Annotated in this window: 61 protein-coding genes; 6 read left to right on the top strand and 55 right to left on the bottom strand. The window is 27.4% G+C overall.

Going from position 1 to position 54111, the window contains the following annotated elements; translation table 11 throughout:
* Positions 1–70: 70 nt before the first annotated feature.
* The gene (locus tag ACQRD5_RS06290; protein WP_369293040.1) at positions 71–193 is read right to left on the bottom strand and encodes a hypothetical protein; all 123 of its coding nucleotides are present in this window, start codon (positions 191–193) and stop codon (positions 71–73) included.
* A 282-nt stretch (positions 194–475) separates the two neighbouring features.
* Here ACQRD5_RS06290 and ACQRD5_RS06285 point away from each other — a divergent pair, with 282 nt between their 5' ends.
* On the top strand, positions 476–679 hold the full coding sequence (locus ACQRD5_RS06285) for a hypothetical protein (protein WP_294363647.1): 204 nt from the start codon (positions 476–478) through the stop codon (positions 677–679).
* 253 nt (positions 680–932) lie between these two features.
* Here the strand turns inward: ACQRD5_RS06285 and ACQRD5_RS06280 are convergent, their stop codons facing one another.
* The 31 genes from ACQRD5_RS06280 to ACQRD5_RS06130 form a co-directional block, all read right to left on the bottom strand.
* Complete coding sequence (locus ACQRD5_RS06280; protein WP_291624839.1) at positions 933–1712, bottom strand: endonuclease/exonuclease/phosphatase family protein; 780 nt, start codon at positions 1710–1712, stop codon at positions 933–935.
* Between the two features lie 24 nt (positions 1713–1736).
* Entirely contained in the window at positions 1737–2261 is a 525-nt protein-coding gene (locus ACQRD5_RS06275; protein ID WP_291624838.1) for a TIGR04002 family protein, read from the bottom strand.
* Positions 2248–3087 (bottom strand): pyridoxamine kinase, encoded by an 840-nt coding sequence (locus ACQRD5_RS06270; RefSeq protein ID WP_291624837.1) that lies wholly within the window; start codon positions 3085–3087, stop codon positions 2248–2250. Before ACQRD5_RS06270 ends, ACQRD5_RS06275 begins: the two co-directional genes overlap by 14 nt.
* 154 nt (positions 3088–3241) lie before the next feature.
* A complete protein-coding gene (gene htpG, locus ACQRD5_RS06265) occupies positions 3242–5098 on the bottom strand; it encodes a molecular chaperone HtpG (protein ID WP_321129259.1) in 1857 nt (618 codons plus the stop codon).
* 137 nt (positions 5099–5235) lie between these two features.
* On the bottom strand, positions 5236–6648 hold the full coding sequence (locus tag ACQRD5_RS06260) for an aminotransferase class I/II-fold pyridoxal phosphate-dependent enzyme (protein ID WP_427746622.1): 1413 nt from the start codon (positions 6646–6648) through the stop codon (positions 5236–5238).
* 34 nt (positions 6649–6682) lie between these two features.
* Positions 6683–7900, bottom strand: coding sequence for a M16 family metallopeptidase (locus ACQRD5_RS06255; RefSeq protein ID WP_427746621.1), 1218 nt, complete (start codon positions 7898–7900; stop codon positions 6683–6685).
* Positions 7901–7986: 86 nt separating this feature from the next.
* Positions 7987–9342 (bottom strand): thioether cross-link-forming SCIFF peptide maturase, encoded by a 1356-nt coding sequence (gene scfB / locus ACQRD5_RS06250; RefSeq protein WP_291624833.1) that lies wholly within the window; start codon positions 9340–9342, stop codon positions 7987–7989.
* 69 nt (positions 9343–9411) lie between these two features.
* Entirely contained in the window at positions 9412–9549 is a 138-nt protein-coding gene (scfA, locus tag ACQRD5_RS06245) for a six-cysteine ranthipeptide SCIFF (protein WP_016208429.1), read from the bottom strand.
* 303 nt (positions 9550–9852) lie between these two features.
* The gene (locus ACQRD5_RS06240; RefSeq protein ID WP_291624832.1) at positions 9853–10527 is read right to left on the bottom strand and encodes a potassium channel family protein; all 675 of its coding nucleotides are present in this window, start codon (positions 10525–10527) and stop codon (positions 9853–9855) included.
* Between the two features lie 9 nt (positions 10528–10536).
* The gene (locus ACQRD5_RS06235; protein ID WP_427746620.1) at positions 10537–11829 is read right to left on the bottom strand and encodes a TrkH family potassium uptake protein; all 1293 of its coding nucleotides are present in this window, start codon (positions 11827–11829) and stop codon (positions 10537–10539) included.
* Between the two features lie 515 nt (positions 11830–12344).
* The gene (locus ACQRD5_RS06230) at positions 12345–12728 is read right to left on the bottom strand and encodes a hypothetical protein (RefSeq protein WP_294170782.1); all 384 of its coding nucleotides are present in this window, start codon (positions 12726–12728) and stop codon (positions 12345–12347) included.
* A 44-nt stretch (positions 12729–12772) separates the two neighbouring features.
* A complete protein-coding gene (locus ACQRD5_RS06225; protein WP_294170780.1) occupies positions 12773–13474 on the bottom strand; it encodes a hypothetical protein in 702 nt (233 codons plus the stop codon).
* 36 nt (positions 13475–13510) lie between these two features.
* Positions 13511–13693, bottom strand: a complete 183-nt coding sequence (locus tag ACQRD5_RS06220) for a hypothetical protein (protein ID WP_320902043.1) — start codon at positions 13691–13693, stop codon at positions 13511–13513.
* Positions 13654–13830: a Rha family transcriptional regulator gene (locus ACQRD5_RS06215; protein WP_294170773.1), complete on the bottom strand. Its 177-nt coding sequence runs from the start codon at positions 13828–13830 to the stop codon at positions 13654–13656. Before ACQRD5_RS06215 ends, ACQRD5_RS06220 begins: the two co-directional genes overlap by 40 nt.
* Positions 13831–13858: 28 nt before the next feature.
* Entirely contained in the window at positions 13859–14683 is an 825-nt protein-coding gene (locus ACQRD5_RS06210) for a BRO family protein (protein ID WP_427746619.1), read from the bottom strand.
* Between the two features lie 218 nt (positions 14684–14901).
* On the bottom strand, positions 14902–15609 hold the full coding sequence (locus ACQRD5_RS06205; protein ID WP_320901421.1) for a sigma-70 family RNA polymerase sigma factor: 708 nt from the start codon (positions 15607–15609) through the stop codon (positions 14902–14904).
* 120 nt (positions 15610–15729) lie between these two features.
* Complete coding sequence (locus tag ACQRD5_RS06200; protein WP_294170767.1) at positions 15730–16041, bottom strand: hypothetical protein; 312 nt, start codon at positions 16039–16041, stop codon at positions 15730–15732.
* Positions 16031–16240: a hypothetical protein gene (locus ACQRD5_RS06195; protein WP_294170766.1), complete on the bottom strand. Its 210-nt coding sequence runs from the start codon at positions 16238–16240 to the stop codon at positions 16031–16033. Before ACQRD5_RS06195 ends, ACQRD5_RS06200 begins: the two co-directional genes overlap by 11 nt.
* A gap of 92 nt (positions 16241–16332) precedes the next feature.
* Positions 16333–16461: a hypothetical protein gene (locus ACQRD5_RS06190; RefSeq protein ID WP_294170763.1), complete on the bottom strand. Its 129-nt coding sequence runs from the start codon at positions 16459–16461 to the stop codon at positions 16333–16335.
* Positions 16462–16473: 12 nt separating this feature from the next.
* A complete protein-coding gene (locus ACQRD5_RS06185) occupies positions 16474–17169 on the bottom strand; it encodes a hypothetical protein (RefSeq protein ID WP_320901418.1) in 696 nt (231 codons plus the stop codon).
* On the bottom strand, positions 17166–17312 hold the full coding sequence (locus tag ACQRD5_RS06180) for a hypothetical protein (protein WP_294170759.1): 147 nt from the start codon (positions 17310–17312) through the stop codon (positions 17166–17168). The genes ACQRD5_RS06185 and ACQRD5_RS06180 overlap by 4 nt, the downstream gene beginning before the upstream one ends.
* Positions 17313–17533: 221 nt before the next feature.
* Entirely contained in the window at positions 17534–18646 is a 1113-nt protein-coding gene (locus ACQRD5_RS06175; protein WP_291624819.1) for a hypothetical protein, read from the bottom strand.
* Positions 18647–18682: 36 nt separating this feature from the next.
* A complete protein-coding gene (locus ACQRD5_RS06170) occupies positions 18683–18826 on the bottom strand; it encodes a hypothetical protein (protein ID WP_291624817.1) in 144 nt (47 codons plus the stop codon).
* A gap of 10 nt (positions 18827–18836) precedes the next feature.
* Complete coding sequence (locus tag ACQRD5_RS06165; protein WP_291624815.1) at positions 18837–19148, bottom strand: ImmA/IrrE family metallo-endopeptidase; 312 nt, start codon at positions 19146–19148, stop codon at positions 18837–18839.
* A gap of 18 nt (positions 19149–19166) precedes the next feature.
* The gene (locus tag ACQRD5_RS06160; RefSeq protein WP_320901414.1) at positions 19167–19484 is read right to left on the bottom strand and encodes a hypothetical protein; all 318 of its coding nucleotides are present in this window, start codon (positions 19482–19484) and stop codon (positions 19167–19169) included.
* A gap of 130 nt (positions 19485–19614) precedes the next feature.
* Complete coding sequence (locus tag ACQRD5_RS06155) at positions 19615–19830, bottom strand: hypothetical protein (RefSeq protein ID WP_291624812.1); 216 nt, start codon at positions 19828–19830, stop codon at positions 19615–19617.
* Positions 19831–20067, bottom strand: a complete 237-nt coding sequence (locus ACQRD5_RS06150) for a hypothetical protein (protein ID WP_320901413.1) — start codon at positions 20065–20067, stop codon at positions 19831–19833.
* A 302-nt stretch (positions 20068–20369) separates the two neighbouring features.
* Positions 20370–22781 (bottom strand): virulence-associated E family protein, encoded by a 2412-nt coding sequence (locus ACQRD5_RS06145; RefSeq protein ID WP_320901412.1) that lies wholly within the window; start codon positions 22779–22781, stop codon positions 20370–20372.
* A gap of 118 nt (positions 22782–22899) precedes the next feature.
* Positions 22900–23079, bottom strand: coding sequence for a hypothetical protein (locus ACQRD5_RS06140; RefSeq protein ID WP_320901410.1), 180 nt, complete (start codon positions 23077–23079; stop codon positions 22900–22902).
* A gap of 10 nt (positions 23080–23089) precedes the next feature.
* On the bottom strand, positions 23090–23377 hold the full coding sequence (locus ACQRD5_RS06135) for a helix-turn-helix domain-containing protein (RefSeq protein ID WP_291624801.1): 288 nt from the start codon (positions 23375–23377) through the stop codon (positions 23090–23092).
* Positions 23378–23583: 206 nt separating this feature from the next.
* A complete protein-coding gene (locus ACQRD5_RS06130) occupies positions 23584–23787 on the bottom strand; it encodes a helix-turn-helix domain-containing protein (protein WP_291624799.1) in 204 nt (67 codons plus the stop codon).
* Positions 23788–23917: 130 nt separating this feature from the next.
* Between ACQRD5_RS06130 and ACQRD5_RS06125 the strand changes: the two genes are divergently transcribed.
* On the top strand, positions 23918–24403 hold the full coding sequence (locus ACQRD5_RS06125) for a helix-turn-helix domain-containing protein (RefSeq protein ID WP_291624797.1): 486 nt from the start codon (positions 23918–23920) through the stop codon (positions 24401–24403).
* A gap of 82 nt (positions 24404–24485) precedes the next feature.
* Positions 24486–25652 (top strand): site-specific integrase, encoded by a 1167-nt coding sequence (locus tag ACQRD5_RS06120; RefSeq protein ID WP_320901407.1) that lies wholly within the window; start codon positions 24486–24488, stop codon positions 25650–25652.
* A 133-nt stretch (positions 25653–25785) separates the two neighbouring features.
* Here ACQRD5_RS06120 and ACQRD5_RS06115 read toward each other — a convergent pair whose 3' ends face one another.
* From ACQRD5_RS06115 to ACQRD5_RS06090, 6 genes are all read right to left on the bottom strand, one after another.
* Entirely contained in the window at positions 25786–26523 is a 738-nt protein-coding gene (locus ACQRD5_RS06115) for a YebC/PmpR family DNA-binding transcriptional regulator (RefSeq protein WP_320901405.1), read from the bottom strand.
* Between the two features lie 78 nt (positions 26524–26601).
* Complete coding sequence (locus ACQRD5_RS06110; RefSeq protein ID WP_291624792.1) at positions 26602–27249, bottom strand: YigZ family protein; 648 nt, start codon at positions 27247–27249, stop codon at positions 26602–26604.
* Positions 27246–28649, bottom strand: coding sequence for a PLP-dependent aminotransferase family protein (locus ACQRD5_RS06105; RefSeq protein ID WP_291624790.1), 1404 nt, complete (start codon positions 28647–28649; stop codon positions 27246–27248). The genes ACQRD5_RS06110 and ACQRD5_RS06105 overlap by 4 nt, the downstream gene beginning before the upstream one ends.
* 15 nt (positions 28650–28664) lie before the next feature.
* Positions 28665–29564 (bottom strand): nucleotidyltransferase domain-containing protein, encoded by a 900-nt coding sequence (locus tag ACQRD5_RS06100; protein WP_294189684.1) that lies wholly within the window; start codon positions 29562–29564, stop codon positions 28665–28667.
* A gap of 113 nt (positions 29565–29677) precedes the next feature.
* Positions 29678–31474, bottom strand: a complete 1797-nt coding sequence (hflX, locus tag ACQRD5_RS06095) for a GTPase HflX (RefSeq protein ID WP_320901001.1) — start codon at positions 31472–31474, stop codon at positions 29678–29680.
* A 107-nt stretch (positions 31475–31581) separates the two neighbouring features.
* Positions 31582–31842 (bottom strand): hypothetical protein, encoded by a 261-nt coding sequence (locus tag ACQRD5_RS06090; protein ID WP_294170143.1) that lies wholly within the window; start codon positions 31840–31842, stop codon positions 31582–31584.
* Between the two features lie 121 nt (positions 31843–31963).
* Here ACQRD5_RS06090 and hpt point away from each other — a divergent pair, with 121 nt between their 5' ends.
* Positions 31964–32491, top strand: a complete 528-nt coding sequence (gene hpt, locus ACQRD5_RS06085) for a hypoxanthine phosphoribosyltransferase (RefSeq protein WP_294170145.1) — start codon at positions 31964–31966, stop codon at positions 32489–32491.
* 58 nt (positions 32492–32549) lie between these two features.
* Here hpt and yunB read toward each other — a convergent pair whose 3' ends face one another.
* Positions 32550–33206 carry a sporulation protein YunB gene (gene yunB, locus ACQRD5_RS06080; protein WP_291624776.1) on the bottom strand — a complete coding sequence of 219 codons (657 nt, stop codon included), beginning with the start codon at positions 33204–33206 and terminating at the stop codon, positions 32550–32552.
* Between the two features lie 107 nt (positions 33207–33313).
* Here yunB and ACQRD5_RS06075 point away from each other — a divergent pair, with 107 nt between their 5' ends.
* Both ACQRD5_RS06075 and ACQRD5_RS06070 read left to right on the top strand, forming a co-directional pair.
* On the top strand, positions 33314–35947 hold the full coding sequence (locus ACQRD5_RS06075; RefSeq protein ID WP_291624775.1) for a transglycosylase domain-containing protein: 2634 nt from the start codon (positions 33314–33316) through the stop codon (positions 35945–35947).
* A 244-nt stretch (positions 35948–36191) separates the two neighbouring features.
* The gene (locus ACQRD5_RS06070) at positions 36192–37625 is read left to right on the top strand and encodes an alanine/glycine:cation symporter family protein (RefSeq protein WP_291624774.1); all 1434 of its coding nucleotides are present in this window, start codon (positions 36192–36194) and stop codon (positions 37623–37625) included.
* 91 nt (positions 37626–37716) lie between these two features.
* On the opposite strand, the gene ACQRD5_RS06065 is transcribed toward ACQRD5_RS06070, so the two are convergent.
* The 16 genes from ACQRD5_RS06065 to ACQRD5_RS05990 form a co-directional block, all read right to left on the bottom strand.
* Complete coding sequence (locus tag ACQRD5_RS06065) at positions 37717–38559, bottom strand: hypothetical protein (RefSeq protein ID WP_291624773.1); 843 nt, start codon at positions 38557–38559, stop codon at positions 37717–37719.
* 192 nt (positions 38560–38751) lie between these two features.
* A complete protein-coding gene (locus ACQRD5_RS06060) occupies positions 38752–39651 on the bottom strand; it encodes a dihydroorotate dehydrogenase (RefSeq protein WP_291624772.1) in 900 nt (299 codons plus the stop codon).
* A gap of 20 nt (positions 39652–39671) precedes the next feature.
* Positions 39672–40418, bottom strand: a complete 747-nt coding sequence (locus ACQRD5_RS06055) for a dihydroorotate dehydrogenase electron transfer subunit (protein ID WP_414437501.1) — start codon at positions 40416–40418, stop codon at positions 39672–39674.
* A gap of 11 nt (positions 40419–40429) precedes the next feature.
* Positions 40430–41305, bottom strand: coding sequence for an orotidine-5'-phosphate decarboxylase (gene pyrF, locus ACQRD5_RS06050; protein WP_291624771.1), 876 nt, complete (start codon positions 41303–41305; stop codon positions 40430–40432).
* Positions 41306–41314: 9 nt separating this feature from the next.
* Positions 41315–42511, bottom strand: coding sequence for a dihydroorotase (locus tag ACQRD5_RS06045; protein WP_427746618.1), 1197 nt, complete (start codon positions 42509–42511; stop codon positions 41315–41317).
* 16 nt (positions 42512–42527) lie between these two features.
* Entirely contained in the window at positions 42528–42959 is a 432-nt protein-coding gene (locus ACQRD5_RS06040; protein ID WP_291624769.1) for an aspartate carbamoyltransferase regulatory subunit, read from the bottom strand.
* Entirely contained in the window at positions 42960–43880 is a 921-nt protein-coding gene (gene pyrB / locus ACQRD5_RS06035; RefSeq protein ID WP_291624768.1) for an aspartate carbamoyltransferase, read from the bottom strand.
* A gap of 254 nt (positions 43881–44134) precedes the next feature.
* Complete coding sequence (locus ACQRD5_RS06030) at positions 44135–45133, bottom strand: LysM peptidoglycan-binding domain-containing protein (RefSeq protein ID WP_427746617.1); 999 nt, start codon at positions 45131–45133, stop codon at positions 44135–44137.
* 178 nt (positions 45134–45311) lie between these two features.
* On the bottom strand, positions 45312–46091 hold the full coding sequence (locus tag ACQRD5_RS06025) for a serine hydrolase (protein WP_291624766.1): 780 nt from the start codon (positions 46089–46091) through the stop codon (positions 45312–45314).
* Between the two features lie 132 nt (positions 46092–46223).
* Positions 46224–47324: a 6-phosphofructokinase gene (locus ACQRD5_RS06020; protein WP_291624765.1), complete on the bottom strand. Its 1101-nt coding sequence runs from the start codon at positions 47322–47324 to the stop codon at positions 46224–46226.
* Between the two features lie 273 nt (positions 47325–47597).
* Positions 47598–47882 (bottom strand): hypothetical protein, encoded by a 285-nt coding sequence (locus ACQRD5_RS06015; RefSeq protein WP_291624764.1) that lies wholly within the window; start codon positions 47880–47882, stop codon positions 47598–47600.
* Between the two features lie 178 nt (positions 47883–48060).
* Positions 48061–49902, bottom strand: a complete 1842-nt coding sequence (locus tag ACQRD5_RS06010; protein WP_320900126.1) for a hypothetical protein — start codon at positions 49900–49902, stop codon at positions 48061–48063.
* A 187-nt stretch (positions 49903–50089) separates the two neighbouring features.
* Positions 50090–50878, bottom strand: a complete 789-nt coding sequence (locus tag ACQRD5_RS06005) for an ABC transporter permease (protein ID WP_291624762.1) — start codon at positions 50876–50878, stop codon at positions 50090–50092.
* Positions 50871–51638: an ABC transporter ATP-binding protein gene (locus tag ACQRD5_RS06000; RefSeq protein ID WP_291624760.1), complete on the bottom strand. Its 768-nt coding sequence runs from the start codon at positions 51636–51638 to the stop codon at positions 50871–50873. The genes ACQRD5_RS06005 and ACQRD5_RS06000 overlap by 8 nt, the downstream gene beginning before the upstream one ends.
* A gap of 78 nt (positions 51639–51716) precedes the next feature.
* Positions 51717–52745, bottom strand: coding sequence for an ABC transporter substrate-binding protein (locus ACQRD5_RS05995; RefSeq protein ID WP_291624758.1), 1029 nt, complete (start codon positions 52743–52745; stop codon positions 51717–51719).
* An 86-nt stretch (positions 52746–52831) separates the two neighbouring features.
* A complete protein-coding gene (locus ACQRD5_RS05990) occupies positions 52832–53860 on the bottom strand; it encodes a CdaR family transcriptional regulator (RefSeq protein ID WP_291624756.1) in 1029 nt (342 codons plus the stop codon).
* Positions 53861–54111 lie beyond the last annotated feature (251 nt).

The following is a 54111-nucleotide window of genomic DNA, read 5'->3' as shown; positions in this document are numbered from 1 at the left end:
AGTCGAAGAGATAGTATTATATCTTCGACTTTTTAGGATAATAATAATAAATAAAATTTATTATTATAGATTATACAATTTTACCAAAAGTTTCGCCACCTTGTACTCTCCATGCTACGTATCTTCTTGATCCAGATGAAGCAATATAACTTAACCAAATATAGCCATAATTTACAACATATGAATCATAAATAAGACTTTCTCAATTAGTATAGCTTGCAACTATATTTCCTTGTAAACTTGGATAATCCCTTACATTAATAGTTGTATTTGGATAAAAAGTTCCTATTTCATAAATTCGTGTCATATCTTTTGCCCTTCCACATAATGGATACATCCTTTCTTAACTAAATATAATTTTACTTAGTTCGACTTAATGTGTCCACTACTTTATACTAACACCAGATTCTATAAATTTGCGTTTATAGATGCATGTTATTCTGCAAACAATCAATCTTTATACAATCCATTTAATATGTCTGATGGGGATGGGCAATCACATGCTTATTTAGGATGGATAGGTCCTGGACAAGACACATATTCTTATTATTCATTTAGTTCAAAAGTACTTAATGATTTATATTATGGAAATGATTTGAATACATCAGTTTGGAATGCGAGGGTTTTTTCAGGGGTAACTAATTATCAAATATATGGAGATTGGTTTATGAAAATGTAATGAGATGAGAATAGATATGAAAAAAAGAGTTTTTTATTAGGTGCTTTAGTTATTTGTTCAATTGTAGGGCTTAAATCATATAATTCTTTTGCAGCATATGATGCCAATGATTCATCAATCAAACTATTTAATGTTTGTAAATCTTTAAATATAATTTGTTTGATAGTTCTTTACTTAATTAGAGTTCAATTTACCATAAAAAGAAGGGGCTGTCGCCAGCGGATTTTTTTACCCGCTAACGCGACAGCCCCTATCACTCAATAATTTCTAATTCAGCACTTATAGGATAATGATCCGAAGGATATTTCCCACTCTTATTATAATATATTATTTCGCTTTTTCTAACATTAAATTCTTCTGTAACAAAAATATAATCAATATGAAGTCCTTTTTTCTTTCCTTTAAACTTGCTTAAGGTAGACATAGAATATATATCTTTTTTATTTTCTTGAACGGTTATAAATTTCTTAGCACTATACTTACCTTCTGAAAATTCTTTAATGGCTTTACTTTTTGGACTAGCATTAAAATCTCCCATTAGTATTGCTGGATAATCATCTTTTTTATGCTTATCTTCTATATATTCACATATTTTCCTAAGCCCATATTCCCTTGCTTTAGAAAATAAAAAATCTAAATGAGTATTATAAACTCTGATTATATTACCATCTTCTAATTCTATTAAAGCTGTAGTACAAATCCTTGGAAATACTGAATACCAAATAGAACTCCCTACTTTATCTGGACTCTCTGATAACCAAAAAGTATTATATTCTAAAATTCTATGCCTTGTAGAAACTAAAATATCATTTCTTTCTATAAAGTATCTTTTACTTCTTGGAACTCCTACAAAATTATAATTAGATATTTCAGAAGTAAGATCTTTAAACATTTTATTATTTAGCTCTTGCACTCCAATTATATCAAAATCATTATTATTTATAATTTCATAGACTATTTCTTTTCTTTTATTCCACCTATTATTAATATCTAAAGGAAAATCTGTTCTTAAATTAAATGTCATAACCTTCATAGGATTACCTCTTGTTAATTATATCTATTTTGCTGAAGCATGTGAAATCTTATCTCTAATCTTTATCTTATCTAAAGAATAACCTGCTACTAAGAATATTATACCACTTACTAAAGGTTGTATAAATTCTAAATATAAAGTTGCAAGTGGAGCAATAAAGTTTCCTGAAATAATAGCCCCTGCTAAATAATACCCAAAGCATCCAACAAATCCTGCTATAAATACTGCAATAATATTACGTTTGCAAATTATATTATCTGCTTTAGAAGTAAAAAATATCACCATTAAAGACTTAATTATTATTGTTGGTATAACCCAAATCATTCCACCCATTAATATATCTGCAAGACTCGCTCCAAGGGCCGCTGCCACCATTGCATATGGTGTAGGTAAAAGGACAGCTGCTAAATATATAAGGGTATCACCCAAATGAATATATCCCCCATTAAATCCTGTTGGAATATGAAATAAAAAAGCAATAGTTATACATATCATTGCTGCAAAAAGCGCTGTTAATACTATATTTTTAGTTTTATTATTTGTGTTCATTTATTAAAATCAACTCCTTTAAAAATAATTCAAACATAATTCCCTCTTTGGGACTCGAATTAAACCTAGATGTAAACTCAATTGATTTATAAATAAATTTCGTTGCATTTTTTATGGCATAATTTAAATCATGACCATTTAATAGTAGTCCTATAATTATAGAAGTAAAAATATCCCCTGTACCACTATAAGATTCGTTATTAAAATATGATTCCACCTTAAAAAATTTATCTTCTTTTTTATCATAAGCAAAATTAAAAATTTTATTATTTCTAATAACTCCAGTTATTATTACCTTCCTAGGACCAATACTTGATATTTCCTTTGCAATTTCCATTACTTTCTCATCGCTGGTTTCATATTTTTTATATATTTCTCCAGTTAAAATACAAGCTTCAGTTAAATTAGGAGTAACTATATCTGCAACAGATACTAGTTTTTTCATTTTATCACACATACTATTTGTAAATGTATCATAAATAATTCCATTATCCCCCATAACAGGATCTACTACTATTAAAGCTTTTTTCTTTTCTTTTACAAAATCTAATACTATATCAATTTGCTTTTCTGATCCTAAAAACCCACTATAAATACAATCAAAATTTATCCCTAAGTTCTCCCAAGCCTCTTTATAATTAACCATTTCATCAGTAATATCTAAGAAAGTAAATTTGTCAAATTCAGTTTGACAAGATAATACTGCTGTTGGGAATGGGCAACATTGAACTCCTAATGCAGCTAAAACCGGCATTGCTGCTGTTAAGGAACACCTTCCTATTCCAGATAAATCATTAATTGTTGCTACTTTTTTAACTTCATTCATAAGTGCACCTACTTCTAAAAGTTATTTACTTTATAATAATCCAAGATTTGCATTTTGTCTATTGTATCGATACAATTCTGTAAATATAAATAAAAAAAACTCCTTGCGGAGTTTTTAATAACTTTAATTATATATATCTTTTAGGTAATTAAATTTATAATTCAATAACCATATTTAATAACTTATTACTTCTATTTATGAAATTATCCATTTCCTCTGGTGCTAATTCTTTATTGGATAATAAGGCAAGATCAAATATATAATTACAAATTAAATTTACTTTTTCCTCTTTTCCTTCTATATCTATTGAAGATAACTTCTTAATAATTGGATTATTATTATTAACCACTAAAGTTCTTTCTTCTTTAAACATATCTGGCATATCCATACCACCAAACATCTTACTCATTTCAGACATTCTTCTTGATTGCTCTGACACTAATATTATAGCCGGTGTTTCTGAATTTTTTAAACTTTCTACTTTAACTTCTTTTACATTATTAGTTGAAACTTTACTAAACAGATTCTTTATCTTATCATTTATGTCTTTTAGCTCTTCAGCTTCATTATTTTTTAATGTTTCCGAAATATCAGAGTCTATTCTTGCAAATGTAACACCTGTTTCCTTTGCTTCTAAGAAACTAATAAAGTGATTATCTAAGGAACAATCTAATACTAAGGCATCTAAGTTTGCTTCCTTAAACATTTTAATATATTGTGATTGTTGTTTTTCATCAGTTACATAAAAAACTTTATTTTCATGCTTTTCTTTATTTTCTTCAAGGTATTCTTTTAAGGTTATATATTCACCATTTAATTTTCTAAAAATAATTATATCCTTAATTTTTTCATAGAAACTTTCATCTCTCAAGCATCCATATTTAATGAATATTTGTATATCCTTCCAGAAACCTTTGAAATTTTCTCTTTCATTCTTATAAAGAGCAACTAGCTTATCAGCTACTTTTTTCACTATATGTTTAGAAATTTTCATAACATCTTTATCTTTTTGAAGGAAGCTTCTAGAAACATTTAAAGGTAAATCTGGGCAATCTATTGTACCCTTTAATAACAGTAAAAAGTCTGGTATTACTTCTTTTATATTATCAGCAACAAATACTTGATTATTATATAATTTAACTTGACCTTCTGTTGCTTCTAATTCATGTTTTAATTTAGGGAAATATAATATTCCCTTTAAATTAAATGGATAATCTACATTTAAATGAATCCAAAATAAAGGATCATTGTAATCCATAAATACCTTTTTATAAAAGTCTTTATACTCTTCATCTGTACAATCCTTTGGTGCTTTCATCCAAAGGGGATTTATATCATTTAGAGGTTTTAAATCTTCTTCTTTTACTTCTTTCCCCTCTTCTTCTAGATATATTTCTATTGGTAAGAAAGAACAATATTTTTCTATAACTTCTCTAACTTTATAAGTTTCTAAGAATTCTTTACTATCATCATCAATAAATAAAGTTATAGTGGTTCCTCTTTCTTTTCTATCTTCAGATGGATATATCTCATATTCAGTTCCACCATCACAAACCCAAGTTACAGCTTCTGCACCTTCTATATATGATAATGTATCAATTTGAACTCTTTTTGAAACCATAAATGCAGAATAAAAGCCTAACCCAAAGTGTCCTATTATATCCTTATCCTCATTAATTTTATCCTTGTACTTATTAATAAAATCCTCTGCTCCAGAAAATGCAACTTGATTAATATACTTTTTCACTTCTTCATCAGTCATACCAATCCCATTATCTATAAACTTTAATGTTCCCTTTTCTTTATTTACTGAAACTAAGATTTTGTATTTTTCATCCTCACTTACTTCTGCTTCTCCTAAGTTAACTAATCTTTTTAATTTACTTATTGCATCACATCCATTACTAATAAGTTCCCTAATAAAAATATCCTTATCAGAATATAACCATTTTTTTATAATAGGGAAAATATTTTCAGTATGAATTGATATATTTCCTTTATTTCTCTCCATAAAAATTCCTCCTCTTACAAGAAATTATTTTATTTAAACACATAAAATATGTCAATATTTACTATAATCCATTTTTATCCTTCTTATGGTTTTTACTATGAATTGAATTAATTAATTCAAAATAATATACCAAAGCTTTAAATATCTATTATTTCAATATTTTTATCTTTAACTCCAATAACAGTTAAATTATTTCTTAAATATTCATCTATTAATTCCTTTACTTCTAAAGTAATAATTTCACCTGGACATACTGTTGGAATTCCAGGTGGGTATGGAACTATAAAATTCTTTGATATTTTCCCTAATGCCTCATTTAAAAAAACTTTTTTATACTTTAAATTTAATACTTCAAATGGTTCTAAAACTTTTTCGGGCACTATATTTTTATAGATATAATTTTTTTCTACTGAACTTATATGCTTCATATTCAATTCTTTTATTGCATAATAAAGTTTTTCAAAATCATTATCACTGTTGCACGTAGCTAAAATTAATACTACCCCTTTAGAAAAACTCATTTCTGATTGTATATTTTTCTCTTTTAAATAATCTAAAAGCTTGTGGCCACTATATCCCTCCTTTAATGTAACTAAATATCTACTTTTATCCATTATATAATTTTTATCTATTTTTATATGACTTATAATCTTAACTTTACCAAGGGAATTTATTTTTTCCTTCCAAAATTCTACTCTTTCAATAAGGCTATAATAATCCTCTTCTCCATAATTATCTAAATAATATCTTGCATAGTCTAAAGAAGCCATAATTAAATAAGATGGTGATGTAGTCATAAAAGCTTTTATGTAAAAGTCAATATTATCATCATCACTATTTACTAATAAAAATGCACCTTGAGTTAAGCTTGGTAAAGTCTTATGTGAACTTAAAACTACATAATCTCCTAATTTAGCCATAGATTTAGGAAGTTCTTTGCATATTCCAAAATGTGCACCATGTGCACTATCTATTATAATCTTTAGTCCCTTTTCCCTAAGTCTTTGTATAGTTTCATCTAATTTATACGAAATTCCAAAATAATTTGGATTAGTTAATATAATTCCCTTTGGATTATTTGCTTTTTCAAAAGCTTTAAATATTTCTTCTTCTCTAGGTGGTAAAAAAATCCCTAAATTATTATCTATAACTGCATCAATATAAACTACCTTTAATTTCCTTAATATAATTGCATTATATATTGATTTATGACAATTTCTTTCTACTAATACCTCATCTCCTTCATTAAAAGCAGAGAATATTGAGGCTAAATTTCCACATGAGCTTCCATTTACAAGAAAATAAGCTTTTTTAACGCCATAGGTTTTAGCTAAAAGTTCCTGTGCTTCTTTTATTACCCCCTCCGGGCAATGTAAATTGTCTAAGGAATCAACTTCTGTAATATCTAATGTTCCTAAAGCTTCTTTAAAAGTTATTCCTAAAGTATCTCTTAAAAAACCTTTACCACTCTTATTCCCTGGCATTGATAATATTAAATTATCTTCTTTATGATATTTTAATAACTCTTCTAATAAAGGTGCTTTATTCATTATTATCTCCTTTTTAAATATTATTAACTCTATTTTAACTATATATTATTTCTACTGACTTATCCTTAAATACTTTCATAATCACATTTAATATGTACTTCTTATCTATATTAATAAGGTTATTAAACTCTTCTGAATATACTTTATAATCACCAAACATAGTATTATATGTTGATAGTTCTTTTGCTAAAATTATATTTTGCTCTTCTCTAAACCATCTTCTTAGCTTCATAGATTTTATATAATTTCTTATATCTTCATCATTTGTTACTTTATCAAATTCATCTATTCTTTCTATACATTTATTTATTAATTCTAAGGTTTTTTCTAAGTTTTCCTTTGAAGTATTATAAGTTATTTTATAAAGCTTTATATACTTTTCATAAGAAATTTTAGTTAATATATCATATACAAGCCCATTTTTAGTTCTTAATGTATCAAATAATAAAGAATTAACTCCTTCTCCAAAGTATTCATTAAATATTCTCAATGCTTTTATTTCATCATGATCTAATTTATCTATTGGAAATATGATTTGAACTTTACAACTATTAATCCCTTCTCTTTTGTCTTTATATACTCCAAAATTATCTTTATCATAAATAATTTCTTCATTTATTTCTTCACACTCTGAATTTCCCCATGCTTCAAAATACTTTTCAATTATGTTTTTAACATTTTCAAACTCTAAAGAAGAAACTACTGCTATAGAAGTTTTGCAAGGTATATAATTTTCTTTATAAAACTCTTTTATATCTTCTAACTTAATTTTCATTAAATGATCAGCTTTACCTATAATAGGGTATTTAATTCTTCTATTTTTAAAACTATTTATAAATAGCTTATCTTCACAAAACTGCTCTAAATCTTCATCCCACTCCTTTAGTTCTTCAATTATTACTTTCATTTCTTCTTCAAAGCCTTCAGATGGAAAAATTGGATTTAAAATTATATCTGAAAAAATTTCTGTTCCTATTTCAAAATCCTCATTTAACATAGTTCCATAGTAAATAACATATGGAAAGTTTGTCATTGCATTTTGAAACCCAAAAACCTTACTTAAATCTTTGTTTATATTATCTTCTGTTCTATTTTTTGTACCCTTATATACCATATGTTCAGTTGCATGAGCTACTCCTAATAAATCTTTTTCTTTTCCAGCTCCTGCGTCTATAGATATGGACATTGAAGTTAATTTAGATGTTGTTTTTTTATATATAAGTTTTATATTATTTTTTAATGTAAATTCCATTTTATCCTCCAATAAGTATTCCTCTTATTATTGTAATATAAAAGGTTGATATTTGAACATAAGCAAATACCAACCTTTTATTTATATTATTCTGCCTTTAAAGCAATAGCACATTCAATTCTCTTCTTTTGCATTTTACAACCTACTTCATAAGGTATTTTCATATCTCCATTAAAGCTAAAGTTATTAGCTTGACAACCTCCACTACAATAGAATCTTGCCCAGCAATCTCTACATTTAGGTTTATTGTATATGTGTGCCTTCTTAAATTCCTTTCCAAGCTCTTTATTGTATGTATCATCATATATACTTCCAAGTTTAAACTCTTCTTTTCCTACAAATTGATGGCATGGATACACATCTCCTTGTGGAGTTATTGCAACATACTCAAAACCTGCTCCACAGCCTGAAATTCTCTTATAAACACATGGTCCACCATTTAAATCTACATTGAAGTGGTAGAAGTTGTATTCTCCATTTTTTTCTCTTTTTCTTCTTGCCATATCTTCATATAGTTTATCATAATTTTTCATTATTTCAGGTAAATCTTCTTCTCTTAATGCAAGAGGATGTCCCGCCTCAAGTACTACTGGCTCAATAGAAACTTCATCAAAACCCTCATTTACCATAGCCATTACATCTTCAAAGAAATCAGTATTTGCTCTTGTAAATGTTCCTCTAACATAATACATCTTACCAGGTGTTCTCTTTTTGATCATTTTCTTTATATTTGGAAGTATATCATCATAAGAACCACTTCCATCAACCTTTATTCTTACATTATCATTAACACATTTTCTACCATCTAATGATAATATGATATTTCCCATTTCTTTATCCATAAAATCCATCATATCATCATTTAAAAGAGTAGCATTTGTTGTCATTGTAAATCTAATATTTTTCTTCCACTCTTTTTCATTTTCTCTAGCATACTGTATTATTTCTTTTACAGTATCCATTATCATTGTTGGCTCTCCACCAAATAAATCTATTTCTATATTTCTTCTTGGACCACTTCTTTTTACTACGTAATCTATTGCTTTTTTGGCTGTTTCTAAAGACATAACTCCTTTATGTCCATTATATTCTCCTTCATCTGCAAAGCAATACTTACATCTTAAATTACAGCCATGAATTATATTTAAGCACACAGCCTTAATATAATCTCTGTCTTCCATAGACCCATGAGCTATATCTTCATACTTATCTTCTGAATATAACATTCCATCATTAATAAGCTCTAATATCTCTTCATAAGCTTCTTCAATAACATTTTTATCATACTTATCTGATAAAAGCTTAATAGTTTCTTCTTTATCCTTCATTCCATCATCATGAACTAAATCATATACTAACTCGTCTACTATATGAACTGCCCCTGTATTAACATCTAATACAAAATAATTTTCGCCTTGTTTAAATTTGTGTATTAAAGACATTTAACTCCCTCCAAAAGCTTATTCTAACAAAAAGTAAGCAGCAACACTTTTGTTGCCGCTTTCTCTTAATTAGTTTTCACACTCTAAATTTGCAACTGTACAAGATGTCTTGCAAGCTGATTGACATGAATTAGCACATTCTTTACAACCTGGTTTTACTAAGCTATTTTTAATATTTGTTTTATTAATTGTCTTAATATGTTTCATGATTATACTCCCCCATAACTAAAAATACTCCAAAATTATAACACAATTAATTTATTAATAAAAGATATAATTATACTATTTCTCTATCATTTAACTAAATATCCATTGTTAGTCAAATTAGCCACTAATCTTCATCTATAATCCAAATTTTAAATATTGATTAAATTTAATTATTTGTTATTATATATATGTAAGCTTTAGTAGTTTCCAAGTGGAATGAAATAGCCATTAACAGATAAAATCTGGAGAGTGATTTTGGCAAATCACTCTTTTTTACTATTTATGAATATACTATATTTTATTTTACTTATGATTTAAATATTCTTCAAATTTTCTAATAGAACTTTTCTTACCTATAACAACTATAAAGTCATTTTCCTTTAATATAAAATTAGGATCCAATTCAATTATAGTTTCTTCATCTCTTTCTAAAGCTATAATATTTAGTCCAAATTCATTACGTATTTTAGATTTTAATATTGATTTTCCATCAATTACTTCAGTAACCCTAAGTTCTTCTATGTGAATATCATTATTTAATTCAATAAATTCAAAGGCTTCTTCATTTAATAATCTATTTGCTATTCTAATTGCCATATCATTTTCTGGATACACAATTTCAGCCCCTATTTTCTTTAATACACACCCTTGCTCATAAGTGTTAGCTTTTGCAATAACTCTTTTCACGCCCATATTTATTACATTTAAAGTTGTTAAAATACTAACATCTATCTTTTCACCTATACACACAAATACAGTTTCACAATTTTGAATTCCAGTCTCCTCAAGTGCCTCTTTTCCTAAGTTATTTACTACAAAAGCATTGTCTGTTAAGTTTCTTATTTGTTTTATTTTATTTTCATCACTATCTAAAACTATAACTTCTTTTCCTGCTTCTATTAATGTCTTAGCCAGAGCAAATCCAAATCTTCCTATTCCAATTATTCCAAACTCTATAGATACTTTATGATTAAACATATTATCCTCCTATCCAATTATAACTGCTTCTTCTGAATAACAAGCATTTGATGGTTCTTTAACTAGCCATATACTTGCCATAGTCATTGGTCCTAGTCTACCAATAAACATAATAATAGATATAATTATTTTACTTAAGTCTTTAAGATCTGGAGTAATTCCAGTAGATAATCCTACTGTACCAAAAGCACTAGTAACCTCAACTAATAATTGAATAAATGTACGCCCTGGTTCTAATATACTTAATAGAAATACCCCAAAACAAACTACCATAATAGCAAGTACAAATATATTAAAAGCTTTAAAAATAACAGCTGATGGTATTTTTCTTTTAAAGGATTCACAATTTTTATTTGTAGATGTACTATATATACTCTTAATTAAAGTAAATATTGTAGTAGTTTTTATACCTCCACCTGTTGACCCTGGGGAAGCTCCAATAAACATTAAAACAGTTAAAGTAAATAATCCTGCATTTGTAAAACTCCCAAGATTATAAGTACTAAATCCAGCTGTTCTTGCAGAAGTACTAAAGAAAAATGCACCAAGCCATGATATATCTTCAGTTGCTTTAAGTAATATAGTCCCTACTACAAGTAAAATAGCTGTTACAGTTATAACTACCTTTGTATGTAGGCTGAATTTTTTGAATTTTTTTACCATAATTATTTCTTTAATAACTAAAAATCCTAATCCTCCAAAAATAATTAGTCCACATGTAGTTAAATTTAATAATACATTACTTTGATATGGTATTAGATTTCTAAGTCCACCTAGAATATCAAAACCAGAATTATTAAATGCTGCTATAGAATGGAATACACTTATTCCTAATGCATCTAATGGGCTATAGTCTTTTGAAAATACTAAATAACTTAGTATTGCTCCAACCACTTCAAAACTCAAAGTAACTAATAAAACAGATTTAACAAGTTTTACAAGCCCCTTCATTGAATCAAGATTCATAGATTCTTTAATTAATACTCTTTCTTTTATTCCAACTTTTCTTCCCATAAGCAAGATGAAGCCAACACCAACTGAAGTAACTCCTAGTCCACCTACTTGAATTAATAATGCTACTACTGCTCGTCCAAACACAGTAAATGTATCAGCAGTATCAATAGCAATTAGTCCTGTTACACAGACTGCACTAGTTGATGTAAATAAAGCATCTACCCAAGATACAGTTACGCCTTCACGAATTGATATAGGTAATTTTAAAAGTATAGTTCCAATCACTATTACAGAAAAAAATCCCAAAACAATTATTCTGCCCGGGCTCAAATTTTTAAATATTTTCATATGCAGCTCTCCTTTAAGCTATGTAACTGAATAAATATAACGCTATTCATTCACCTTATTTAGAATAATTATATATTCCATAATTTACACTGTCAATTTCAGTATTTTTATTGAAATTACTATTATATGGCTAAAATACGCAAATAAATTAATTTAAATATATTTTATTCATAAAATATTTAAAATACACTTATTTTTGTTAATATATATTTAAAATCCATCTAATTATTATGTATTTTCCAGTAAAAAAATAGAACTACTTAAAGTAGTTCCATTTTTTCTATTCATCCCATCCTTCAGGGAGGGGTAATGCTAACCTATTATATATTAGAATATTCTTAAAATGGCTTATTTACTGAATTTATAAATTATTTTTCATTATAAAAAATTATAATATTTTATTCTATAAGGGGCAAAAAAGGGGGCAAAAATTAATTGCCTTCTTAACATATCAATACTTGTAAGATTGACTTTATTACTAGGTTTCAATACCTTTCAATAAGGGCATTTTTCTTTTACTCATATAAGTCATATTCATCTAAAAATATCTCCATCCCATAATGACTCATGTAATCTTGTATATCATATAAATTGCTACTTAACATTTCATATGATGTTGGTCTAGTTTGTTTGGCAAATGCTTCATATATTCCATTACAATATGTACTGTAAAGTTTATTATTCTCTACATATTTACTAACTTTAGATTTATTATAATAATCAAATTCACTCTTCATATATTTTCTTATTTCTTTAAGTATTTCCATAGCTCCTTTTTTATCATTCTTGCTAAGAAACTCAAATCCTTTCTCAGACATACTTACATAGTAATCTATATGCTCTCTCATTTCTTCTTTATCTATTTTTCTTTTATCAAATTCTAATATTATATTTTTCATATAATATCCTCCTTAAAAATCCTAAAATAAAGTATTTTTATATATTATTTATTATAATAATCTTTTAAGCTTTCATCATATACACTTTTCATAAATCCAATAAGCTCATTAAATTCTTTAGAACTTAATTTATTTTGCAATGAATCATACGCACTAACTTTTTTAAAAATTAAAGTAAAATTATCATTATTATATAAAGAATATTCATTAAATATTGCATATTTTACTGATTTAAATACTCTTTCTATCACTTTCATATTATCTACATTCTTTCCCGCTTCAATAAGTTCTTCATATTTTCCATCAGAATACTCAATATACTCCCCATATCTACTCTCTATCAACTCCTCAGAAACTTCATTCCCTTTAATCTCAAAATCTAATTTTCTATTGCACTTTTCTGTTTCTAGTATAAAATAATCCCAGTTAATATCTCCTCTTCTATATAATTTCAACTGTTTTGGTAAAACACGATATACTCCCTGAGCTATTAAATCAATAAATCCTGATTCACTTGATAATTTACAATCATTAAAATGATTTCCCCCACTTAAAGGTAAAAACAGATGAGTATCCTCTTTGCCTATTTCTTTTAAAATATTTACTATTGAGTTAATATTTTTCCATGTATAACACTCTCCTTCTTTCTCAAAATCATTAAATTTATTTACTACTATTTCTATTTTATTTAGCCAATGTTTTTCATATTTTTTCTGCAAATCAATATTTCTTTTAATAAAATCCATCTATATCACTCCTTCTTATATCATATAAAAATATTTCTACATATTTAAAAAAACTCCTTTTTTCTTTATACACTCAACTTTCTCTATAGTGTCATGAGATACTCCAGCTATCTTTGCTAGTTCATCACGAGACTTGTTACGAATCGCTGGTGCAGATTTCTGCAACTTCTTCTCTATTGTTAAAGTCCACTTATGTCTTTGTATGATGATTCTACCCAATATTTACTGGAGCCAATTTTGGCTTTAGCTAAATCTTCATTGATATTATCAATCTTTCTTAATAACTCTGTATGTCTCATTTCTATCATTTGAGCAACTTCTCTTGATGATAATTTTTGTTCAATTTGTTTATTCATTTTTATTTACCTCCTTTGAAATAATCCCCTAAATATTTAATTGCTCTATAGTTTTCTTATTAAGCTCATATTCACGCTTTAACTCTTCAGCTTCGACTATTAATTCTCTTTTTCTATTTACTAGAACCTTATTTCTATTTACTAACTCTTGCTTTATAGCTTTTCTTACTTCTAGACTTAAATTTGAGAAATAGTTATCTGTGAATTTATCTGCATTATCAACATAACCACCAGTTTTACGAATTGTAGGCAATACGTCATTAGTTACCCATTTTCTAAATGATTTACATTTTTTTGTTCTAGCTTCAAGCATAAAGTCATATAGTTGCTCTTCGGTTAAATATCTCTGTCCACTGTGGACATATGGTTTTATATCTGCATTTTCAAGAACCTTATCTATTCTCGACTTAAAGGGACGTTCATATGTTTTCGGTACACCTTGTACCGAAGTTTTTATATCTCTTTTTACATAACCTAAAGCCATTCCAGTTGAATAAATCTCAAATAATACTTGTACATATTCTTTAGATAAGTTTGGGTTATTACATATCTTAAGTAGTGCATTTGCTTTTCTAACAAGTGAGTTGTTATATCTAGCTTCAATTTCTTTTTCTTTAAGTGAGTTATCAAATTTAGATTTATCATTTGAATAACTACCTGTCTTTCTTATTTGTGGTAATACTTCATCAGTTACCCAATCTTGAAATCTCTCTGCTTCTCTCTTGTTTGATTTAAATATTAATTTGTAGACTCCACTTTCTGTTAAAAACTTTTCTCCAGCATTATTTAATTTTCGGATGTCTTTATTAAGGACATCTGAATTCTTTAATAATACAACTTGTTTATTATTCATTTTTGCTAAGTGATTTCTTACACTACTTTCATTCAAATTTTAATTTTCTAAAATATAACTCATCTTAAATTTATAGATAGCCTACAAAATTGTGGTGTAATACTTTTAACCGAATAATTTTGTTCGGTTACTTTATAAGCTGGACTACTTTTTAACTGCCGAAATTTCGGCAGTTAAACTCTAATAAAAAATCCCTTACCAGATGGCAAAGGATCCTATTACACTTTTATTCCCCAGTCCCTATATATTCCTAAATAAAAATCACTTATATATCCAAGTTCAGCAAAGTTTTTTATATTCTTAATGGTCCAGGAGCTATTCCTTAATTTCTTTAATGCATTGTATTCTATATCTCTCACTTTAGAAGCTGATACGTCTAATATTTCTCCTATTTCTTTTACTAGCATAGCTTTAGCATTCCATCCATATTTAAACTTTAATACTTGTCTCTGTTCTAATGTGTTATGAGTTATCATTAAGTCTTCTAATTCTTTTCTTAGATTATTTAAAAATATCTTTTCTTCTATATTTTCATATCCATAATCTACACCTTCTATAAGATCACCTAATTCGGTGCCTTCTTCTCCTACTGGAACATTTAAGCTGCTGCAATTATGATAAAATTCGGTATTTCCCTTCTCTTTAGTACTATTACCATTAACAGCCCTATAAATATATCTATCTATATAATAAACTGCATATGTAATGAATTTAGCTTTCTTTTCATTATTAAAGTCATATCTCTTAGCTGCTTCAATAAGTCCTAATATTCCCTCTTGAACTAAATCATCTAATTCTAGCTCTCTATTAATTCCATAATACTTATTGGCTATCTTATATATTATTCTGGAATTATCATCTATAAGCTTATCTAGTGCGTTATTATCTCCATTTTGATATAGTTGTACTAATTCCTCATTATTCATCTTATCACCTTCTTCTATCTGTAGATTAAATATACGGAGTACTTTTAGGTATTCGTCTTGTTTTGTAAAATTAATTGAGCGCATATTCGTCGTTTTGTAAAATACATTTTGTGTGCAACCTTAATTGTGTGCATTGTGTACAACATTAATATCATCTTCTAAAATATCACCTGTAAATACTACTAACTCACTTAATCCATTACCTGCAATTAATATATCCTCTATGCTATAATCATTAAGCTCTATTACTTCTAGACCATCTATTACCTTATCTATTTTCTTATATAAATCCTTGTGATGTGCTGCATTATTCTTTAATTCAAATAAGTACATACCTTCCATAACTTTTACTATGCACTTTGAATATTTAGGATTTCCTTTTATTTTATATAGATTTCTTTTAAGTTTTGATATTCTTCTATTATTTATCATTAACTAATTCCTCCAACTGTTGAACTTGTTTCTCTAATTCATCAACTCTTATACTCTGTAATATACAATTACATAAATAAGCTATTGCATTTGCCTGTTTAGGATCCATTTCATTATTAGCCACTTTATTAGTTACATTTGCTAATACTCTTCTCACTTCCTTAGGATTACTTAATCTATACCTTATTTTCTTTCCCATATGGGGGTAGTACCTCCTTTCTTTCTTAGTTATATCAACGCTTTAAGCCTATTTTTAATAGTCAAAAAGGGAGCTTTTGCCCCCAATTAATGCTAACTTTTTAGCATTTTATTAACTTCATCTAATACCTTCTGAAGTTCTTCTTCTCCAGTTGTAAACTTACCTCTAGTTCTTCTTATATACTCTATTCTTTTTTCTAAATATGCTTTTATTTCTTCCATTCTAATGTCCTCCTAAACAAAATCTTTTAAACTTACTTTTACTATCTTCTCTAAGTTTCTTTTCTCTACATTTTCAAAAATAGTATTCCATGGTATAAGTTTTGGTACTGGTGATCCTGTAGCACTTACTTCACCTACAAAGTTACACATATTACTAACTACTTGCCTTAATCCTACTACTCTTTTTATTTCAGTATCTATCTTAGTTATAAACGTATCTTTAACATCATACTTAGGTAACTCTAATCTTGCTTTATTACTATCTTTAAAGCCATTTCTAGCTTTATATTCTACTTGTACAAGTCTTATAATGTTTTTATCTAAGTAATTCTCTTTGTAATATTCTAAAAGCTCTGAATCACTCATTACTTTTAATTCTTTTTCTATTAAATTCAACTCTACTAAATCTGTAGTTGATGTTTCTGGAACTATTTCTTTGATATAATCTTCTCTTATGTTTTTTAATTCAGCTACTATATTATCTAATGTTGTTACATTGATATTTTTAATCTCTACTTTAATATCTTCCTTCTTTTCTTTTGCATATCCTAGCGAATATTTTCCAACACAAAAATCATGATGAATAGCTCCATATCTAAATAGTTTATTATCTACTTCTGTAATCATCTTGTCATAATTATTTAAGGTCAATACTACCTTATTCTCATAGTAATCTTTTCTTTCTTGCGTTACTTCTCTTAATTTCATATTATTTTTTTCTCTCCTTCGTCTTTTAAATTTTTAGCTTTATTCTCCCAGTATCTATCCTGGATTACTTTTACCTTATCTTTGTTCTTAGCTCTCCATTGTCGCATATACTCTCGTCTTGCTATCTTAGCAGCGTCACTCATTCTAACAACTCCTTAACATAAAATAAAAAAGCCATAGGATAATATTCAGCTATTAAAACTGATATATTTCCCATGGCTTTTATATGCCTTCCACTTTTTCAAGTAGGGTACTAAACTATTTATTTGTTATGTTTATCTTTACATTTATTCTACCATAAAACTTATATTGATTCTAGTATATACCTCAATAACAATCCATTATTTAGTTATAAATCATTAGCTTAATATTCCACATCCTCAAATTTATATAGCTGCTTTCTATACTCCATTAGATTATCTATATTAACTTTGTAATCTCTTGTAGGTTTATTATTAATCCAATCTATTAAATGCTCTAAGCTTAAACTTATAAAATCTCCATCAACTTTAATATCAATCCAATCAGCCATTGACATATCTATTTCATAATTACGACTTAATATCATTCTTATTAATGATCCTGTTATATCTAACTTATCTATTTCTAAATTACTCTTTCTATATAAGTCTATCTCTTCAAAATATTCCTCATGATTAAAATATGCTTTATTATCATCTAGCTTATTATGGGCTTTAATTTCTTCCCAACAATCAAATATTTTTACTCCATATCCAGGTAATACAAAATCAAGTTTTTCATAAATACGCCTAATATATCCCGCTCCAACAACCCATATTTCACTACTAGGAAATTTATTATAACAACTTATATAAATATCCTGTACTAACCTTATTTCACTTCCTAACTTATCGAGAAAATCATTCTGTTCATTGATATATACATATTCTTCGTATATGTCATCTATTTTCTCCTTAATTCTTTCGCCTTGCTCGTGTAGTTTTTGTAATTCTTCATCTTCTATCTGAAATCTATCTTTAGTTTTTATACCAAAAGCTTTTGACATAGTATCAAATCTCATCATAGTTTTTACATTATCTCTATACATCTGCTGAACATCAAACATAATTGTAGTGTTATATGTAGGGATACATTCTTCTACTATTTCAGTTTGTACTATCTCAATTTTTTCATCTATACTTGTAGTGTCTTTTTCTTGTGTCACTATATTAAATTTATTTGTAGTGTTATATTCTTCTGTCACTACTTTTTTAACACTTCTTAATTTATCTAAAACCAAATCTATATTTTCAAGACTTATACCTTTTTCTATTAATATATTTTCTATATAAATCTTCATTTCATCAGTATATAAATTAAATATATTTTCTTTTTGTAGTGTCATTATATATTTATCACTACTTTTTACTTTTCCAGTTGTCTTATCTCTGTACCTATCACACAAATAGAACTTGTATTTATTATTCTTTTTATCCTTCTTTACTGAACAAAACATATCTCACCTTCTTTGTAGTGTTATTTTTTATTGTCACTACTCTATGTCTAAATAAACCCTATAATACTTTCCAGACTTACTAGGTTTACTTATCCTTTTTATCTTAATACCTTTGGATAAGGCTTCTAATATATTAATCTTTTCTATTTCATTCTCATAACTTATTGTTATCTTTGCCATAGTGTACCTCTTATAAATCTATTGTATTGTTATCTAATGACAGTAAATCAATTATTAAATTAGCCGTTCTATTTGCTTGTTCTTCGTATTCTTCATGCAATTCACTTCTTATTGTATCGCCCTTATCTATATGTAAATATGCATGAGCTAATTCATGAGCTAATGTATATCTTAAATCATCTATATTTAACTTTGAATCTATTCCTATACGATTTCCCTTTAATAATCCTCTATGAGCTTTAAAGTCTACTAGCTTAACTTTCATATTCTTTTTATTTGCAAGTTTAATTAATTTCTTTATTACTGGATCTTTTAATATCATAATATCTAAACCTCCAAATTATAAATAATTTTCTATATTGTCTATTTCATTTAAGTATTTTAAATTAGTTAATCCAGCTGCTATACCTTCCCTTAAATAAAATCTACAAAGATTTGTCCATTCATTACAAATTGCAGTGTCAAGATCATCTAATAATTCTTGCTGCTCTTCTGATAAAGTTCCCATTAACTTATTCATTAATTCTACTGAGGTTTTATGTAATACTTGTTGTTCTTCATTAGTATCTATAAAGTTAGCCTCCTTAAACATTTGTACATGATTAAATTCACTTTCAATAATTCCATTAATTAATTTACATATCTTTTCGTAATTCATTTCCTTATCTCCCATTCATTTAATATTTGCATTTTAGGAGCCAATAGGATAAACTAAAGCTGCTAAACGATATGTTATCCTATGGATAGCTCCTTGCTTATAGGTATTGATCGTATCTATAAGCATTTTTTTATTCTAAAAACCTAATATCTTTATATGGTATTAACTCTATAACTCCATCATCAAGCTCTACTATTCCTTTTAAATCCCCATTAGTACTCCAACCATGGAAATATCCATCAACATATGAAGAATCTTCACCTATTTTAGTTTGAGTAGGTCCAGGTAAAGTCATTAAATCCCATCTTATTATAACCTCAACTTTTCTTAAATCTTCTCTCTTCATTTATATATCCTCTCTTTCTTCTATGGTATATGTTCTACGGTCGTAAGCTTCAATTAGCTTGTCTATTCTTTTATTACGTTGATATTCTACTTCTGCCTTTATATCTTCTATTCCTAACTCTACAATTCTTATAGCCTGGTCTTTTGTATATCCTTTTCTTATAAATGTACTTACTACAGTTTCTACTTCTTCAGTAAATCCTAATAATTGGTCTGTTATACACTCTATTTCATTCATAATAAAATTTATCCTTTCTCAAACTTTTATTATGGTTACATTGTAACTAACCTTGGTTACATATCTAAACCTTTATATATCAAGGCTTTAATGGTATTTTTAAAATTGTAACCATCTTTTTTATATATACGGGGGTATTATATATTTTTTTCTATTTTTTAATATTATAAATTTAAGTTTTTTATAAAAATTTATAATACATACCTATTATTAATTATTTTTAGTTACATAGTTACAAAATAGTCTTAAACCCTTGATATTACTATATTTAGATATGTAACTATCTTGTAACTATCTTGTAACTAGCGTGTAACTAAACTTATTTTTTTTCTTATATAAGCTTTTTGTACTCCATAAATTTTAAATCTATGTGACTTGTTTGATTTCTCCCAGTTTTTTATATTACTCATAATTGAAGCTATTATATTTGAATCACTTTTCTTTATATCACTTCTATTTTTTTCAAAGCATTCAACCCATATTTCAAGAATACATACTTTATCTCTCAAAATACTATTTTCCTCACTTAATTCCTCTGATCCAAATTCATCATTATTTATAAAACTTCTTCTAGCATGCATATCACGTGTATCCCAATCCTTAGGTAATCTCTTTTCGAGATATTCCTCAATTAGGCCTTGCCTGTCGTCCTTAATAACATGTTTTTCTTGTTGCTGCTCTGCTAATTTTTCTTGTTCTCTATTTAGGTATAATGGTTCTTTTAACTCTTTCCACATATAAACGGCTTCTGCCCATATCTGATCTATTGATTTTTCAAATTTGTCACTTTCAAGTATTCCTCTAACCTTTTTACCTTTAAAATTAACTGGCCAAAATCTTCTATTACCAGTATCATCTTTCAAGAATTCCTCATTGTTAGTTGTTCCAGCAAATACACATTGTCTTTTATAATAGCCTGTACTTCTTTCAAAAGCTAACCTAGTTTTATCCTCTGTTGCTGAAACAAATCTTTTAATTGCCTTGGATTCAGCTTTACTAAAAGCTTGTAATTCTCCAAATTCTATAATCCATGATCCTATAATTTTCTCTATAGCTTGGTTTCCTTCAACTTCTTGTATTGAATCTGTAAACCACTTATCCTTTGCTAATTTTTTAAAAAACGTACTCTTCCCTACTCCTTGATCGCCTATTAATACGAGCATATAATCAAACTTTATACCTGGTACAAATATTCTTGCTACAGCACCACATAGCCATTTTCTAGTAACCATCCTAGTGTACTCAATATCATCTGCTCCAAAGTAATCAATTAATAAGGTGTCTATTCTATTAACTCCATCCCATGTTAAAGAATTTAAATATTCTTTAGGCGGATTAATAGCTTTACTTTGAATATTTGCTATTAATATTTTTCTTAAGCGTTCATCACTTACAGTAACACCATAAGTTTCTTCTATATAAATGCACATACTCATATAATCTGAATCTTGTAAAGATGATTTTATATCGGACCTTCCCCAAGGTAATTCTCCTATAACTTTAGATTTATTAGAAAATTCATCATAAACTATCTTTTCCTTTAAATTGGAGTCATTTTCTATTATCATTTTTATATTGGAATAATTATTCTTTATTGCGCCTTTTGAAGTTACTTCTAACTTTTCAAGCCACTTTAAATCATCATTTTTAAAATCTTCTTGAGCTTCTATGACTTTTTCTTTTATAAGTTCTCCTTTTACTTTGGTATCTGCTTTTACGAACTCACACATTTTTTCAAATGACTTTAAATCTTTCGTTTCAATGTCATCCGATTTGTTTTTATCTAACTCTCCAAATTTATGGATTCTTATTAAGTCAAAGGCATTACACAAAGTATTTGAAGCTGGATCCGTACCATGATGACTATAACTAAATTTATCATCATATATTTTTACTCCTCCAGTTGTACTCCCTAGTGCATATGTGTATCTAGTATCATCTGCACCTGGTATATAAATATCTTCTAAGAACTCACTTATAGCTTCTGTTATACAATAGGCCCTACAGAAAGCCCCTATAATTCCTTTTTTAGTTAAAGGATCTTGTTGTTTATTTAGCTCTTTTTTGATATGGTCCTTTTCCCTAATACTTGTTGGCCATGAACTCACATCTTCCCAACCAAAAGTATATTCATTTAAAATATCATCAGCTTTTAAAAATTCTATATCTTCGGATGAGCATTTAAATATATATTCCCCATCAATCGGAGTTGATGGCCAATACATCATTCTTTCAGGATCATGAGTAGTTTTATCAAAGATTTCTATATTAATTTTACTTGCTACCATTCTAGAAATAGCTTGATATTCATCTGTTTTCATTTCTCTATCAGTAGGTATAATTAATCTATATCTTTGATAATCTGCTCTATGAGAATGAGTTGAGTATAAACAATAAGCATAATCTAAATTGCTCAGTAATTCGTCTATATCATCTGAATAATAATCTATATCTAGGGTTAATAAACTCCTGTTTAATATATCAGTCTTTAACCTTCTATTTCCCTTAAGCTCTCCTGCGACGAATCCTCCTACATCTTTAATCCTATCTCTATCAACCTTAGCCATATTTTTATATTCTTCTTCTGTTTCATTTGTTCTTTTAGTCTGAGATAACTTTTTAACTAAACTATCCCATGATATTTCTTCCTTCTTCCAATATTTCGATTTGCTACTTTTCCCTGTTGCAATTATAAAAGTCTTTTCTTTCTCCATCTAATCCCTCCAGTACTCTCTTTTGTATTCTCTAAGTTCTAACCAACTAGGAGATACGTTATTTTCTTTACAAAACTCTATATATGAAATTAGTATGTATATACTCATGCTCTACCTCCTAATACCAATAAATCACACCTGTTGGATATTCCCTAACATTTAAATAAAACTGTTCTTCTCCTGCTGCATTAACTATTCCTACAGTTAAATTCCCAGCTTCATCTACTTTGCTCCAAGATACTTTATAGTTAGTACCTTCTTCATAGATCTTCTTAAATCTTTCTAATAAATCACTCATAAACATACTCCTATTTCTTAGTTTGCTTTTCTACCCAGTCCTCTAAGCCTTTTCTAGATACATACCATTTATCATTTATTCTAAAGCTAGGAAAATCATCATCTTTAAGTAAGTTGTATATAGTGTTATTACCTACACCTAATATCTTTGCTGCTTCCTTAGGTACATATGATAACTTTTCTTCTTCATCTACTGGCTTAAAGTCTTTAAGTCTTTCTTTAACTTCTGATACTATAAAATCAACTGTTAGATTTATAAACTTTTCAAAATATGGATCTCTTTGTTGAACATTCTCCATTAATATTTACCTCCTAAAAGCTCCTTAGAGCGTTTTTACATTTAATTAGATATGTAAATACCCTTTATTCTTTAAATCAATTCTAGGCTTATTTTCATAAGCATAAATAGTATATAAAGCATTGCACTTTACTTGTGTCTTACTCCGTAATGTCTCTAGATATGAATTATTTTATATATGTTTTGAGAATTCAAATTTGAACTCTCTTATTCTTTAGTAGAAATAATTTCTGATACACCAACATTCAAAGCTTTTGCCATTAATCCAATAGTTTTAGTTGTTGGTTTTTGTCTACCATTAATAACTTTTGATACTGTAGCTCTACCTAGTCCAGTTTTTTCTACCAAATCATTAACAGATAAACATTCTTTAGCCATAGCTATTTTTAACTTACCTAAATCTAAGTTCAAAATATATTCACCCCTTTTCATCAGACACTTTTGTGTCGTTAATTTTATATTACATTACTTTTGTGTCGTTATCAATAATTATTTGACACTTTTGTGTCTTAATATGATATAATAATTTCGAGGTGATAATATGAGTATTGGAGATAATATCAAAAAATACAGAAATTTAAAAAATATAACACAATCTCAGTTGGCTGAGCTATCTTTTTGTTCAGAAAGTTCAATAAGAAAATATGAAAAAGGTATAAGAATACCAGGGTCTGAAATAATAACTAAAATAGCTGCTGCTCTTGATGTACCTGTTAGTAAATTATTAGAAGATGATACAATTAATCTTACTGATTCTAATATCGATACAGTAGATACTTATATTGATGTTATTATCGGAGTGCCAGAGCTTAAACCATTAATAACTATATTTAAAAATAAAGGATATGAATTAAGACCAAATATAAAAGGATATGATATACACCTTATTAAAGACGAAAAAATTATAGCTCAAATACCCGAAAAAGATTTTATTGAATACGGGAAAAAAATGCTTGATTTTATTAATGAATTTACTGATTTTGAATTTAGTAAATTAATAGATATGTTTGAATTTTTATCTTATTAAAATAGCCTATATTAAGCCTTATAAAGCTTTAAATATATTCGCCCCTTATAGAATATAATTTAAACTTAAGGAGGGTCTAACAATGGCTAAGACAATATATAAGAAGAAAATTAAAGGTAATAAAGAATATTATTTCTATAGATTAAGGCATGAGAATTTAAAATCACCTAAGGATATCTATGGAGCTACAGTAAAAGAATTAGAAAGTAAAATTAAGAAAATTAAATATAATCTAGAGCATGGTATTATTAATAACAAAGAATACTTTGAGCCATTCTTTACTGACTGGCTTTTTGAGGTGCATTTTACACACCTTAAACCTTCAACTAAAGAAAACTATGAAGGAGTTTATAGATTATATATAAAGAATAGTTCCCTTTCTAAAATCAAAGTAAGAGATTTAAAATTAATTGATATACAAAGATATTATAATAATCTAGTAAATAATAATTGTACTATTACCAGGATAAGAAATATCCATAAGATCATACGACCTTTTATCAGATATATTTATGATAATAATATTATTGTTAAGGACTTCTCTGGTGCAATAGTGCTACCAAAAGAAGATGAAAAAACTAAATTGTCCAAACAAAATAAAATTGTCCCATTCACATTAGATGATCAAAAAGTATTTATTGAAGCAATTAAAGGACATCATTTAGAAATGTTATTCCTTACAGCTCTTTATACTGGCTTAAGACAAGGAGAGTTATTCGCTCTTACATGGGATGATATTAATTTTGAAGAAAACTATATTGATGTAAATAAAACATATAAATATATAGCTGACGTATCTAGAGAAGGTCGTTCAAATGGATATAGCTCTATCCAAACACCTAAAACATCAAAAAGTATTAGAAAGGTACCTATACCAAAATTCTTAGTAAAAACTTTGCTTCAGTATAGAAATGAACAAAGGCTTGATAAAATAAGATGTGCTAATTTATATGTAGATAATAACTTAGTATTTTGTAATAAACTTGGAGCTTATTTAGTAGATAGTACTGTAGGTCGTCAATACAAAAATATATTAATAAAAAGTAATATATCTGATAGAAAGTTTCATGATCTTAGACATACTTATGCAACTAGATTATTTGAACTTGGAGAAGAGCCTAAAACAGTCCAGGAGCTTTTAGGTCATAGTACTGTAGCAATTACCTTAAATACTTATACCCATGTATTAGAATCAGTTAAGGAAAAAGCTATTTCAAAATTAGATAAACTTCAATCAATTCTAAAATAATAAAACCCTCTTTTCTGCTCCTTTAACTCTTCCAAAATCTATAAGGGGCAAAAAAGAGGGCAATACAAAAATATATAATAATTTATATATCCTCAAAGCTAGTAAATAAGCCAATTCTTAATATTAAATTGTATTATTCATCCCATCCTTCAGGAAATTCTGCATTGTGGTAAACTTCTTGAACATCATCATCATCATCAAGTAAGTCTAACATCTTTTGGAATTTCTTAGCATCATCTTCATTAATTTCAGTATATGTATCTGGTATCATCTTAACAGCTGCTTCTAAGAATTCTATTCCTTCAGCTTCTAATACTTCTCTAACTGTTCCAAAATCTTCTGGAGTAGTTGTTACTATAAATACTTCTTCTTCTGAAACAAAATCTTCTGCTCCTGCATCTAAAGCAAGCATCATTATTTCATCTTCATCCTTATCTTCTTTTTCAATAACAATTTCTCCTTTTTCTTGGAACATAAAGCTTACACATCCTGTAGCTCCCATATTTCCGCCACCTTTTGTAAAGGCACTTCTTACATTTCCTGCTGATCTATTTTTATTATCTGTTAAAGTCTCTACAATTACAGCAACTCCTGATGGACCATAACCCTCGTAAACTATCTTTTCATAATTAACTCCTGAAAGTTCTCCTGAAGCTTTTTTAATTGATCTAGTTATTGTATCATTAGGCATATTAGCAGCCTTTGCCTTAGCAATTACATCTCTTAATTTTGGATTAGTGTCGGGAACAGGACCACCATTTTTAACTGCTATTACAATTTCTTTACCTAATTTAGTAAATATTTTTCCTCTTTTAGCATCTGCTTTACCTTTTTTATTTTGTATATTATGCCACTTTGAATGTCCTGACATCTTTACTCCTCCCAACATTAATAAATATTTTATAAATACAGTGGAATTATATCATAATTACTTTATTATTACAAATTCCTAAATCAATTTATACAACCTATTTTCTTCTTTAAAATATATATCTTCATCTCTTTTATTTATTATTATTTTACCATTAGAAATTTCTATAGCAGTTTTTTCAATTATTTTTGATAATTCAACCTCTGCTAATATATGAACCACAACTTTATCCGTATATTCTACTTCTTCAATATACCAATTGTTTTCATTACATTTATATTGTATTTTCCCAAGCATATCATAATCCATACAAAGTAATAATCTAACACCTTTAACCTTTTCTACTATACCACCAGCTTTTAAAGCTACAGATGCACCTTTTGTATATGCTCTAGTTAAACCTCCAGCTCCAAGTAGTATTCCGCCAAAATATCTGGTTACTACTACTGCACAATCAGTAATATTACTTTTTTTCATTACCTCTAATATAGGTATTCCCGCAGTACCTTGTGGCTCACCATCATCACTATATCTTTGAATCCCCATATTTTCACCAATTACATAAGCGAAGCAATTATGAGTTGCTTGTTTATGCATATTTTTTATCTCTGCTACAAAGGATTTTGCTTCCTCTTCACTTTCACATCTTTTTGCATAACCTATAAATTCTGATTTTTTTTCTATAAATCTATCTTCTCCAAAATCTCTTATAGTAACATAACTCATTTAAGTTCCTCCTTAATTAAATTTATTCCTTCAACAATTTTCTTTTTACTTGCCTGTGAGAAACTAATTCTAAAAAAGTAATCTCCATCACTTGAATCTTTAAACAAAATAGTTCCTGGTGTAATAAATAAATTTTTCTTTTTTAATCTATAAAATAAATCTGTTGACTTTATATTTTTATTTTTAATTTCCAAATAAAAATATAGACCTCCCTTTGGATCAATATATGAAACCTTATCTGAAAGTTCTTTGTCTATTAATTCTTTCATTAATAAATATTTTTCTTTATACATCCTTTGTTGATAATCTATATTTTTTTTCCAAAGACCTTCACTAATATATAATTCTAAAGCTCTTTGCATAAGACTAGATGTTGAAATATCAGTGTTAATCTTAGAACTTTGAATAATTTCATTAAATGATGATGGAGTAATCATATACCCAAGCCTTATACCTGGTAAAAATATTTTAGAAAAACTTTTTATATATATTACTCTGTCATGCTTATCTAAACTTTTAAGTGGCTTATGCTTAATATTATTATCATATATAAGCTCTGATAAATAATCATCTTCTATAATATAAAAGTCATACTTATTTGCAAGCTCTAATAATTTTATTTTCTTTTCCAAACTATAGCTTACTCCTGTTGGATTATGAAAGTAGCTCATTGTATAAAAACAACTTATATTATTCTTTTTTAACACTTCTTCTAGTTTTAATAAATCTATACCGTCTTCTTCTAACTCCAATTCAAATATATTAGCTCTTCTCCATTTAAATACTGAAATAGCTCCTCCATAGGTAGGCTTTTCTACTACCACATTATCATTTATATTTACTATTGCTTTTGAAGCTATATCAATTCCTTGTTGAGCTCCTGAAACTATTAAAATATTGTTTAAATCTAATTTTTCATTCCAAAAAGCCTTATTTATGGTTTTCCTTAAATTTTCATAACCAAGAGCTTCCTTATTTATTAAAGCATTAGCTCCATCTCTATCTAAAACTTTATTAATTACATGTTTAAAATCTTCTATTGGAAAATAAACATCTGAATTGGTTTCCCCAGTAAAATCTATTATATGTTTTAAGTCATCTGAAGATAATTCCTTAAATATCTTTGAATATTCTCTATTAAGTGAAGAAATGGTTTCTCTTCTTTTAGCATAAGTCCCAGAACCTACTTTTTGATATGCATATCCATCAGCTTTTAACTTTTTATAAGCATTAACTATAGTTACTTTATTTACATTCAAAAAATCACAAAGTTCTCTAATAGTAGGTAGCTTTTCCCCATCCTTTATATATCTATTATCTATTAATTTTTTTATATGTCCTGCAATTTGAATATACTTAGGAATTTCTTCCTCAAAATATATTTTAAATAATTCCTTCATAAAACCTCCAGCATGCTAGTTTTTATAAGAATATACATTTTCCATAGCTAGAAAGTTACCTTTAGAATCCCTAAGCTCTCTTTTTTCTTGAGTAATAATATTATTTTTATATAATACCTTTAATATTTCCTCTATTTTTATTTTAAAATTTTTAAAATATGGATTAATTTTAATATCATAAGCACTTAGTGACCTATTTTCATTTTTTATAAAGTTAATTAAATCCATAGATGCTTTTTCTATATTATATTCTAAGTAATTCTCCATATAATCTAACAACTCTTTAATAGTTATATCATCAACTTCTTTATATATCAAATTCTTAACTTTATCATTTAATATATCATTTAAATTACATGCCATTGTTAGAGAATCTTTACTTACTGTATATCCATTTATGCTTAAAAAAAGCATTGAAAAATTATTTAATGCTCTTAATAAAAGTTCATATGCAGTATATATACTTCCTTTTCCTATATATTTTTTACAAATCCCAATTTCTTTAAAAAAGTTACCAAGATATACAAGGTTAAGTCTTCCCTTGTCAGAATCTATCATATATATAATCTTTTGGTATAAATCTGTAATTTCATCATCTATTGAATATATCATTTTAGAAGAAATTAGTGAGTTCTTTATAAATTCTCTTTTTCCTGCTTCATTATAATACTTTTTAAATAATTCCTTACTTATTATTTTTATATGTATTGGTATGCCTGATACTTCTGAATAAACATCTCTAATTTCATGAAAATCTTCTTTATATATAACAAATAAGTCTATATTGGAGCCTTCCCACAAGTCTCCACTAACCATACTGCCAAAAATAAATATAGAAAGAATATTATTATTTTTCTTAAGTAATTCTGTTATTTCTTTATAGGCATTTTGATAATCTATAATTGATTTTGCCATTATTTTTCCCCCTGTTACATACGATTTACATTACTAAAATAATTATATAGAATAAAAATAAAAACTGCAATAAAGTATAATCTTCATTGCAGTTTAGCAATTTTTATATTTTTCTAGCTAATAATTTCAATTACAAACTCTTTTGATTTATTATATATCTCATCATCTACTTCTACTAACATATAACTTCCATTTTCTCTGTATTCCTCTTCTAACACTCTACCATTTCTATGAAGAAATGAATTAATCTCACTTCTATCGTAAGGTATTAGATATTTACACTTTTTCATTTTGTATGGAAGTTTTTCTTCAATAAGTTCTAAAAGTCCATCTAAATTTATATTATCTTTTGCTGAAATTTCAATAACTTCATATTCATAACAAGCTTTTCTTAATTCTTCTAAATTCTCTTCATTAGCTTTATCAATTTTATTTAATACTAAAATGGTATCTTTATCTTTGGCACCTAATTCTTCTAGAACCTCTTCTACAGCTTTTATTTGATCAAATGCAGAATTTGAAGAAGCATCTACTATATGACATAAAAGATCAGAATATATTACTTCTTCTAAAGTAGACTTAAAGGCTTCAACTAAATCATGAGGAAGCTTTCTTACAAATCCAACTGTATCTGTAATAGTAACTACTCCTTTATTATTTAGTATTATTGACCTTGTAGTAATATCTAGAGTTGCAAACAGCATATCAGCTTCAAATACTTTTTCTTTTCCTTGAACTTCCTTTTGAGCAGCTAAATCACAAAGCTTATTTCTAAGGGTAGATTTACCTGCATTTGTATATCCAACTAAAGATACCTTAGGAATACTTTCCTTATTTCTTTTTTCTCTTTGAACTTCTCTGTTTTTCTTAATCTTTTTTAATTGGTCATTTAAATCATATATTGTTTCTTTAATATGTCTTCTATCTGTTTCTAGCTTCTTTTCTCCTGGCCCTCTTGTACCAATTCCTCCACCAGTTCTTGAAAGTACTGTTCCAAGACCTTGTAACCTACTCATTCTATATTTTAATTGCGCTAATTCTACTTGGATTTTAGATTCCTTACTTCTAGCCCTTCTTGCAAATATCTCAAGTATAAGAGTTGTTCTATCAATTACTTTTGCTCCTAATGCTGCTTCTAAATTTCTTACTTGTGATCCTGAAAGTTCATCATCAAATATAATTAAATTTGCATGTTTACTTTGTCTTAAAGTAGCTATTTCTAGGACTTTTCCTTTTCCAATATAAAAAGCTGGATCAATCTTACTTCTACTTTGATAAACTAAATCAAGTACAGGTATGTCACAAGCTTTAGTTAATTCTTTTAATTCCTCTAAACTTTCCTTTGTGTCAGAGCCAACTAAAATAGCTTTTTCTCCTTGATCTTCAACAATATCTCTTTCCTTAATTAATTTTTCTATATGTTGTATTTTATCTAAAATATGAATAGAAAGTAATTCTTCTAAAGAAAGATTTAATTTTTCTTCATAATCTAATAAATCATTTGTTATTGTTATTAAACCTAATGAATAATCTGTAATATTACCATTATATACGCCTATTGCCATAATAGCATCTAACTTAAGCTTCAATAAAGCGGATAAATCTAATGCTGATAAATTTGATAATCCATTAGGATGTGTGTGTATTACCCTGACTCCAGATAATCTTTTTTCTCTTATATCTATCATTCCAATTTCTACTGATGTTGAATCACCAATTGCAACAGATACTACTTTTCCTCTCCTATCAATAGCCACACTTATTTCTCGCTCTATTAATGAAGTTACTCTTGAAATTATATTAATTATTTCTAAGCTACAAACTTCATCCTTAAGAACCTTCATTTTATAAATTCCTTCAAGTTCTTCTAAAAAAGCTTTTTTTATACCATCTATATTTCCAAATATCATTATATATCACCTTACTTTTATTATATTAACTATAAATATAATCCTTTTACTTTCTATTAATTATGTTTATATTATAAGTTATTGTCAAGTATTTATGCTATAACATCTTATGTAGATAAGTTAAAAATAGAATCATCCTCATTAAAAGTATTCACATTATATAAAAAGAGAACTTCATTTATATCATTATTTTTTATGAATTCATTAATAGACTCTGTATAATATCTTAAGTCAATTAGAAAAATATTTCCGTAATTTTCAGTTAAAAATGGTACAAAATTATTAGCAAATGAATCTTTAATTACTAATATTTTTTTATCTAGGTTTTTATCAGTTTCTATCTCTATAAGTGGATGGTTTCCATACATTTAATTACAATGAACACTACATATTCAAAATAAAGTTGCAAATATTATAAAAAATATGTACTATTAAATATAATATTAAATTTATTAACTTTTACATTTTTCTTTAGGAGGATTCACTTAAATGGATGATAAGAAAAGAAATATACTTTTTACAGAAGAACAAATTAAAAATAGAATTACTGAACTTGGTAAAGAAATAACTGAAGATTATAAAGATAAGAAACTTTATGTTTTACCATTACTTAGAGGAAGCTTTATTTTTGGAGCAGATATTTTTAGAGCTATAGATTGTAAGGCAAAAGTAGGTTTTATGACCACTTCTAGTTATGGTCATAGTGAAGAAAGTACTGGTGAGGTTAAAGTAGTTAATGATATTCCAGACAATATCGAAGGCTGGGATGTTCTTATAGTAGACGATATAATAGATACTGGTTATACAATGGAATTTGTTGTTGACTATGTAAAAAAACGTGGTGCTAAATCAGTTAAAACTTGTACTTTATTAGATAAGCCTTCTAGAAGAAAAGTGGATTTATCACCGGATTATTGTTGTTTTGAAATAGAGGATTTATTCGTTGTTGGTTATGGCCTTGATTACGAAAGCTTCTATAGAAATGTTCCTTATGTATTTAATTGGGAAAATAAATAAAAATAAATATAATTTTAATAAAGGAGCTGTTTAGGCAGCTCCTTTCCTAGTAAAACAATTAATTTTTATTAAGTTCTATTGCTGTATTTGGTATCTTACCAACTATTATAGTTTCAGCAATTGGTATCTGACTAGATATTTCCACATCTCTACTATTTAATGGCACTATAAGCTTCATCTTCATATCTACATTTAAATATATTTTATGTCTAGTTTGATTTATTCCTGCACTTTCAAAAACTGATTCATAACTACTGGTTATATTACCAATTTGAGTAATATCAACATTAATCTTTGGACCTAAATTATAAAAAACTAAGTTTTTAGTCATATATCCTAAAGGAACCTTTAATCCTACTTCTGATAACTTATCTATTTTATCATTAGATGCTAAAACTAATTTTGCAGATAAATAGTTTAATTTAACTGTATCTGCCCTTAGCAAAGTAATATTTCCCTCATTATCTTTTTCTGTAAGTATCATATCGTTATAATTAAAATCTTTAGAATAAATATCTAAAGCTGTTTCATTAATTATTGTTGTAGCTTCCCTCCTAACTTTTTCTTCTCCTATAGATAATACAGTGGGCAGAATATTTTTATCAAAAAAGTACAAAATAGAATTAATCAACAAAAAAATGGCAATAATAACCATTATAATCTTAGGGTGTTTAATTTGAAATCGTATTTTAGATTTTTTTGTATAATACTTCATAGGCACCTTCTAGAGTTATTATTTTACTCTTTATATAAATATGCTATAATATAGTATATTATTTATTATGAACCATTAAATAATTATAAATTATAAGGGAGGAACAAATGGCTAACAAAGATACTTCTAGAACAGAAAAAAGCCAAGCTAATGTTAAGAAAAATAAAAACAATGGCAAAAAGAATAAGAAAAAAAATCAACCTAAATATAAGAAAATTTTGAAAGGTACATTTCTTGGAATACTAGTTGCACTGCTTCTATGCTTTGTGGTAGGGCTTGGATATGTATTTGCAATTATAAAAAGTACTCCAGAATTAGATGTTAACGCAGTATTAAGCTTAAATGAACCTTCTATGCTTTTTGATAGCGAAGGAACATATATTGATAATTTACCTACCAATGAAGAAAGATATAAAATAACTTTAGATGAAATGTCTGACTATGTTAAAGATGCTTATATAGCTATTGAAGATGAGCGTTTTTACTCTCATCCTGGTATTGATATAAAAAGGACATTAGGATCTGCTTTAAGATCTGGTCTTTATTATTTTACTGGAAAAGGTTCTGTTCAAGGCGGTTCAACTTTAACTCAGCAATTAATAAAAAATACCTTATTAACAAATGACGTTAAAATAGAAAGAAAAATTAGAGAAATTTATCTTTCTTTAAGTCTAGAAAAGAAACTAACTAAAGATCAAATACTAGAAGCATATTTAAATACTATTCCTTTAGGAGGTAAAGTTTATGGTGTTGAAGCCGCTGCAAAATACTACTTTGAAAAAAGTGCTAAAGACTTAACTTTACCAGAATCAGCATTTATTGCTGGATTAACTCAAGCACCTACTTCTTATAGTCCATATAATGAGGCTAACAAAGAAGATCCTACAATTTACTTAGACAGAACTAAAACAGTTCTTATGAAAATGAAAGATTTAGGTAAAATAAATCAAGAAGAATACGATGAAGCTTATGCTTTTGTTGATGCAAATCAATTTGCCTTTTCTCAAACGGTTATTAGTTATAAAATCAATTACGAATGGTTTGTATATCCTGCAGTTGATCAAGTAAGAGAAGATTTAAAAGAAATATATAAATACAATGATGAAGAAGTAGATAGATTATTCTCAACAGGTGGTCTTAAAATATATACTACTATGGATAGAGCAATGCAAGATTCTACTCAAGCAGTTTTAGATGATAGGAATAGCATTAAGCAACTTGATATTTATGCCAATCCAGAAGTAACTGATGAAAATGGTACCCTATTACTTCAAGCAGCTGCTGCAATAATGGATTATAGAACTGGAGAAGTAAAGGTATTAGTTGGTGGTAGAGGTGATCAACCAGCAAGATCTACTAATAGAGCTTATGATGCTTTAAGATCTATAGGTTCTTCAACTAAGCCACTTACAGTTTATGGACCTGCTATAGATACAAAAACTATTACTGCAGGAACAGTTTTAGACGATGCTGGTCTTCCATCATCTCTAAGAAATAAATATCCTGGTTGGAACCCTCAAAACTGGAACTTTAAGTCTGATGGTTATATTACAGCTAGAGAATCACTAGCACTATCTAAAAATGTACCTACTATTATGATTGAAGATAAACTAGGCATTGAAACTGGATTATCCTATGGGGAAAAGTTAGGTATTGTATATGGTACAAAATCAAAAAGTAGTATAGCTACTCTATCTTTAGGAGAATTTACAGGTTATGATCCAGAGGACAATTCTGTAGATGGAGGTAATCCATTTATACTAGCTTCTGCTTATGGAACTTTTGGTAATAATGGATTATATACTGAACCTATTCTTTATACAAAAGTTGTAGATGGAAATGGTAAGGTACTATTAGAAAAGAAACCTAATCAAGAACAAATTTTCTCTCCACAAACAGCATATATTATGAGAGATTTACTTAAAGGCCCATTAAGCTTTGATGGTGCTTTAGCAAAACTATATAACATGCCTGTAATAGGTAAAACAGGAACTACTAATTCAGTTACAGACTTTTTATTTGCTGGATTAACTCCTTATTATTCTGGAGCTGTTTGGATTGGATATGATAACCATGATCCAATTGGTGGTGCAAGTTATAGTTCATCTGCTGCTTCATTATGGGGTGCTATTATGGCTCCAATACATGAAAATTTAGAATATAAAGAGTTCGATGGAAATCCTGGTGGAGTTACGACTGTAGCAATTTGTAAAGATTCAGGTAAGAGAGCAACTGATCTTTGTACTCATGATCAAAGAGGTTCAAGAGTTTATACAGAAATGTTTATATCAGGAACAGAACCTTCAGGAGTATGCGATGTCCATGTATCAGCAAAAGTTAATAAAAACAATAATAAATTAGCAACAGAAAATACTCCAAAAGACTTAGTTGAAGAAAAAGTATTTATAAAAAAAGAAATTGCCTCTTCAAGTGCAGCTGACTATAAATATGTTTTACCAACAGAAAAGGATGATACAAAAGCCGAAAAAAACGAAGAATTTAAATTATCAGATTTAGGTATCAAAGTTGGTAGTAATGTAGATAATGCTATAAACATTTTAAAATCAAAAGGAGTAAATATTACTATTAAAAATAACGAATCAAAAAATAGAACAATTAAGAGTATCTCCTCTGATAAAGCAAAAAAAGGTGATACCATAGTTATTGAATTAGAATCAGAAACTCCTAATAGCAATGGAAATCCAGATGAAAATGAAAATACAGAAGTTCCTAATCAATAAACTACTATAAATTATTAAAGGCAATAAAAAATAAGAGCTATGTAGCTCTTATTTTTTTATTCCTCTATATGAATAATTTGTATTTTTTAAATTCATTTTTACTTTCATTTTACTATATAAGCAGTATTATCTTATATATTTATGAATTTTCAATGATAATATCTTGCAAAATTTAAAAATATATTATATTATATTCCTAGTAAAATCAATTAAAATTTGTACAAATGAAGAGGGGGACTTATTTTTGAACTTTTTAAATAATTTAATATTATCATTTAACGATTTTATTTGGACTTATATATTAATTGGAATGTTAATAATAATTGGTCTATATTTTACCTTTAAGACAAAATTCGTTCAATTTAAAAATATAAAAGATATGTTTAGCTTATTATCAGATGGAAATTCTACAGATAAAAATTCTGTTTCATCTTTCCAAGCTTTTTGTATAAGTACTGCTTCTAGGGTAGGTACTGGTAATCTTGCTGGTATTGCTACAGCAATATCAATTGGTGGCCCTGGCTCTATTTTTTGGATGTGGCTTATTGCATTAATTGGATCAGCATCAAGTTTTATAGAATCAACCTTAGCTCAAATATATAAGAAGAAGGATGGAAATAACTATATTGGAGGTCCTGCTTACTATATGGAAAGAGGGCTAAAAAAAAGATGGATGGGTGTAATCTTTTCTATTCTAATTACTATTGCTTTTGGATTAGTATTTAATTCAGTACAAGCTAATACAATAACTCTTTCATTAAATAATTCCTTTGGTTTTAGCAAAACAATAATTGGTCTAATTATAACAATTTTAACCTTAGCCGTTATTTTAGGTGGAGTTAACAGAATAGCTAAAATTTCATCTTTTCTAGTTCCAATAATGGCCATTGCCTATATTATAGTTGCTTTATTTATAGTAATTAAAAATATCACTTCTTTACCTGAAGTTTTTAAAATGATATTAGAAAATGCTTTTGGGGTTAATCAAATAATTGGAGGTGGACTTGGCGCAGCACTTATGCATGGAATAAAAAGAGGATTATTCTCAAATGAAGCTGGTATGGGTTCTGCTCCCAATGCTGCAGCAACAGCAGATGTTTCACATCCAGTTAAGCAAGGATTAATCCAAACTCTTGGAGTATTTACAGATACATTAATAATATGTAGTTGTACAGCTTTTATAATATTATTATCTGATATACCACTAGATGGTTCAATTAAAGGTATCGAACTTACACAACTAGCATTAAGTTCTCAAGTTGGTGCTTGGGGTGGTATATTTATTACAATATGTATTTTGCTATTTGCCTTCAGTTCAATAATTGGTAATTATTATTATGGAGAAACAAATATTCAATTCATTACAAATAAAAAGATTTATATTAATTTATATAGAATATCAGTTGGTTTTATGGTCTTCTTCGGTTCTTTAGTAAGCATGGATATAGTCTGGAATTTAGCTGATGTTTTTATGGGACTTATGGCTATAATAAACCTTATTGCTATAGTAATGTTAAGTAAAATAGCTATTAAAGCTTTAGAAGATTACATATATCAAAAAAATAATGGAATTAAAGATCCAATATTCTTTTCATCATCTATTCCTGAATTAGAAAATCATATAATAGACTGTTGGATCTCTGATGAAGAAGATGATGAGGATGAATTAGTAGCATAATTAGCTTAAATAAATATTCTATAACCTTAAAAAAAGAAAAATATAGTTTTTTAAAGTGAAAAAATGGAGATACATATGATATCTCCATTTTTTACTTTTTAGCCAACGCTTCTAAATTATAATTTATTATTTCTCCATTATCTGCTCTTACAAAAGAATTAATATACTCTTCTTTATTATCCTTATTATTTATCTTTATCTTAAATACATATGCTAGTACCATTTCTTTATCTGAATTATTTATGTAAGCAAGAATTGGTTTATCTTCAACTTTTGCATTAATATTTAAACTTTGGAAGTTATTAATTACATTTTCTGTTGCCTTTTGTTCATCTATATTTATTTCATCTATATAATTTAAAGTTTCTAATGGATAATTGGTATATCCCTCTAATTTTCCTGTTATCTTATTAATTAACGTATTTATTTCTTGTTGATAGCAAGGATATCCATTCCTATATTTATAAAAAACCACATTATATACTATTGAATTATCATTATCTTTTTTCTTTATTTCCTTAAAACTAAAGTCTTCATCTGTTATTAGAGAAACATAATTTTTAACTAAATTAATTGCTTTATCTTCACTAATCTCTTCAGCTTTATATTTTTCTTCTCCTAAATTTTTATTAGAAAATCCTAAAACATTATAGTATTTATCTATATCAACTCCATAGTTTCCTACTATAACGGAATATTTTATAATAGAACTTTTATTGGATAGTTTATTTAGTGCATTGTCTTCAATTACATCTTTTTTAATTATACTATTTTTTTCAATTATATTATTATCATATAATTCCTCAATAAAATTTTTTGCTACTTTAATTTCTTTTGTGCCTCTATCTAGTATATTGCTTATACTAAATCCTATAAGTATTAACAATACTATAATAATTACACTAAAAACTATACTTGCTTTTTTAAATCTCATTGTACCCTCCTTCACTACCATATTAATAAACTTAAATTTTATTATATACAATGATTTATTATATTATTGTTCATTATATATTGTACACCATTTAGATAATAATATAAAGAATATTTTAATAAGATATAAACAATTAACATAATAAGAAAAGTTGTAAGATTACTTTAATCACAATCCTACAACTTAAAAAAATTATTTTATACATCCTATTATTTCGTTTATATCTTTAATTCCTTGTTCTATACAAAAGTTTTCTATTTCTGATATTATATTTTTTCCAGCTAGTGGATTAATAAAATTAATAGTACCTATTTGAATTGCAGTTGCTCCTGCCATTAAAAATTCAATTGCATCTATACCATTAGATATCCCCCCCATACCAACTATTGGAATATCTATAGCCTTAGAAACTTCATGTACCATTCTTAAAGCAATTGGCTTTATTGCTGGACCTGAAAGTCCTGCATAAGTATTATTAAATATAGGTTTTCTTTTATATGGATCTATTGCAAATCCTTTTAAGGTATTTATTAAGGATATAGAGTCAGCACCTGCTTCTTCACAGCTTACTGCCATTTCAACTATGTCTTCTGCATTCGGTGAAAGTTTAACCATTAGAGGCTTATCTGTAAGTTTCTTTATCTTTGACACTACATCATATGCTACCTTGGATTTTACTCCAAAAGCCATTCCTCCTGATTTAACATTAGGACATGATATATTAAGTTCTATCATATCTATATCTGTTCCTCTTAATTTTTCAATAGCTTCTTCATAATCCTCCATACATCCTCCACCAACATTAGCAATAATGTTAGTTCCTAAAGATTTCATCTTTGGCAATTCCTCAGCTATAAATTTATCTATTCCTGGATTTTGAAGTCCAACAGAATTCATCATTCCTGATGGAGTTTCGTATACTCTAATTCCATCATTCCCTTCTTTAGGATTTAAAGTTAGTCCTTTAGAGGATATTCCCCCTAAAATTCCAACATTATAAAAATTGTTATATTCTGCTCCAAATCCAAAGGTTCCTGAGGCAGCTATTACTGGATTTTTAAATTCTACTCCATTTATATTTACCTTTAACATTTTAATTTCCTCCCTTGACTTTAAAGCTCGACATAATTTCCATCAAAAACTGGACCATCTTTACAAGTTCTCTTATTTCCGTCTTTTGTTTTACATGTGCATACTAAACAAGCACCTACTCCACAAGCCATATGCTTTTCCATAGATACATATATTTTCACATTCTTTTCTTTACACATATCTACTACTTTTTTCATCATTATCTCTGGACCACAGCAAAGAACTGTGTCATATTCTTCCACTTTAAGAATATCAGTTACAAATCCCTTGTGTCCATGCTTTCCAGTATTAGTACTTACATAGGCATTATCAGCATATTCCTTTATCTCATCTATTAAATAAATATCATCTCTAAAACCTGCATATAAATCTATTCTAGAGTTCCTGTTATTTTCCCTTAGTTTTTTAGCTACCTCTAGCATAGGTGCTGTACCTATTCCACCTGAAACTAACGCTACTTTACCAAGATCTTCATAAACATTAAATCCATTTCCTAATGGTCCAGTAAGATTTATATAATCTCCATTTTTAAGATCCATATATTCTTTAGTACCCTTTCCTACTACAGCATATAAGAAAGTTATAGTTCCTTGATTCTTTTCACATACACTTATAGGTCTTGGAAGTAAAGTTTGTCCATTTAATTTTAACATATAAAATTGTCCTGCTCTTACTTCATTATTATCTTCTACAACCATTTTATATATACCAGGAACTATATTTTCATTTGATATAACTTTTGATTTAGTATAAGTCATCTTCACCATTAGTTTTCCTCCTATAGATTATCTACTGCAGCTCTTATTTCATCTCTCATTCTAATAGCTTCTTCTCTTGCGCATAATGCAAATTCTTTTTCTCTTCCTTCTTGCTTCTTATAAGCTAATAGAATAGCTCTTGAAGAGTTAACAACTCCACCATTTCCATTATTTAAATATAAAGCTACATCTTCTGCTTTTCCACCTTGTGCTCCATATCCAGGTATTAAAAAGAACATATTATTAAATCTCTTTCTTATCTCAATTCCCTCTTCCACATGTGTACAACCTATTACTCCACCAATACTTGAATAACCACAGTCTCCAGATACTTTATTTCCCATTTCAGCAAGCTTATCTCCAACTACTTTATAAACATCTCTTCCATCTTCAGTTTTTACCATTTCTATATCTTCAGCCCCTGGATTTGAAGTTCTAACTAGTGTAAAAACTCCCTTATTTCCTTTTTCCATATATGGCATATATGGTTCTATACTATCCATTCCCATATATGGACTTAAAGTAATAAAATCAGCTTCAAAATCTCCTTCAAAATGAGCTTTTGCATATTGTTTAGCTGTTGCAGCTATATCTCCTCTTTTTATATCTGCAATAATAATTGCATCTTTTTCTCTTAAGTAATCTAATGTTTCTTTATAGGCAAGCATTCCCTTTAATCCTAAAGCTTCATAATAAGCTATTTGTACTTTAAAGCAAGCAGCTACATCTATAGTTGCGTCTATTATTTGTTTGTTAAATTCAACTAAAGCCTCTGTTTCACTTCTACCTTCCAAAAGATGATCAGGTATATATTCAATAGCTGTATCTAAACCAACACATACCACTCCTCTTTCCTCTACTCTATTATATAACTTATCTATTATAAAACTTTTCATATTATCCCCCTACTTTTTATAAAGAATTTTTCCAGACTTTATAGTCATTTGAACTTCACCATAAAACTCCATTCCTTCAAAAGGTGTATTTGCAGCTTTTGAATGGAAATCCTTTGAATTTACAACTATCTTCTTATCTAAATCTAATAATACTAAATCTCCATCCATTCCTGGGCTTATAATTCCTTTATTCATTCCAAGTATTTTAGCTCCATTCTTAGACATTATCTCACTTAGTTTATTTAAAGTTATTTCTCCACTTTTAACTAAACTTGTATAACAAATTGGGAAAGCTGTTTCTAAGCCTACCATTCCTGGAGAACCTTTTTCTTTATCTTCTTTTGTATGTGGTGCATGGTCTGTTCCTATACAATCAACTATTCCATCTTTAATTGCTTTTATTACTTCATTTACATCTTCTTTTTCTCTTATTGGTGGGTTAACTCTATAATCCTTCTTATCTTTTGTTAGATATATATGATGTGGAGTAACTTCACAAGTTATATTACTAAAGTCTTCCTTTGCATCTCTAATATATTTAATAGCTTCCTTTGTACTAACATGACACATATGAAGCCTAGCTCCTGTTTCTTTAGCTAAGTATATATCTCTTAGTGTCATTATATTTTCAGCTATTCTCATATCTATATCTGAAAATCCTTTATCTTCGGCATGAGACATTATAATCCATCCATTATCTTTTGCTTTAAGCATTGCCTTATACATTATTTCAGAATCCATAACCCCAACGCCATCATCTGAAATTGCTTTAAGCCTTTCATAATTTTCGAAATCATCAAGATGGCTTAAATCTTTCCCATTAAACCCTTTAGTAACTGAAATACATTGATGTAAATCTATTAATCCTAATTCTTTTTCTCTATTTCTAACTTTTTCTAAAACTTCTTTGCTTGAACATATAGGTTGAGTGTTTGCCATTAGACAAACCCCTGTATATCCACCTCGTAAAGCAGCTTTAGAGCCAGTTTCTATATCTTCTTTATAAGTCAGTCCAGGTTCTCTAAAGTGGGCATGTGTATCTATAAATGAAGGCATTAATACAAGTCCTTTTGCATCAATAATTTCAATATTGTCTATACTAATACTTAATCCTATTTCTTTAATAATTCCTTTTTCTATATAAACGTCCCCAATAAAATCCTGTGAACAATCAACAATTCTAGCATTTTTTATTAATAAATCCATAGTTACACCTCTTGTTTTATAAATCAGATAATTTTATTATATTATCACAATAATCACACTTATAAGTACCTTTGTCCTCATTAATTAATTTGAATGTATGAGGAACATAACTTTCTACAGTAGTTATACACCTTGGATTATTACACCTTAATATATCCACTACTTTTTGCGGTAATTCTGGCTTTATTTTCTTATATATTGCTCCATTCTTTACTTCATTAATAGTTAAATGTGGAGACAATAAAGTAATAATTGTATAATCAAAACCTAAAGAATTCTCTATTTTTATAATATCTTTCTTTCCCATCTTTTCACTTTTAACATTCATAATTAAAGCTACTTGACTATTTAACTTATCTAGATTTAAATAATTAAATATTTTTATTCCAATTCCTGATTTTATATGATCAATTACTAACCCATCCTTAATAGTAGTTATTTCTAGCATTTATACCACCCCCAATAGTTTTGCAATTAATGCCATCCTTACATACATTCCAAATTCTGCTTGCTTGAAGTAGCAAGCTCTTTTATCTTTATCTACTTTTATATCTATTTCATTTACTCTTGGCAATGGATGAAGAACTATCATATCTTCTTTTGCTAATTTCATCTTGTCTAGGTCTAATACATAGCTATCCTTTAGTCTTAAATATTCTTCTTCGTTAAAGAATCTTTCTTTTTGAATTCTAGTCATATAAAGAATATCTAGTTCGTGAATTATATCTTCTAATTTTTCAACTTCCTTAAATTCAATATTACTTTTAATCAATATTTCATCCCTTATATAATCTGGTATTGATAATTCTTTAGGTGAAATTAAGACAAACTTAGTTCCACTATATCTAGACATTGCTTTTATTAATGAATGTACTGTTCTTCCATTTTTAAGATCACCACATATTCCTATTGTGTGGTTTTCTAAGCCATGTTTTAATGTTTTAATTGTTAAAAGATCTGTTAGAGTTTGGGTTGGATGTTGATGACCTCCATCACCTGCATTAATTATAGGAATGCTTGAATACATACTAGCAAGCTTTGCTGCTCCTTCCATAGGATGCCTCATTGCTATTATATCTGAATATATGGATACCATAGTAATAGTATCTGCTAAAGTTTCTCCTTTTGCTGTTGAACTTGAATTTGGTTCAGAAAAACCTAATATCTTTCCACCAAGCTTCATCATAGCTGCTTCAAAACTGAATCTAGTTCTTGTACTTGGTTCATAAAATAGAGTAGCTAATATCTTTCCATCACAAATATGGGAGTACTCTCTTTGATTTGAAATAATTTGATGTGCGAGATTAAAGATTTCTTCTAATTCACTTTTAGAAAAATCCATTGAATCAATTAAATGTTTATTTTTCATATTACCACTCCTTGTTAACATCTCTGTGTTAAATTTAAAGGTTTATTATTTTATACATAAAAAAACTTCCTTTATTAAAGGAAGACATAATAAATCTAAGTATAATATACTTTATATCTCCCTTATTAATCTCTCTGGATTAAGTTAAAGGTTATCTTTTCAATTAGAATAACACTTATACTATTTATTGTCAAGAAACTATTTATATACATAAGAACAGAGCTATATTTTACAACTCTGTTCAGAATTAAATACTACATTATTCTTAATACTTCTCCTGGATATATTAGATCTGGATTTTTAATTCCATTTAAACTTGCAATATTTTGATAATTCACTCCATGATTTGTAGCTATGCTAGTAAGTGTATCTCCTGCTCTTACAGTATAATATAATTTAGAAGTATTATCTCCATTTATTAATAAAACTTGTCCTGGATATATTAAATTGGGATTGCTTATTAGATTTAGCTTTGCTATAGCTTGATAACTTGTTCCATATTTTGATGCTATTGAAGAAAGTGTATCTCCTTCTTTTACTACATAATTAATTAAAGTTAATTTATCAGTATCATCTTTAGGCTCTTCTTTAGGCTCTTCATCTGCTCCATTGTCATTATTAGAACTTCCATACCCATTCATTCCCTTTTCTGTGATTAGTGTAGGATAATCTATTATCATATAATTTTGATCACAAACTACACCAGCTATTATATTAGTTCTAATTAAGTTGATTTCTCCTCCAAACTGCCACATTCCATAAGGTCCTTCATAGGTACATCCTGTATCCCATTGTGCAACCCATATAGAATAATCAATCCTTAAATCCTCATTTAAATAATTCTCAAGAAATGATTTACTTGAATAAATCCCTACAAAATATCCTTTACTTTCAAGGTAATCAAGCCAAGCTTTTGCTATATTAGAAACTTGATTCTTGCTAAGGTTTTTATGGACACTATCTTCTATATCAAAGTAAATAGGAAGTTCAAATTTCTTATTTTTTAATACATAGCTTTCTAAAAACTTTGCTTCTGATATAGCTTCTTCTACTGTAGTAGCCATACTATATTGATATACTCCAACCTTTAATCCAACAGCTTTTGCATTTTGATAATATTCTTCAAATCTATTATCTTTACTTTTATTATAAGCTCCTCTAATTATAGCAAATTTAACGCCTTCATTAGTAGCTTGCTTAAAATTAAAGTTTCCTTGCCAAGTACTTACATCTATGCCAAATGTTCTGCTCACTTTATATCTCACCTCTGTAAATTGTCTTTTATCTTTTGAAATATTTGTTCTTACTATTTATTATATTAATAATAAGATATTGTGTTATTAAATTTGTAAACTTTTATTTTAAATAAATAAAAAAGAGTATCGACTTTACCGACACTCTATATAAAAATATTAGTATTTATTTTTTTAACTATTGCCAATTATTCATAACTTCGTCCCACATCATTTTACCACACTTAGCAAGTGTTACTGTTCCGTATACACTATTAGGTATTCCCATTGATAAAACAGTAAATGAGAAATTACCCTTTGGTAATCTGATTAACTCTGTATCATTTTCCACTCCAGTTTTATCTCCAGTTTTACTTGAAATTTCGTATTTTAAATCATCTGGAATATATAAAGCTAATTTATTCTTTATTTGTTGCCTTGTTAATATATCAATTAACATCTGACTATTCTCTTTACTTAGATACGATTCATTATATAAATGCCTCCATATTTGTGCTAAATCGTAAGCAGATGTAACATTTTCAACTTCATCTCTAGAATTTCTTTCATCAGTAGTTTTTCTGTATAATCTAGTATTTTTTAATCCCATTTTTAATATATCATCATTTATATTGTCAATTCCAACTATTTCAATTATTTTATTTGCAGCAGTATTATCACTTTGAATTAACATTGCAACTAATAATTCAAAAACTGTATACTCTCTTTCATTAAATTCATGAATTATTCCTGTTCCATATACTTTATCTTTGCTGTCAATTTTAATTTTATCTAAGAAATCTATTTTTTTATTTTCTTCAGCCTTAATTAAAGATACTGCTATAGGCAACTTCATACAACCTGCTGCCGTCATCTGAACGTTTTCATTATATCCATAAATATAACCACTTTTTAAATCTTCGAAAAAAAATCCATATGTTCCAATTCTTGATTCTAAATATTTCTTTATCTCTTTCATAATACCCTCCAGCTTTCTTACTGTATTCTTTGCCTATTCTGATTATAGCATATTGTCAGAAAATTTTGAAGTGTCCCTTGAAATAATTTAAACTAAAAAGTGGTGAAGTAAATCTCCACCACTTATAATTTCCTAATCAGCAAAAGAAATACCTACTTTTTTTGCCACATTTACTAATTCTCCATTAGGATCAACTAGCTTTGATTTTTGACCTATAACATTTTCTAAGCTATCACTTGAGATTTTACCATCTTTTAAACAAACCATTTCTCCAAATTTTTCTTCATTTATTAATTCAACTGCTGCTACTCCATACCTAGTTGACAGAATTCTGTCATATGTTGATGTTGTTCCACCTCTTTGTATATGACCAAGAACTGTACATCTAACTTCTTTTCCTGGTAGAACTTTTTCTAAATCCTCTGCTAATTTATTACCTATTCCACCTAATCTAATAGGATCAGGGCTATCCGCAACTATTTTGGCAACTACTACTTCCCCATCCTTAGGTTTTGCACCTTCTGCAACTACAATTATACTATATTGTTTTCCTGCTGCTTCACGTTCCTTTATTTTCTCTACAATTTTATTAATATCGTATGGAATTTCAGGTAATAATATTACATTAGCAGAACCAGCAATTCCTGCTTCTAACGCAATCCATCCTGCACCTCTACCCATAACTTCACAAAGCATAACTCTATGATGAGACTCTGCTGTTGTATGTAATCTATCTAATGCTTCTGTTACTACATCAATAGCTGTATTAAATCCAAAAGTAACATCTGTAGATGCTAAATCATTATCAATTGTTTTAGGTACTCCTATAACTTTTACACCTTTTCTTGCGAAATCTCTTGCAGAAGTTAAAGTTCCATCTCCACCGATTACTACTAATACATCTACTCCTTCTTTTTTCAAATTTTCAACTGCAACATCTGAAACATCTTTTTTTACCATAACACCATTTTCTTCAACTAAATAATCAAATAAATTATCTTTATTTGAACTATATAAAATAGTGCCTCCTCTATTTAGTATTCCAGAAACGCTATCTAAAGTTAGAGGCATGAAATCATTATTGTATAATCCTCTATAACCAAATTTATAACCTATTACTTCCATTCCATAATTTAGTATAGCAGTTCTTGTTACAGCTCTTATTACTGCATTTAAACCTGGGCAATCTCCCCCACCAGTTAATAATGCTATTTTTTTTACTTGTTGTGACATAAAAAATTCCCCCTACCAATTTAGTTATTTTTTAAAATGATTATACTTTTAAAATTTTCTGCAAATTGTAACAAAAAAAATATTTATTATTTGATTTTATTGTTACAAATGTTTTTAAACCATTCTTTTCTTATCATAATTATAATATCATAAAGATAATTTACTGAAAAGTAGAATTATTTATATTTTGAATTTTTTTTATTTTAGTAAAATTATAAAATTAAATCAATTCTGCTTTATACTCCTCCATAAATTTTGAACCTTAAAAATTTATTACTTAAAACTTACTTCTATTTTGCTTGTTACATCTGCTCCATTTAATGATAGCTCTATAATATTACTTCCTTCTGTAAGTTTTACATCTTTATACTTTTTAACCTTTATAAATTCTCCATTATTTTCTCTTATATAATATTCATCAAGGATTTTTCCATCCTTAAATGCACCTAATATAAAGGATTCATTACTTTCTTTATTATTATATTCTTGTTTCTTCATTAAAACTATATATGCTTTCTCATCTTCAGATTTAATCTCTTCAATTGGATTTTTATTCATTAATTATTCATTTTCAGTAAATATAGTTGGAGGTAAATAGACATCCTTAAACTTTAATGTATGTCTTTTTTATCCATTTTTCCTGTATAATTTAAATTTCTTATATCTGTCTTTAATAATTCCATACTCCTCAGAACCCCTCTAAAAATATTTATAAAAAAAGTGCTAAAAAGCACTTTTAATATATTAATTTTAATCCTGTTATATTAAATTCTTTAGTATCATCTTCCATAAATTTATCATAAGCTTTTTTCATTATGGCATAATTTTCTATTATTGTTTTTCTATCCTCTTCATCTAAACCTATAGGTACCTCTGAATAAGCTGCTTTAAGATTTTCAAATCCTCTTAATAAATCTTTTTCAATTGTTAAATAATAATAAGCCGCATTATTTAATGCTCTAACATCTTTTTCATTCATAGAATACGCTTTACGAATATTTTCTATTCCTTCTTCATTTTTTCCTTCAGTTAAATAAAGAGCTCCTAATGTTGTATAATATTCTTGTTTATCATCAATTCTTATTGCTTCTTTTATATTTTTTATAGCATCTTCATACTTTTCTTCTTTTATATCTAGATCTACGATTTTTTTATATAACGTACTATCACTTTTTCTTATTTTAATTGCAAACTCATAGTATTCTCTTACTTTATTATTATCTGCAGCATAATTTAAATAATAGTCAGCTAGCTTCATTATTATATTGTAATTATATGGTTCCTTTGACATAGCAGTTCTATAGTAAACTTCAATTGATTTAAAGTCTTTTTTAGAACTTAATATATTTGGAATTAATTCACTAAAACTATCATAATTATTTTTATCAGAATTTATACTTTTCTTTGCATTAACTAAAGCTTCATCATAGTTTTTACTATTCAAATTCTTAAGAGATAATAAATAATATGTTGAATAGGAATTTTTATCTATTGCTTTAGCTTTAATAACAGCCTTATCTAAATAATAATCTGGTAGTTCTTTGTTTTTTGCAGTTACATATATATTATATTTTATAATATCAGTACCAATATTATCTATACCATTTTTTTCGAATTCATCAGTTAAACGTAATGCTTTATATAAAATGGATTTATCATTTGCATAAGCTCTTGCTAAAAACATTTTATATGAATACTCATCTGTTTCCTTTATTTTATTTTCCAATTTACTTATTAATGTATCTTTATCATATAAATAAATATCATTCACTACATTATAAATTTTTAATTCATTACTATTTATTGTCCAAGCTTCATTTAATAATTCTATCCCTTCATCCCATCTATTTACTAATATATTCATATTAGCAAGAGTTGACATATCATATGCAGATTTTTTATCTAAAGGATATGTATCTATTAGTTTTTTTGCTTTATATTCATTATTATTTTGTATATATGCAGTAAATAATATTTTTATTATATCTTTATTATTTCCGTGATCAGTAATATACTGTTCTGCAAATGAAATAACATCACCATATTCTTTATTTAAAGTAAATGTAAACAACATTGAGCTTATTAGCTCTAAATCTTTTTCTTTATATTTTTCATACCCTTCAGCTCTTATAATCTTATCTCTTTTTATTAAAACTTCTCTTAATAATGTATTAGATTTCTCCACTTCTCCTCGTAATGAATATATATCTGCAATTTTTGCTGTCCAAATTGGCCATTCATCTTCTTCTTGCATTTTTTTATACTCTTTGACAGCTTTATCAAATTCATTTCCATAATATAAATATTCTGCAGCATTTCTTGTTATATTTACTTCCTCACCTATGGTGAAATTCCTAATTGATAATATTAAAAGAAGAACTAAGAGACATGAAGTCCCTATAATAACAATTGGCTCTACGTATTTATTTTTAGAATTTGCTTTTCTATATATCTTACTTATTTTTTTTATTCCACTTTTTATAGGTTTATTAATTGATTTAAATATGCTTTTAACCTTGTTGAAAAACGTTTTCACACCCGTATTTAACTTAGAAAAAAGTTTCTTTACTTCTTTCATATTTACCTCCAAATAATTTTATCTATACGTTTTATATCTGCACATTATAAATTTTATCAAAAATTTTCCTAATTTACAATTATAAATTTATTAGTACATATTATGTATTCAAAAATAATATGAAAAAGAAACTCCTTTCGGAGCTTCAAATTCAAAATAAATCAAAGAATTTATATTCTATGCTTATTTAATTTATATTATTAAGCTTTTCTTCAAGCTTAGCTACTACCTTATACATTATAAATGCAATTATTGAAAGTAAAACAATACTCATCATAACCATATCTAATTGAGATATTTGTCCACCATATACTATTAAAAATCCAAGTCCTTTTCTTGCTACTAAAAACTCTCCCATTATTACTCCTACCCATGATAATCCTACATTTATTTTTAATGCTGATATTATAACTTGAATATTAGCTGGAAAAACAAGAAATTTTAAAGTTTGAAATTTACTTGCTTGTAATGTTTTCATTAATTTTAATTTTCCTTTATCTATTTCATTAAAACCAGTTAATACAGTTATAATAGTTGTTACAATAGATATAAGAAGAGCAACTACTATAATTGCCGTAATCCCATTTCCTACCCAGAATATTACTATAGGAGCAAGTGCTACCTTAGGTAGTGCATTTAATACTACAAGATAAGGATCTAATACTTTTGCTGTAAATGGAAAACTCCACAAAATAATGGCTATTACAGCTCCTAATACAGTTCCTAATGTAAATCCAAGTATAGTTTCATAACAGGTAATTAGTATATTACTAAAAAGGGTTCCTTCTTTGATAAAAGAAATTAATGATTTTATAATTCTACTTGGACTAGATGTCAAAAATGGATCTAAAATTTTCAATTGTGCTAACCCTTCCCATATCACTATGAAAGCAATCAATATCAATATCCTGAAGAAAGTAACTTTTAAAGATTCTACTTTTATTTTTTTTATATATTCTAAATGTTCTTTACTCATTTACAATGTCAAGCTCCTTCCATAACAAATTAAAATATTCATTAAACTCTGGCTCTTTTCGCCTTTGAAAAGGAGTTGCATCTTTATTATTAAATTCTATTTTCACTTCTAATTTTAACTTTGCTGGTCTTTTAGTAAGAACTATTATTCTATCTGAAGTTGCAATGGCTTCACCTAAATCATGAGTTACCATTACTGCTGTTTTACCTTCTTTCTTAATAATTCCTTTTACATCATCACAAACCTTTAATCTTGTTTGGTAATCTAAAGCTGAAAATGGCTCATCTAAAAGAAGTACATCTGGGTTTAAAGCTAAGGTTCTAATTAGAGCAACTCTCTGCCGCATACCTCCAGATAATTCAGTTGGTTTATGATTTTTAAACCTGTCTAACTGATAATTTTCTAGTAATTTTTCTACCCTTTTTATGTTTTCTTCAGTATATATTTTCTTTATTTTAAGTCCTAGCATCACATTATTTCTTACAGAAAGCCATTCAAATAAATAATCCTTTTGAAACATATATCCCATTTTATCTAATCTATTTTTTATATCTTTATCATTATAAATTATTTTTCCTTCAGAAGGCTTTAATAAACCACTTATTATATTTAACAATGTTGATTTTCCACAACCAGATGGACCAATTATACTTACAAATTCACCTTTTTCTATAGAAAAATTTAACTTATCTATAGCTGGAGTTTCTGCCTTTAAAGAATGATAAGTTAAACTTATATTTGAAATATTTATCAAACTCATATCTAAACCTCCTTTCTAATATGTATAGTTATTTAAAAGTACATGTAAGGAGCTGTTTTGGGCAGCTCCTTTACATAACTACTTAGCTTTCATTACTTCTTCTGCAAAGCTATTATTAACTATCTTTTGAAATGAAGGTCTTTCTGGTAATAAACTGCTATCGTAGCTCTCTATAACATCCATTAATCTTGTTAAATCTTCTTCTTTTATTGAAGGTTTAGTTGCAATAGCATTAATCTCCTTATAATTCCTCACAACAGAGATTATTATCTCTTTATCTGTTCCAGGAAAGAATGAACTAATAGAGTCAGCTATCTCTTCGTTACTATGTGTATTCACCCAGTCTTGAGCTCTATATATAGCCTTAGTAAAGCTTTGAAGTATCTCAGGATTCTTATCCATATATGATTTAGTTGCAAAGAAGCAAGTATATGGTAAATTTCCAACTTCTTTTCCAATGGAAGTAATAATCTTGCCACTACCTTCTTTTTCTAGCATTGATGCAGTTGGTTCAAATAAAGTAACATACTCTCCAGTTCCTGCTTTGAATGCACCAGAAGTAGCCGTAAAGTCTATATTAGTTACCATCTTAACATCAGTTTTAGCATCTAATCCATTTAATTTAAGCGCATATTCAAAAGCCATTTCTGGAACTCCACCTGGTCGTCCCCCAATTATTTCAGCACCTTTTAAATCAGTCCATTTAAAATTCTCTTTTGCTTCCCTTCCTACTAAAAAGGCTCCATCAGTTTGAGTTAATTGTGCAAAAATTACTGGATAATCCTCTCTACCTTGATTATTAATGTAAATTACTTGTTCTGGTCCTGCAAAGCCAATATCTGCATTTTTACTTAAAACTTGTTGCATAGTTTTATCTGCACCTTGTCCAGTTGATAAGTCTATTTCTATACCTTCTTCTTTAAAGAAACCTTCATTTATCGCAACATACATAGGTGCATAAAACACTGATCTTACTACTTCATTCAATCTAACTTTTGTTAATTCTTTATTTTTATCAACAGTTTTTTTGTTACAAGAAATTAAACTTAAAGAAGTAATTCCTACTAAAGCTACTATTGATACAATTTTAATTAATTTGCTTTTCATTTAACCCTCCATAAAGAATAGTAATTAATCTATGCTTTATACTATGAGTAAATAGCAAATTTTGTTAAGAAATAAGATATTATAATTTATTTCCAAATTAATCCGCATAATAGTTCAAATAAATCTAATATTTTTTTTGGATTTTTTCCTGTTAACTTTTCAATTTTTTCTAATCTATAACTTAAAGTATTTCTATGTATATTTAACTTTTTAGCAATATTACTTATATCTCCATTTTCTTCTATATATACTTGTATAGTCTTAATAAGCTCCAATTTTCCCCCAGTATTATCAAGATTATTCATAAACGAAACTAATTCTAGCTTATCATCATGTAGTAAATGAATAAAAAACTTTAATTCATCATAACTGTATATTAAACTTGATGGCTTTATTTTAATACCAATTTTCCATGCAAACATTGCGTTTTCTAATGAAATTGCAGCTATATGTTCTTTTGATCCAATACTTATTTTATATACATCTTTATTCTCTCTTAAATTATCTAGCAATGAATTATATACACTACTTGATGTAACAAAGAATTCTATCCTTTTGTTAATTTCTCTATAATGTGGATATTTATTCAGTAACATTTTAAAACTATGTGAATTAGTATTTCCATTTACCACAATAACTCTCCATTTTTTAGTAATAACAATCCCATAGTTTTCAGCCATTTCATAAAAATCACTATCATACTCCATTTTTCTATATGCTAATTCATTGTAAAATTTCTGCTTATTCAATTTTTCATTTTGAATATCTTTATTACTCTTAGCTTGTTCAATTAATAAGTTAGCTGTTACACATACAAGCTTACTAAACTTTCTTACTTCATCTGGATTTCCTGTAATTCCAATGACCCCCATTACATTTCCATTAATAATTATAGGTTCATTTACTCCAGGTTTCATTTTATCTTCTTCTTCATATACTTCATTTATAAATTTATTTTCTATTGCTTTTTTAGCTCCTTCATGAATATTGCCAATACGACTAACATCTCCACTTCCTATAATTACTCCATTTTCATCCATGACATTTATATTATAAGGAATGACATTCATCATTTTTAAAACAATTTTTTGTGCTATATTTTTCGATAATTTCACATTACTCACTTCCTTATAAATTAAATTAATTATTATTAAAAACCTTCTCCTATTTAAATATAAATAAGGCATTGTATCATTATATTTTAACTTATCCAGTAAAAAATTTCCTGTATTTCTACATAATTCTAAGATAATAATACATAATTTCACAATATAATTGCAACATTATTCCAAAAATTTCAAAAGAAATTAATATATGAAACTTCTTATAAATTCTTCTAACTATTTCACACTTATAAAATATTTTT

The sequence above is a fragment of the Clostridium sp. SGI.024 genome (genome assembly GCF_050315195.1).
GTDB lineage: Bacteria > Bacillota > Clostridia > Clostridiales > Clostridiaceae > Clostridium.
This window is presented reverse-complemented; position numbering and strand designations above follow the sequence as displayed.

Excerpts from the sequence above, each read along its gene's own strand:
- ACQRD5_RS06200 (WP_294170767.1), bottom strand. The coding sequence starts at position 16,041 with ATGATAAATAATAGAAGAATATCAAAACTTAAAAGAAATCTATATAAA.
- ACQRD5_RS06075 (WP_291624775.1), top strand. The coding sequence starts at position 33,314 with ATGGCTAACAAAGATACTTCTAGAACAGAAAAAAGCCAAGCTAATGTT.
- ACQRD5_RS06000 (WP_291624760.1), bottom strand. The coding sequence starts at position 51,638 with ATGAGTTTGATAAATATTTCAAATATAAGTTTAACTTATCATTCTTTA.
- pyrB (WP_291624768.1), bottom strand. The coding sequence starts at position 43,880 with ATGAAAAATAAACATTTAATTGATTCAATGGATTTTTCTAAAAGTGAA.
- ACQRD5_RS06160 (WP_320901414.1), bottom strand. The coding sequence starts at position 19,484 with ATGAATTACGAAAAGATATGTAAATTAATTAATGGAATTATTGAAAGT.
- ACQRD5_RS06025 (WP_291624766.1), bottom strand. The coding sequence starts at position 46,091 with ATGAAAGAGATAAAGAAATATTTAGAATCAAGAATTGGAACATATGGA.
- ACQRD5_RS05995 (WP_291624758.1), bottom strand. The coding sequence starts at position 52,745 with ATGAAAAGCAAATTAATTAAAATTGTATCAATAGTAGCTTTAGTAGGA.
- ACQRD5_RS06135 (WP_291624801.1), bottom strand. The coding sequence starts at position 23,377 with ATGGAGAATGTTCAACAAAGAGATCCATATTTTGAAAAGTTTATAAAT.
- ACQRD5_RS06090 (WP_294170143.1), bottom strand. The coding sequence starts at position 31,842 with ATGTATGGAAACCATCCACTTATAGAGATAGAAACTGATAAAAACCTA.
- pyrF (WP_291624771.1), bottom strand. The coding sequence starts at position 41,305 with ATGAAAAGTTTTATAATAGATAAGTTATATAATAGAGTAGAGGAAAGA.
- ACQRD5_RS06185 (WP_320901418.1), bottom strand. The coding sequence starts at position 17,169 with ATGAAATTAAGAGAAGTAACGCAAGAAAGAAAAGATTACTATGAGAAT.
- ACQRD5_RS06170 (WP_291624817.1), bottom strand. The coding sequence starts at position 18,826 with ATGGCAAAGATAACAATAAGTTATGAGAATGAAATAGAAAAGATTAAT.
- ACQRD5_RS06105 (WP_291624790.1), bottom strand. The coding sequence starts at position 28,649 with ATGAAGGAATTATTTAAAATATATTTTGAGGAAGAAATTCCTAAGTAT.
- ACQRD5_RS06010 (WP_320900126.1), bottom strand. The coding sequence starts at position 49,902 with ATGAAAGAAGTAAAGAAACTTTTTTCTAAGTTAAATACGGGTGTGAAA.
- ACQRD5_RS06210 (WP_427746619.1), bottom strand. The coding sequence starts at position 14,683 with ATGAATAATAAACAAGTTGTATTATTAAAGAATTCAGATGTCCTTAAT.
- hpt (WP_294170145.1), top strand. The coding sequence starts at position 31,964 with ATGGATGATAAGAAAAGAAATATACTTTTTACAGAAGAACAAATTAAA.
- ACQRD5_RS06205 (WP_320901421.1), bottom strand. The coding sequence starts at position 15,609 with ATGAATAATGAGGAATTAGTACAACTATATCAAAATGGAGATAATAAC.
- ACQRD5_RS06175 (WP_291624819.1), bottom strand. The coding sequence starts at position 18,646 with ATGTTTTGTTCAGTAAAGAAGGATAAAAAGAATAATAAATACAAGTTC.
- ACQRD5_RS06110 (WP_291624792.1), bottom strand. The coding sequence starts at position 27,249 with ATGAGTTATGTTACTATAAGAGATTTTGGAGAAGATAGATTTATAGAA.
- ACQRD5_RS06015 (WP_291624764.1), bottom strand. The coding sequence starts at position 47,882 with ATGAATAAAAATCCAATTGAAGAGATTAAATCTGAAGATGAGAAAGCA.
- ACQRD5_RS06255 (WP_427746621.1), bottom strand. The coding sequence starts at position 7,900 with ATGGAATTTACATTAAAAAATAATATAAAACTTATATATAAAAAAACA.
- ACQRD5_RS06180 (WP_294170759.1), bottom strand. The coding sequence starts at position 17,312 with ATGAGTGACGCTGCTAAGATAGCAAGACGAGAGTATATGCGACAATGG.
- ACQRD5_RS06270 (WP_291624837.1), bottom strand. The coding sequence starts at position 3,087 with ATGAATGAAGTTAAAAAAGTAGCAACAATTAATGATTTATCTGGAATA.
- ACQRD5_RS06150 (WP_320901413.1), bottom strand. The coding sequence starts at position 20,067 with ATGAATGAAATAGAGTGTATAACAGACCAATTATTAGGATTTACTGAA.
- ACQRD5_RS06260 (WP_427746622.1), bottom strand. The coding sequence starts at position 6,648 with ATGAATAAAGCACCTTTATTAGAAGAGTTATTAAAATATCATAAAGAA.
- ACQRD5_RS06215 (WP_294170773.1), bottom strand. The coding sequence starts at position 13,830 with ATGAATAAACAAATTGAACAAAAATTATCATCAAGAGAAGTTGCTCAA.
- ACQRD5_RS06275 (WP_291624838.1), bottom strand. The coding sequence starts at position 2,261 with ATGAACACAAATAATAAAACTAAAAATATAGTATTAACAGCGCTTTTT.
- ACQRD5_RS06235 (WP_427746620.1), bottom strand. The coding sequence starts at position 11,829 with ATGAAAATATTTAAAAATTTGAGCCCGGGCAGAATAATTGTTTTGGGA.
- ACQRD5_RS06155 (WP_291624812.1), bottom strand. The coding sequence starts at position 19,830 with ATGAAGAGAGAAGATTTAAGAAAAGTTGAGGTTATAATAAGATGGGAT.
- ACQRD5_RS06140 (WP_320901410.1), bottom strand. The coding sequence starts at position 23,079 with ATGAGTGATTTATTAGAAAGATTTAAGAAGATCTATGAAGAAGGTACT.
- yunB (WP_291624776.1), bottom strand. The coding sequence starts at position 33,206 with ATGAAGTATTATACAAAAAAATCTAAAATACGATTTCAAATTAAACAC.
- ACQRD5_RS06055 (WP_414437501.1), bottom strand. The coding sequence starts at position 40,418 with ATGGTGAAGATGACTTATACTAAATCAAAAGTTATATCAAATGAAAAT.
- scfB (WP_291624833.1), bottom strand. The coding sequence starts at position 9,342 with ATGTCTTTAATACACAAATTTAAACAAGGCGAAAATTATTTTGTATTA.
- ACQRD5_RS06120 (WP_320901407.1), top strand. The coding sequence starts at position 24,486 with ATGGCTAAGACAATATATAAGAAGAAAATTAAAGGTAATAAAGAATAT.
- ACQRD5_RS06145 (WP_320901412.1), bottom strand. The coding sequence starts at position 22,781 with ATGGAGAAAGAAAAGACTTTTATAATTGCAACAGGGAAAAGTAGCAAA.
- ACQRD5_RS06280 (WP_291624839.1), bottom strand. The coding sequence starts at position 1,712 with ATGAAGGTTATGACATTTAATTTAAGAACAGATTTTCCTTTAGATATT.
- ACQRD5_RS06100 (WP_294189684.1), bottom strand. The coding sequence starts at position 29,564 with ATGGCAAAATCAATTATAGATTATCAAAATGCCTATAAAGAAATAACA.
- ACQRD5_RS06005 (WP_291624762.1), bottom strand. The coding sequence starts at position 50,878 with ATGAGTAAAGAACATTTAGAATATATAAAAAAAATAAAAGTAGAATCT.
- scfA (WP_016208429.1), bottom strand. The coding sequence starts at position 9,549 with ATGAAACATATTAAGACAATTAATAAAACAAATATTAAAAATAGCTTA.
- ACQRD5_RS06240 (WP_291624832.1), bottom strand. The coding sequence starts at position 10,527 with ATGTTTAATCATAAAGTATCTATAGAGTTTGGAATAATTGGAATAGGA.
- ACQRD5_RS06195 (WP_294170766.1), bottom strand. The coding sequence starts at position 16,240 with ATGGGAAAGAAAATAAGGTATAGATTAAGTAATCCTAAGGAAGTGAGA.
- ACQRD5_RS06165 (WP_291624815.1), bottom strand. The coding sequence starts at position 19,148 with ATGATATTAAAAGATCCAGTAATAAAGAAATTAATTAAACTTGCAAAT.
- ACQRD5_RS06225 (WP_294170780.1), bottom strand. The coding sequence starts at position 13,474 with ATGGATTTTATTAAAAGAAATATTGATTTGCAGAAAAAATATGAAAAA.
- ACQRD5_RS06125 (WP_291624797.1), top strand. The coding sequence starts at position 23,918 with ATGAGTATTGGAGATAATATCAAAAAATACAGAAATTTAAAAAATATA.
- htpG (WP_321129259.1), bottom strand. The coding sequence starts at position 5,098 with ATGGAGAGAAATAAAGGAAATATATCAATTCATACTGAAAATATTTTC.
- ACQRD5_RS06230 (WP_294170782.1), bottom strand. The coding sequence starts at position 12,728 with ATGAAAAATATAATATTAGAATTTGATAAAAGAAAAATAGATAAAGAA.
- ACQRD5_RS06285 (WP_294363647.1), top strand. The coding sequence starts at position 476 with ATGTCTGATGGGGATGGGCAATCACATGCTTATTTAGGATGGATAGGT.
- hflX (WP_320901001.1), bottom strand. The coding sequence starts at position 31,474 with ATGATATTTGGAAATATAGATGGTATAAAAAAAGCTTTTTTAGAAGAA.
- ACQRD5_RS06020 (WP_291624765.1), bottom strand. The coding sequence starts at position 47,324 with ATGTCACAACAAGTAAAAAAAATAGCATTATTAACTGGTGGGGGAGAT.
- ACQRD5_RS06065 (WP_291624773.1), bottom strand. The coding sequence starts at position 38,559 with ATGAGATTTAAAAAAGCAAGTATAGTTTTTAGTGTAATTATTATAGTA.
- ACQRD5_RS06040 (WP_291624769.1), bottom strand. The coding sequence starts at position 42,959 with ATGCTAGAAATAACTACTATTAAGGATGGGTTAGTAATTGATCATATA.
- ACQRD5_RS06190 (WP_294170763.1), bottom strand. The coding sequence starts at position 16,461 with ATGGAAGAAATAAAAGCATATTTAGAAAAAAGAATAGAGTATATAAGA.
- ACQRD5_RS06060 (WP_291624772.1), bottom strand. The coding sequence starts at position 39,651 with ATGTTAAAGGTAAATATAAATGGAGTAGAATTTAAAAATCCAGTAATA.
- ACQRD5_RS06045 (WP_427746618.1), bottom strand. The coding sequence starts at position 42,511 with ATGGATTTATTAATAAAAAATGCTAGAATTGTTGATTGTTCACAGGAT.
- ACQRD5_RS06115 (WP_320901405.1), bottom strand. The coding sequence starts at position 26,523 with ATGTCAGGACATTCAAAGTGGCATAATATACAAAATAAAAAAGGTAAA.